At 44.0% G+C, this 56,096-nt stretch carries 59 protein-coding genes, 1 tRNA gene and 1 other RNA gene (2 of these 61 only partly in view); 21 read left to right on the top strand and 40 right to left on the bottom strand.

Annotated elements, in window-relative coordinates; translation table 11 throughout:
* A protein-coding gene (locus AAAA78_RS01155; RefSeq protein WP_340589904.1) for a hypothetical protein crosses the window boundary here: on the bottom strand, window positions 1-178 show its 5' end (the start). 419 nt of this gene lie to the left of the window's left edge; only the first 178 of its 597 coding nucleotides appear in the window; its start codon is at window positions 176-178; the stop codon falls past the left edge of the window.
* Between the two features lie 125 nt (window positions 179-303).
* Here AAAA78_RS01155 and AAAA78_RS01150 point away from each other — a divergent pair, with 125 nt between their 5' ends.
* Window positions 304-654, top strand: a complete 351-nt coding sequence (locus AAAA78_RS01150) for a helix-turn-helix domain-containing protein (protein ID WP_340589903.1) — start codon at window positions 304-306, stop codon at window positions 652-654.
* On the opposite strand, the gene AAAA78_RS01145 is transcribed toward AAAA78_RS01150, so the two are convergent.
* A complete protein-coding gene (locus AAAA78_RS01145; protein ID WP_340589902.1) occupies window positions 651-1,154 on the bottom strand; it encodes a terminase small subunit-like protein in 504 nt (167 codons plus the stop codon). The genes AAAA78_RS01150 and AAAA78_RS01145 overlap by 4 nt on opposite strands.
* A 235-nt stretch (window positions 1,155-1,389) precedes the next feature.
* Between AAAA78_RS01145 and AAAA78_RS01140 the strand changes: the two genes are divergently transcribed.
* The 3 genes from AAAA78_RS01140 to AAAA78_RS01130 are packed head-to-tail and all read left to right on the top strand — an operon-like array spanning window position 1,390 to window position 2,913.
* Window positions 1,390-1,833: a hypothetical protein gene (locus AAAA78_RS01140; RefSeq protein WP_340589901.1), complete on the top strand. Its 444-nt coding sequence runs from the start codon at window positions 1,390-1,392 to the stop codon at window positions 1,831-1,833.
* Entirely contained in the window at window positions 1,826-2,455 is a 630-nt protein-coding gene (locus tag AAAA78_RS01135) for a type II toxin-antitoxin system MqsA family antitoxin (RefSeq protein ID WP_340589900.1), read from the top strand. The genes AAAA78_RS01140 and AAAA78_RS01135 overlap by 8 nt, the downstream gene beginning before the upstream one ends.
* Window positions 2,455-2,913, top strand: coding sequence for a hypothetical protein (locus tag AAAA78_RS01130; protein WP_340589899.1), 459 nt, complete (start codon window positions 2,455-2,457; stop codon window positions 2,911-2,913). Before AAAA78_RS01135 ends, AAAA78_RS01130 begins: the two co-directional genes overlap by 1 nt.
* A gap of 330 nt (window positions 2,914-3,243) precedes the next feature.
* Here the strand turns inward: AAAA78_RS01130 and AAAA78_RS01125 are convergent.
* The 6 genes from AAAA78_RS01125 to rpsU form a co-directional block, all read right to left on the bottom strand.
* Window positions 3,244-3,320, bottom strand: a tRNA-Met gene (locus AAAA78_RS01125).
* Between the two features lie 60 nt (window positions 3,321-3,380).
* Complete coding sequence (locus AAAA78_RS01120; protein ID WP_340589898.1) at window positions 3,381-3,842, bottom strand: hypothetical protein; 462 nt, start codon at window positions 3,840-3,842, stop codon at window positions 3,381-3,383.
* Between the two features lie 152 nt (window positions 3,843-3,994).
* Entirely contained in the window at window positions 3,995-5,824 is a 1,830-nt protein-coding gene (gene rpoD, locus AAAA78_RS01115) for an RNA polymerase sigma factor RpoD (protein WP_340589897.1), read from the bottom strand.
* A gap of 14 nt (window positions 5,825-5,838) precedes the next feature.
* Window positions 5,839-7,698: a DNA primase gene (gene dnaG, locus AAAA78_RS01110; RefSeq protein ID WP_340589896.1), complete on the bottom strand. Its 1,860-nt coding sequence runs from the start codon at window positions 7,696-7,698 to the stop codon at window positions 5,839-5,841.
* Window positions 7,699-7,749: 51 nt separating this feature from the next.
* Window positions 7,750-8,196 (bottom strand): GatB/YqeY domain-containing protein, encoded by a 447-nt coding sequence (locus AAAA78_RS01105; protein ID WP_295898900.1) that lies wholly within the window; start codon window positions 8,194-8,196, stop codon window positions 7,750-7,752.
* A gap of 96 nt (window positions 8,197-8,292) precedes the next feature.
* Window positions 8,293-8,487: a 30S ribosomal protein S21 gene (gene rpsU, locus AAAA78_RS01100; RefSeq protein WP_041872727.1), complete on the bottom strand. Its 195-nt coding sequence runs from the start codon at window positions 8,485-8,487 to the stop codon at window positions 8,293-8,295.
* Between the two features lie 172 nt (window positions 8,488-8,659).
* On the opposite strand from rpsU, the gene AAAA78_RS01095 reads away from it, so the two are divergent.
* The 4 genes from AAAA78_RS01095 to AAAA78_RS01080 are packed head-to-tail and all read left to right on the top strand — an operon-like array spanning window position 8,660 to window position 12,825.
* Entirely contained in the window at window positions 8,660-9,721 is a 1,062-nt protein-coding gene (locus AAAA78_RS01095) for a hypothetical protein (protein WP_340589895.1), read from the top strand.
* 37 nt (window positions 9,722-9,758) lie between these two features.
* Window positions 9,759-10,508: a TerC family protein gene (locus tag AAAA78_RS01090; protein WP_340589894.1), complete on the top strand. Its 750-nt coding sequence runs from the start codon at window positions 9,759-9,761 to the stop codon at window positions 10,506-10,508.
* Complete coding sequence (tadA, locus tag AAAA78_RS01085; protein WP_340589893.1) at window positions 10,508-11,437, top strand: tRNA adenosine(34) deaminase TadA; 930 nt, start codon at window positions 10,508-10,510, stop codon at window positions 11,435-11,437. Before AAAA78_RS01090 ends, tadA begins: the two co-directional genes overlap by 1 nt.
* Before the next feature lie 29 nt (window positions 11,438-11,466).
* Window positions 11,467-12,825 carry a DEAD/DEAH box helicase gene (locus tag AAAA78_RS01080; protein WP_340589892.1) on the top strand — a complete coding sequence of 453 codons (1,359 nt, stop codon included), beginning with the start codon at window positions 11,467-11,469 and terminating at the stop codon, window positions 12,823-12,825.
* On the opposite strand, the gene AAAA78_RS01075 is transcribed toward AAAA78_RS01080, so the two are convergent.
* From AAAA78_RS01075 to AAAA78_RS01040, 8 genes are all read right to left on the bottom strand, one after another.
* Window positions 12,822-13,100, bottom strand: a complete 279-nt coding sequence (locus AAAA78_RS01075) for a hypothetical protein (protein ID WP_340589891.1) — start codon at window positions 13,098-13,100, stop codon at window positions 12,822-12,824. The genes AAAA78_RS01080 and AAAA78_RS01075 overlap by 4 nt on opposite strands.
* Window positions 13,097-14,041, bottom strand: a complete 945-nt coding sequence (locus tag AAAA78_RS01070) for a protein-glutamine glutaminase family protein (protein WP_340589890.1) — start codon at window positions 14,039-14,041, stop codon at window positions 13,097-13,099. Before AAAA78_RS01070 ends, AAAA78_RS01075 begins: the two co-directional genes overlap by 4 nt.
* A gap of 80 nt (window positions 14,042-14,121) precedes the next feature.
* A complete protein-coding gene (locus AAAA78_RS01065) occupies window positions 14,122-14,835 on the bottom strand; it encodes a response regulator transcription factor (protein ID WP_340589889.1) in 714 nt (237 codons plus the stop codon).
* A gap of 53 nt (window positions 14,836-14,888) precedes the next feature.
* Window positions 14,889-15,251 carry a translation initiation factor gene (locus AAAA78_RS01060; RefSeq protein ID WP_340589888.1) on the bottom strand — a complete coding sequence of 121 codons (363 nt, stop codon included), beginning with the start codon at window positions 15,249-15,251 and terminating at the stop codon, window positions 14,889-14,891.
* Window positions 15,248-16,777 carry a SpoVR family protein gene (locus tag AAAA78_RS01055; protein ID WP_340589887.1) on the bottom strand — a complete coding sequence of 510 codons (1,530 nt, stop codon included), beginning with the start codon at window positions 16,775-16,777 and terminating at the stop codon, window positions 15,248-15,250. The genes AAAA78_RS01060 and AAAA78_RS01055 overlap by 4 nt, the downstream gene beginning before the upstream one ends.
* Window positions 16,777-17,874 (bottom strand): DUF444 family protein, encoded by a 1,098-nt coding sequence (locus tag AAAA78_RS01050; protein ID WP_295905627.1) that lies wholly within the window; start codon window positions 17,872-17,874, stop codon window positions 16,777-16,779. Before AAAA78_RS01050 ends, AAAA78_RS01055 begins: the two co-directional genes overlap by 1 nt.
* On the bottom strand, window positions 17,874-19,949 hold the full coding sequence (locus AAAA78_RS01045; protein ID WP_295905628.1) for a PrkA family serine protein kinase: 2,076 nt from the start codon (window positions 19,947-19,949) through the stop codon (window positions 17,874-17,876). Before AAAA78_RS01045 ends, AAAA78_RS01050 begins: the two co-directional genes overlap by 1 nt.
* Before the next feature lie 79 nt (window positions 19,950-20,028).
* Window positions 20,029-20,658 (bottom strand): hypothetical protein, encoded by a 630-nt coding sequence (locus AAAA78_RS01040; protein ID WP_340589886.1) that lies wholly within the window; start codon window positions 20,656-20,658, stop codon window positions 20,029-20,031.
* A 149-nt stretch (window positions 20,659-20,807) separates the two neighbouring features.
* Here AAAA78_RS01040 and AAAA78_RS01035 point away from each other — a divergent pair, with 149 nt between their 5' ends.
* The gene (locus AAAA78_RS01035) at window positions 20,808-21,296 is read left to right on the top strand and encodes a hypothetical protein (RefSeq protein WP_340589885.1); all 489 of its coding nucleotides are present in this window, start codon (window positions 20,808-20,810) and stop codon (window positions 21,294-21,296) included.
* Here AAAA78_RS01035 and AAAA78_RS01030 read toward each other — a convergent pair.
* The 3 genes from AAAA78_RS01030 to AAAA78_RS01020 all read right to left on the bottom strand — a co-directional run bounded on the left by AAAA78_RS01030 (window position 21,293) and on the right by AAAA78_RS01020 (window position 24,857).
* The gene (locus AAAA78_RS01030; RefSeq protein WP_340589884.1) at window positions 21,293-22,021 is read right to left on the bottom strand and encodes a hypothetical protein; all 729 of its coding nucleotides are present in this window, start codon (window positions 22,019-22,021) and stop codon (window positions 21,293-21,295) included. The genes AAAA78_RS01035 and AAAA78_RS01030 overlap by 4 nt on opposite strands.
* A gap of 149 nt (window positions 22,022-22,170) precedes the next feature.
* The gene (locus AAAA78_RS01025) at window positions 22,171-24,048 is read right to left on the bottom strand and encodes a tetratricopeptide repeat protein (RefSeq protein WP_340589883.1); all 1,878 of its coding nucleotides are present in this window, start codon (window positions 24,046-24,048) and stop codon (window positions 22,171-22,173) included.
* A gap of 104 nt (window positions 24,049-24,152) precedes the next feature.
* Window positions 24,153-24,857 carry a hypothetical protein gene (locus tag AAAA78_RS01020; RefSeq protein ID WP_340589882.1) on the bottom strand — a complete coding sequence of 235 codons (705 nt, stop codon included), beginning with the start codon at window positions 24,855-24,857 and terminating at the stop codon, window positions 24,153-24,155.
* Between the two features lie 53 nt (window positions 24,858-24,910).
* Between AAAA78_RS01020 and AAAA78_RS01015 the strand changes: the two genes are divergently transcribed.
* The 4 genes from AAAA78_RS01015 (at window position 24,911) to AAAA78_RS01000 (ending at window position 29,536) form a co-directional block, all read left to right on the top strand.
* Window positions 24,911-25,456 carry a polyhydroxyalkanoate synthesis regulator DNA-binding domain-containing protein gene (locus tag AAAA78_RS01015; protein ID WP_011162824.1) on the top strand — a complete coding sequence of 182 codons (546 nt, stop codon included), beginning with the start codon at window positions 24,911-24,913 and terminating at the stop codon, window positions 25,454-25,456.
* A 153-nt stretch (window positions 25,457-25,609) separates the two neighbouring features.
* Window positions 25,610-26,323 carry an ABC transporter ATP-binding protein gene (locus AAAA78_RS01010; RefSeq protein WP_340589881.1) on the top strand — a complete coding sequence of 238 codons (714 nt, stop codon included), beginning with the start codon at window positions 25,610-25,612 and terminating at the stop codon, window positions 26,321-26,323.
* On the top strand, window positions 26,320-28,677 hold the full coding sequence (locus AAAA78_RS01005) for an ABC transporter permease (RefSeq protein ID WP_340589880.1): 2,358 nt from the start codon (window positions 26,320-26,322) through the stop codon (window positions 28,675-28,677). Before AAAA78_RS01010 ends, AAAA78_RS01005 begins: the two co-directional genes overlap by 4 nt.
* 4 nt (window positions 28,678-28,681) lie before the next feature.
* A complete protein-coding gene (locus AAAA78_RS01000) occupies window positions 28,682-29,536 on the top strand; it encodes an efflux RND transporter periplasmic adaptor subunit (RefSeq protein ID WP_340589879.1) in 855 nt (284 codons plus the stop codon).
* Here AAAA78_RS01000 and AAAA78_RS00995 read toward each other — a convergent pair whose 3' ends face one another.
* Together AAAA78_RS00995 and lpoB are read right to left on the bottom strand one after the other, a co-directional pair.
* On the bottom strand, window positions 29,537-30,778 hold the full coding sequence (locus tag AAAA78_RS00995) for a COG3014 family protein (protein WP_340589878.1): 1,242 nt from the start codon (window positions 30,776-30,778) through the stop codon (window positions 29,537-29,539).
* Between the two features lie 4 nt (window positions 30,779-30,782).
* Complete coding sequence (gene lpoB / locus AAAA78_RS00990; RefSeq protein WP_340589877.1) at window positions 30,783-31,382, bottom strand: penicillin-binding protein activator LpoB; 600 nt, start codon at window positions 31,380-31,382, stop codon at window positions 30,783-30,785.
* A 134-nt stretch (window positions 31,383-31,516) separates the two neighbouring features.
* Between lpoB and AAAA78_RS00985 the strand changes: the two genes are divergently transcribed.
* Window positions 31,517-31,927, top strand: a complete 411-nt coding sequence (locus AAAA78_RS00985) for a JAB domain-containing protein (RefSeq protein ID WP_340589876.1) — start codon at window positions 31,517-31,519, stop codon at window positions 31,925-31,927.
* On the opposite strand, the gene AAAA78_RS00980 is transcribed toward AAAA78_RS00985, so the two are convergent.
* On the bottom strand, window positions 31,921-32,535 hold the full coding sequence (locus AAAA78_RS00980; RefSeq protein WP_340589875.1) for a hypothetical protein: 615 nt from the start codon (window positions 32,533-32,535) through the stop codon (window positions 31,921-31,923). The genes AAAA78_RS00985 and AAAA78_RS00980 overlap by 7 nt on opposite strands.
* Window positions 32,536-32,788: 253 nt before the next feature.
* Here AAAA78_RS00980 and AAAA78_RS00975 point away from each other — a divergent pair, with 253 nt between their 5' ends.
* A complete protein-coding gene (locus tag AAAA78_RS00975) occupies window positions 32,789-33,274 on the top strand; it encodes a hypothetical protein (protein ID WP_340589874.1) in 486 nt (161 codons plus the stop codon).
* A gap of 54 nt (window positions 33,275-33,328) precedes the next feature.
* On the opposite strand, the gene AAAA78_RS00970 is transcribed toward AAAA78_RS00975, so the two are convergent.
* The 9 genes from AAAA78_RS00970 to AAAA78_RS00930 all read right to left on the bottom strand — a co-directional run bounded on the left by AAAA78_RS00970 (window position 33,329) and on the right by AAAA78_RS00930 (window position 43,346).
* Window positions 33,329-34,252, bottom strand: coding sequence for a spore coat protein U domain-containing protein (locus AAAA78_RS00970; protein ID WP_340589873.1), 924 nt, complete (start codon window positions 34,250-34,252; stop codon window positions 33,329-33,331).
* Window positions 34,249-36,666, bottom strand: a complete 2,418-nt coding sequence (locus AAAA78_RS00965; protein ID WP_340589872.1) for a fimbria/pilus outer membrane usher protein — start codon at window positions 36,664-36,666, stop codon at window positions 34,249-34,251. Before AAAA78_RS00965 ends, AAAA78_RS00970 begins: the two co-directional genes overlap by 4 nt.
* Complete coding sequence (locus AAAA78_RS00960; protein WP_340589871.1) at window positions 36,663-37,394, bottom strand: fimbria/pilus periplasmic chaperone; 732 nt, start codon at window positions 37,392-37,394, stop codon at window positions 36,663-36,665. Before AAAA78_RS00960 ends, AAAA78_RS00965 begins: the two co-directional genes overlap by 4 nt.
* 89 nt (window positions 37,395-37,483) lie before the next feature.
* Entirely contained in the window at window positions 37,484-37,705 is a 222-nt protein-coding gene (locus AAAA78_RS00955) for a hypothetical protein (protein ID WP_340589870.1), read from the bottom strand.
* Window positions 37,706-37,737: 32 nt separating this feature from the next.
* On the bottom strand, window positions 37,738-39,705 hold the full coding sequence (locus tag AAAA78_RS00950; protein ID WP_340589869.1) for a HAMP domain-containing sensor histidine kinase: 1,968 nt from the start codon (window positions 39,703-39,705) through the stop codon (window positions 37,738-37,740).
* Entirely contained in the window at window positions 39,702-40,688 is a 987-nt protein-coding gene (locus AAAA78_RS00945) for a zf-HC2 domain-containing protein (RefSeq protein WP_340589868.1), read from the bottom strand. Before AAAA78_RS00945 ends, AAAA78_RS00950 begins: the two co-directional genes overlap by 4 nt.
* Window positions 40,669-41,139, bottom strand: a complete 471-nt coding sequence (locus tag AAAA78_RS00940) for a hypothetical protein (RefSeq protein ID WP_340589867.1) — start codon at window positions 41,137-41,139, stop codon at window positions 40,669-40,671. Before AAAA78_RS00940 ends, AAAA78_RS00945 begins: the two co-directional genes overlap by 20 nt.
* Before the next feature lie 54 nt (window positions 41,140-41,193).
* On the bottom strand, window positions 41,194-42,237 hold the full coding sequence (locus AAAA78_RS00935; RefSeq protein ID WP_015089392.1) for a rod shape-determining protein: 1,044 nt from the start codon (window positions 42,235-42,237) through the stop codon (window positions 41,194-41,196).
* Window positions 42,238-42,314: 77 nt separating this feature from the next.
* Window positions 42,315-43,346, bottom strand: a complete 1,032-nt coding sequence (locus AAAA78_RS00930) for a hypothetical protein (protein WP_340589866.1) — start codon at window positions 43,344-43,346, stop codon at window positions 42,315-42,317.
* A 192-nt stretch (window positions 43,347-43,538) separates the two neighbouring features.
* Here AAAA78_RS00930 and AAAA78_RS00925 point away from each other — a divergent pair, with 192 nt between their 5' ends.
* Entirely contained in the window at window positions 43,539-44,732 is a 1,194-nt protein-coding gene (locus AAAA78_RS00925) for a hypothetical protein (protein ID WP_340589865.1), read from the top strand.
* A 4-nt stretch (window positions 44,733-44,736) separates the two neighbouring features.
* Here AAAA78_RS00925 and AAAA78_RS00920 read toward each other — a convergent pair whose 3' ends face one another.
* A complete protein-coding gene (locus AAAA78_RS00920) occupies window positions 44,737-46,368 on the bottom strand; it encodes a glycerol-3-phosphate dehydrogenase/oxidase (RefSeq protein ID WP_340589863.1) in 1,632 nt (543 codons plus the stop codon).
* Window positions 46,369-46,372: 4 nt separating this feature from the next.
* The gene (locus tag AAAA78_RS00915; protein WP_295902062.1) at window positions 46,373-46,828 is read right to left on the bottom strand and encodes a hypothetical protein; all 456 of its coding nucleotides are present in this window, start codon (window positions 46,826-46,828) and stop codon (window positions 46,373-46,375) included.
* A 51-nt stretch (window positions 46,829-46,879) separates the two neighbouring features.
* On the opposite strand from AAAA78_RS00915, the gene AAAA78_RS00910 reads away from it, so the two are divergent.
* The 3 genes from AAAA78_RS00910 to AAAA78_RS00900 all read left to right on the top strand — a co-directional run bounded on the left by AAAA78_RS00910 (window position 46,880) and on the right by AAAA78_RS00900 (window position 49,718).
* The gene (locus AAAA78_RS00910; protein WP_340589861.1) at window positions 46,880-47,626 is read left to right on the top strand and encodes an HAD family hydrolase; all 747 of its coding nucleotides are present in this window, start codon (window positions 46,880-46,882) and stop codon (window positions 47,624-47,626) included.
* A gap of 107 nt (window positions 47,627-47,733) precedes the next feature.
* Window positions 47,734-48,939, top strand: a complete 1,206-nt coding sequence (locus AAAA78_RS00905; protein ID WP_340589859.1) for a hypothetical protein — start codon at window positions 47,734-47,736, stop codon at window positions 48,937-48,939.
* A gap of 98 nt (window positions 48,940-49,037) precedes the next feature.
* Window positions 49,038-49,718: a hypothetical protein gene (locus tag AAAA78_RS00900; protein WP_340589857.1), complete on the top strand. Its 681-nt coding sequence runs from the start codon at window positions 49,038-49,040 to the stop codon at window positions 49,716-49,718.
* A gap of 37 nt (window positions 49,719-49,755) precedes the next feature.
* Here the strand turns inward: AAAA78_RS00900 and AAAA78_RS00895 are convergent, their stop codons facing one another.
* Genes AAAA78_RS00895 through AAAA78_RS00865 form a run of 7 tightly spaced genes read right to left on the bottom strand, consistent with a single transcriptional unit; the run spans window position 49,756 to window position 55,660 of the window.
* Complete coding sequence (locus AAAA78_RS00895) at window positions 49,756-51,075, bottom strand: aminopeptidase P family protein (protein WP_340589855.1); 1,320 nt, start codon at window positions 51,073-51,075, stop codon at window positions 49,756-49,758.
* A gap of 9 nt (window positions 51,076-51,084) precedes the next feature.
* Complete coding sequence (locus tag AAAA78_RS00890) at window positions 51,085-52,089, bottom strand: patatin-like phospholipase family protein (RefSeq protein WP_340589854.1); 1,005 nt, start codon at window positions 52,087-52,089, stop codon at window positions 51,085-51,087.
* Window positions 52,058-52,828: a TlyA family RNA methyltransferase gene (locus tag AAAA78_RS00885; protein ID WP_340589853.1), complete on the bottom strand. Its 771-nt coding sequence runs from the start codon at window positions 52,826-52,828 to the stop codon at window positions 52,058-52,060. The genes AAAA78_RS00890 and AAAA78_RS00885 overlap by 32 nt, the downstream gene beginning before the upstream one ends.
* A 6-nt stretch (window positions 52,829-52,834) precedes the next feature.
* Window positions 52,835-53,698, bottom strand: a complete 864-nt coding sequence (locus AAAA78_RS00880) for a polyprenyl synthetase family protein (RefSeq protein WP_340589851.1) — start codon at window positions 53,696-53,698, stop codon at window positions 52,835-52,837.
* Between the two features lie 7 nt (window positions 53,699-53,705).
* Complete coding sequence (locus tag AAAA78_RS00875; protein ID WP_340589849.1) at window positions 53,706-53,930, bottom strand: exodeoxyribonuclease VII small subunit; 225 nt, start codon at window positions 53,928-53,930, stop codon at window positions 53,706-53,708.
* Between the two features lies 1 nt (window position 53,931).
* Entirely contained in the window at window positions 53,932-55,338 is a 1,407-nt protein-coding gene (gene xseA, locus AAAA78_RS00870) for an exodeoxyribonuclease VII large subunit (protein WP_340589847.1), read from the bottom strand.
* 37 nt (window positions 55,339-55,375) lie between these two features.
* Window positions 55,376-55,660 carry a hypothetical protein gene (locus AAAA78_RS00865; RefSeq protein ID WP_340589846.1) on the bottom strand — a complete coding sequence of 95 codons (285 nt, stop codon included), beginning with the start codon at window positions 55,658-55,660 and terminating at the stop codon, window positions 55,376-55,378.
* Between the two features lie 15 nt (window positions 55,661-55,675).
* Between AAAA78_RS00865 and ssrS the strand changes: the two genes are divergently transcribed.
* A non-coding RNA gene (gene ssrS, locus AAAA78_RS00860) (6S RNA) lies at window positions 55,676-55,849 on the top strand.
* 160 nt (window positions 55,850-56,009) lie between these two features.
* Window positions 56,010-56,096: the 5' portion of a hypothetical protein gene (locus AAAA78_RS00855; protein WP_340589844.1), read on the top strand. It continues 1,893 nt past the right edge of the window; only the first 87 of its 1,980 coding nucleotides appear in the window; it begins with the start codon at window positions 56,010-56,012; the stop codon falls past the right edge of the window.

Here is a 56,096-nt window from a genome sequence, read left to right as displayed (position 1 = left end):
TGGGAAAGAATGCCACAGTTTCTAGGCAGCTTAAAAAGTCTTTATTGTCTGCGTGAGACTTGTATATCGAGAGAGCTAAGTCTCTTCCCACATCAACGTCTTTTCCAGACGAGTTAGCTGCATTTGCAGTGAATGCCGATACCAAAATGATTGCTGTCGTAAGTATAAGATTTTTCATATTAGACATCTCGGTATAGATGTCATTAGCTTGAGTCTAGTTTAGATTTAATGGCTATATTTAATAGCCTGTATGTCGATTAAATTAACCGTCTAAGTTCCATAAACTTTCTATTGGGGGCGTTTATGGATCAGAACAAATACCTAGTATGGTTTGGAAACAACATCAAGCGATTGCGAAAAGCCTCCGGCTTAACCCAAGAAGAGCTATCGGAAAAGATGGGGATAACTGCGCAGTACCTTTCTTATGTCGAAAGCGGTTCACGCAGCCCTTCCTTTGAAGTAATCACCGCAGTCTCCGATGTTCTGAACGTTTCTCCAGCCGATCTATTTGAGGAAAATACTGGCACTGGAAAGCATAAAGAAGTTGCTGCTCAGCTATCACAAATGATCCGCCCTCTATCCAAAGATGATCAGGATCGAATCATTAAGATCGTGTCTCAATGTGTGAGAATAAATAAGGGTAAGAAATCCTAAATCGAATTGGAATCAGCAGTAGACACCACAATCTCAAGTAGTGGGCCTTGCTGCCTTGAAGGTTTCTCTTCTGGTGCGGCGATACCAGCACACCATTTATATGCATCAAGTTTGATGCGGGCCTTACGAGCACTCTCGTTGGGTTCTATAGCTCCAGCAATCTCAAGGACCTTCTCGAGATAGTATTCGGCTCTATCTTTATAGGCTTGTTCTAGGTCATCTTTAAAACGAGGCTGCTCGTTACGCCAGCGGCAAACAACACTATATGAAGGAAAGCCCTCCTGCTTACAAATAGCAGAGAGTGATTCTCCTTCCATAATCTTTTGGCAAATTAGATCCGCGATGATCTGCGAGAAAGGCCAATCACTACGACGCTTATCCCCAAAAATGTTGTCGGGGTTAATGCCTTTTTGAACCCAAACTAAGTCACCATTCGGACTGCGCACCTGGTGCACTTCATATGGAAATTGATTAATAAGCCGCCCCTCTGCTTCGCCCATAACTAGTTAATATCAGGAAAATTGCTCGCGTAAATTACGCGCCGGATCACCTAGACAGGAGTCTAAAAAAACAACACATATTGTTGTTTGCTCAAATTAGATTTAATTTATTTGAATCACTGTGTGTCTCATTATCAGACAGTAAGAAATCCCTTTTAGAAATAAATATAGGGTTTACGGCGCAAAGTCCAAGTGTTAAAGTTCAATATTGCACTTTTAAGCCTAAGGGGTTAATTTGAGTTCTGGTGTTGATTGGAAACCTATATTTGATCAGTGGACCCCATCAGGTGGGGCGCAAGAGATCACAGATAAGGATCTAATCAAAGACCTAATTGAGCTGATGAACTATTGCGTATGCAATGGTGGAGACTCATTGGTAGCACCGATGAGTGCACGGGCGATGTCTTGCTTTAGTAAAGATAAAACGGGCAAGTGGGACGTGCTGCAAACTGCGGCTGATCAGCTCAAAGAACATGGACGAGCATGGAAGACTCATTTGGAACAGACCCAGAACCTTACGGTCGAGTACCCTGTGGTCATTAAAGATGTTGCTCATGTAAGATACTTCAAAGTGCAGATAAAGGATGGCGCCACTTTGTTAAAACAACCTAAGAACGTCAAGCACGTTGCAGTTAACTATCATGAAGCTACACAAACAATAGAGGTAAAGTATGTCTAAGTGCCCAATGTGTGGTTCCGCTGTTGAGGTCCGATCTGAAAAATACGATAGCTATACGACGGATACTTCTGGCAACCAAATTGTCTTAGATGTGAATGTTAATCACTGCGTGAATACTGAGTGTGCACACTCGTGGATTCCTTACGCTGAAGAACAGCGTGTTAGCAATCTAGTCGCGTCTCTCTCGAGACATCGCTTGAATGCCAAACTAATTGAAAATATTCGCACTGCTTTAGATTTCCCAACGAGATCAAGCGCTGCTCATTTTTTGAATGTAAATGAAAAAGCTTTTACGAAGTGGGAAAAGGGTTACTCACCAATTAGTGATGCCTATGATCTTCTTCTAAGACTTTCAATTTTTAGCAGACAAAATTATGAGTTTATTCAGAAATTGCACGAGAAGAAATTCAAGTTTGAAGTAGAAGACTATGAGCTTCTCTGCGATAAATTTGGACTGGAGTGGAGATATAGACAACCCACTATTACGAACACCCGAAACTTTCCAGATCATAGCACAACTGCACACACCAAAGAATTTCAACCCATCAAGAAGCTTATTGGCGGCGGAAGTAATGAGACTACTCTGCCCCAAGCGGGTTCTGACTACGCACTGGCAGCATAATGACAAATAACAGTTTCACTCTACAAAGATTATATTTTCCTCGAATTGAGGGCATCTATATAAAAGATCCCGGAAAAGATGCTGAGTATAATCAGGCTTTCCGCATCGCACTTGTAGTTGAATCCGATAATAAAATTAAATTGCTGTTTGGAATGTCGATCTCCTCTCATTTAAAAGAAGGAGATTCTCCTCTTGCTGGCTGTGTAATTGAAATTATGGCAGATATTGATTTATCTAATCCCTTGGTAAATCCACTTACTGATCTTAATCAAGTTCCTCTGCTGCCAAATATGCTTGCCTTGCTTTACCCATTCATTAGAGAAAAAGTTAATTACTATTTTTCTAATAATCATATGCTACTACTACTTCCGCCAGTTAACACTTATGAGATCATTAAAGATCTAGTTTCTACTGGTGGACCTGCACTAGAAATCCTTGATAAACGATCCGCAAAGTAATATCAGAAATTTTTATCCCGGTTAGAAAAGGGACCTTTAAAAACGGGTCCCATATTTGAAAGTTTTTGGGGGGTGTACCCCCTCCCGAAACAAAAAGAAGACCCCCGGGGGGTCACTTTTTTTCGACGCCACACTCACACATCAGACATCCTGTTAGAATTTTAAAAATCCAACAGCGCTTACTAACACACTTCTTACAACTCGAATTATTTCCGATGATGTCGAATGATTTGGCCGAGTGGCTGCAAGTATACGTTGCTCCTACTAAATTATTGTTTTGATTTTTCTTTTGATTGATTCGCTTCAGATCGAATTTAGTACAGCGGAAAATGGTAGGGGGCGAGGGACTTGAACCCCCGATCCCAGTGTTATGAGCACCGTGCTTTAACCAACTAAGCTAGCCCCCCACTACCGAGAGGCTTTAAGGTATCAAACATAGCGAACACGATCAACCGCGGAGTGGCGGATCAAAACTTCGTATACGAACAAGCTAAAGCAAACCGACCTGTTTGTCCTGCAATTCCCAAGTAAACTCCATTTTTAGCTTTAGAATCCAAATCCAGTCGCACAAGAGAGCCGCCATCATAGCAAGTCAATTCGAAGTGAGCACGTCCTACAAACGAAGAAGCCCGAGTGCGATACCATTGTGTCGTGCACGCAACATCACGGATCGTGATCATACGGTGCTGAAGACCGTTTCCTGTCGTCGCCCAAAACTCTTCCGTATAATTGATAAGTAACGGCTCATCAGGCGTCGTGCGTTCTGCCCTTAAGTAAACAGTCGCGACCGTGTCGTTGCCTGTGTACTGAACCAAGTCAGGGGTTTTTTCGGCAGAACATTCAACGGATTTAATAACTTTATCGGCAGCATCAATAGCGAAAGCGGAGTGAGACAAAAGCAAAGCAGCCGTGAAGAAAACTGATTTCATTTTTAACCTCCAGTTTTAAAATTGGAGGAATCATACAGGAAAATTTCAGAATGATTTGTCAGGATTGAAAGTGATGAAAAGATTCTAATAAAAAAGGGACTTTCCGAAGAAAGTCCCTTTCAAAAAGCTTAAATCAGCTCACTTGGAGAGCACTAGCTATCAACAAACGCCTTAAGTTTGTTGCTGCGAGAAGGATGACGAAGCTTACGAAGAGCTTTCGCCTCGATCTGACGGATACGTTCACGAGTCACGTTGAAGTCTTGTCCCACCTCTTCAAGAGTATGGTCAGATTCTTCACCGATACCGAAACGCATACGAAGAACTTTTTCTTCTCTTGGAGTCAATGTCGAAAGAACACGGCGAGTTTGTTCTGCCAAGTTCAGGTTCACAATCGCTTCTGCAGGATTGATAACCTTTTTGTCTTCGATAAAGTCCCCTAAGTGCGAATCTTCTTCTTCACCCACTGGAGTTTCCAAAGAGATTGGCTCTTTTGCGATTTTCAAAACTTTACGAACTTTATCAACTGGCATGTCCATTTTATCTGCGATCTCTTCAGGGGTCGGCTCACGGCCTAGTTCCTGGATCAGATAGCGAGATGTACGAACAAGCTTGTTAATAGTCTCGATCATGTGAACAGGGATACGAATTGTACGAGCTTGGTCGGCAATCGCGCGAGTGATCGCTTGACGGATCCACCATGTCGCATAAGTCGAGAACTTGTAACCACGACGGTATTCGAACTTATCAACGGCTTTCATCAAACCGATGTTACCTTCCTGGATCAAATCCAAGAATTGAAGACCGCGGTTTGTGTACTTCTTCGCGATAGAAACAACGAGACGCAAGTTCGCTTCAACGAGTTCTGACTTCGCTGCATCGGCTTCGCGCTCACCTTTCCAAATCGCTGTGTAAGTTTCCTTAACCCAGTTGTGGTTCATCTCTGTTTCAGAATCAAGACGGCCGATACGTTTCTCAGCCTCTTGAGCTTGCAATACGTAGGATTTGAATTTTTGGTAATTCAAACCCGTATCGCGAGTCATTCTTGTTAATTCTTTTTCGTTCGCATCGATCAGCTTCATACGCTCTGTCATTGCAGCAACGTCTTTAGAGAACGTACGCTCCACACCGTCTTTGATACGACGACGAAGAGTTCCGATACGGTTCACCAAGTTTTTGAACTTGATCACGATACGATTGATTGTCTTACGGTTGAAATTCACAGACTCGAAGTTCGCCATGAGCTTGTCGTTCATCGCAACAAGTTCTTTCATAGCCGCTTGACGAGCTGGAGTATTCGTTTCTTCTTTACGAAGAACCAAGAAATGTTTCTCAGCCGCTTTTTGGTACTCAGTCACTTTACCGATAAGTTCATGAATCTTATCGATGTATTCCTTCTCATCGTATTGAGTATCTTCGTCCTCAAGACCACGGAAGATCGATTTAACTTTGATACGTCCTTCATCAAGACGCTTACCAAGTTGAATGATCTCGTATGTTCCTAGTGGAGACAAAAGGATCGCACGAACGATTTCGCGCTCCCCTTTTTCGATACGACGAGCGATCTCAACTTCACCCTCACGAGTAAGAAGTGACACGCTTCCCATTTTACGCAAGTAAAGACGAACAGGGTCGTTGCCCTTAACGTCTTCGCTTTCTGCTTTTTCTTCATCATCTACTTCTTCGTCTTCAGAATCCGGGCTTTCAAGGAAAGATCCTTCGCCCTCTTCTTCTTTCGAAGTTTCAGACAAGTCTGAAATTACTACACCACCACCCTCAAGCGCGTGCATGAATGCATCGAGCACTGAAGGAGCGATAATTTCAGGTGGAAGAAGGTCGTTGATTTCTTCAATCGTCAACGCGCCTTTTTCCTTTGCAAGCTTCAGAAACCGTTGAATTTCTTCTTTAATCAACGTTTCTTGTTCCTGCAAAGAAAGAACCTTTACTGGCTCTTTCTCTTGTTTGTTTGGTAGGTTCGGTTTCATCAATACCCCGCCTTTTACCCTTTATTCAGAGAGATTCGATTTCTCTGAATATTCATAATCTGTTCCAACTTTTCCGAACTAGGTTCGTTTTTAAGATCTCTCGCCAATTGCTTTGCTTGCTCTCTTAGGAAGTTTTCTTTCACGCGCTTAAAGCAATCACGCAAGAGCTTCGTCTCTGCCTCTTCGTCGAACCCTGGTTCAGCCTCGGGAGTGGGCCCAACTTGAAATAGATATTCAGGCTGATCAACGTAAGAGACAAGCAGACTGGTCAATTTATCAAACTTATTAAGATCTTGTCTATACACATCCGTCGCCTTTTCAAGGATCTTTTTCACTCCCTCATGCGCAACGTTCTCAATCAATTTTTCACTCTCAAAATGCTCGAAATTGGCACGACTTTTGAGTACCAATCCTAATAGCAGAATCTCTGCTTTAGAGGCTCCTTTGAGGCTGATTTTGCCTCCCTCTACAGGTTGTGACACCGCTTCGGGGGCTTTTTGGTTAGCCGGAGCACTTGGCTGCACCGTTCTAGTCATTGCAGGGCGATTTTGTGAATATACAGGGCCACTGCTTTGCAAGCCCACAGCTTGACGCAGCCAGGGAAGAGTTACGCCCATCTTCTGCGCAGATTCCGCCAAATACAAGTCCCGTAATCGCAAATCCGGAATAGTCTCAAATAACGGTTTCAATTTATCAGCAAGCTTCACTTTTTCTGAAGCTTCGCCACGATAACCTTCCATCCATCGAGCTAAAATCATCACGAACAAATCTGGAGCACGCTCAAGTTCCACTTTCAAAGCGTCAGCTCCGTATTTTTTCACATAATCATCAGGGTCCATGTTGTTCGGAAGAGTCAAACCCTTCGGATACAAGTCCGCCGCAAGCAAGATCGGCAAACTTCTTTCCGCCGCTTCCATTCCCGCAGAGTCGCCGTCAAATAGCGCCACTACGTTCTTCGTCATACGCTTCAGCATTTTCCCGTGATCTGGAGTCAAAGCGGTTCCCATGGTCGCCACCACGTTGCGGATGCCAGCCTGGTACAAAGAAACTAGGTCCATGTAGCCTTCAACAATCAAAGCCATATCGTCACTACGGATGTAACGAGCTGTTTGTGACAATCCGTAGAGCACTTTTCCCTTAATAAAGACCGGAGTCTCAGGGGAATTTAGATATTTCGGCTCATTTTCTTTTTTCTCAAGGTAGCGCCCCCCAAATGCGATGGGTTCTCCCATTGGAGAAAAAATCGGAAACATGAGGCGGTCACGGAAAATATCAAAGTAGCCGGACTTATTGTTGCGAGCCTTTACTAAGCGCGCTTCTTCAGCCAAAGCCATAGGCACTTGTTTGCCGCCAAGATATTTTTCTAAGCCATCCCATTCCGCCACCGCGTAACCCACTCCGAAAGTTTCAATAACTTCGTCAGAAAGGCCACGGCTAGCGATGTATTTACGAACAGGATGATCGTGAGGAACACGTTTAAGTTGCTCTGAAAAATAATGAGCAGCGAGCTTATTTACTTTTAACAACAACTTCTTTTTGTCAGCAGCCTGATCACGGGCCTCGTCTTCTTTTTCGGGAGCTGGCATCGGAATGCTGGCGCGATTTGCAAGATATTCGACAGCCTCAGGAAAGCCCATGCCCTGATAATCGCGAAGAAACGAAAAAACGTTTCCGCTTTTGTGGCAACCAAAGCAGTGATAGACCTGCTTTGTCTCCGAAACCGAGAATGACGCTGTTTTTTCAACGTGATCGGGAAACGGACAGCGGCCCATAAGGCCGCTACCACTTTGTTTTAGCTGCGTGTATTGAGAGATAATATCGACAAGGTTATTGGCCTCGGAAACTCTCTCGATAAAGTCTTGGCTAAATCTCATGCACCTTCCAACAAATTAGTTCAGGAAAAAGGTACCAGGTACCTTTTTCGACTACGCGAGCTTTGATTTGATAACTTCGCTTACTACTTTGTTGTCTGCGGCGCCGCCAGATTTTGCGATGACTTCTTTCATCACAGGACCCATGTCCTTCACTGTCTTAGCACCCAATGCTGCAATCACTTGAGTTACGAGAGCTTCGATTTGTTCACGGCTCATTTGCGCTGGCAAATAAACTTCAAGAACTTTCAATTCCGCAGTCTCTTGATCAACAAGATCTTGGCGACCTGCTTGAGAGAATTGCTCGATAGATTCTTTTCTTTGTTTAACTAATTTTTTGATAACGCCCAACACTTCATCAGGAGTGATTGGATCGGGACGCATATCGATTTCGCGGTTTTTGATCGCAGCTTGGAGCATACGAAGAGCTCCCAATTTTGCGGAGTCTTTTGCGATCATCGCGGCTTTAACATCCGCAGCGAGTTTATCTCTGATTTCCATTAAGGACCTCCATGGTTGCTTCACATGTTGAAGCGTAGATAGAACAGAGGCGACACTAGGTCGCCTCCTTGAAAAAACCAATGTCCACTAAAGGAATTAGTCGTTCCAACCTTTTCTAGATTTCTTAACAGCGCGTTTACGAGCCGCTAGAGATTTCTTTTTAAGTCTTACAGAAGGCTTTTCAAAGTGTTCACGTTTTTTAACTTCAGAAAGAATACCTGCTTTTTCGCAAGATTTTTTAAATTTTCTGAATGCAGATTCGAAAGACTCACCGTCTTTGATCTTTACCATTGCCACGACAATCACCTGCCCTTCTGATGTGGAAATAAGAACCAGAGTGTATAACAAAGCAGCATAAAAGGGGCAAGCCTTGGGGTCCTGACGCGATGAATTATTATTCTCCATGTGCTTTTTTTATTGGCACTGTCCTCAAGGAATGGGAAAAATTCATCGAGGGGTGTTTATGAGATTTCTTATCTGTCTGATATTATTAGGCTTATCATTAACTGCCAAAGCAAGTCCCAGCGAAGATTTCTTTATCTTAAAGCCCGGAGAACTGAAGTTTATTCGCACTCCTGGGCAGCAGTTCTCCCCGATGACTCAAACAACCTGCCGCGATCGCATCCGTCAGATCATGTGTTTGGTAAAATCCACTCAAAATCCTGTGGGCACCCGCCAATGTCTTCCTGGCAGCGAGTCCTTTGCGGACCCGGTTGAAAAAATCTATGACATTCTTCCTGAAAAAATCCAAAAAGCCTTCTGCGGTTTAGACGTAATTTATGTCGAAGAAGACATGGAGGCTTTGGCTTACGCAGGTATTGTTCGCCAAGAACCGACAAAAGGTGTTGTCGGTTCTTTCATGGGAATTCGCAAAATTCTTTTAGAGCAAGCTTACGATGCGACCTCTGTTTTCGGTTGGAAAGAACAAAAAGCGTTCGGCATCAAAGCCGCTCCCTTTATTCACATGCCAGAAGGTCCCCGCGTTGAAGTCGCACTGCCAGGATCTTTATCTGCTCTTCAATACGTGATGATTCATGAGTTCGGTCACATCATTGATTTTAGCAATAAAGCCAACGACTTTGTTTGTCCCGCTGGAGAAACGTGCAAGCTTGAAACCGGTGATATGGCTGAATATCAAAAACTTGTTCCGGTGCCAAATTCTTGGGGTGCTTTAAGTTGGAAAAATGCGGTGACTCCGAAAGACGGCTATCACTTTCCTCTTTGGGATAGTTTGTGTTTTTACGGTTGTAACAAAAGTTTATCTGTTGCCGACGTTGAGCAATTCTATCAAGAGCTTGCACCTACAAACTTCGTAACGACTTACGCAGCCGTGTCTCCTTTTGAGGACTTTGCAGAGAGTTTTACTTTCCACGTACTTAGCCTGCAAGGTGATTGGAGTTATCAAATTCAAACTCCGCAAACGGCATATTCGCTCGATCAAAAGTGGAAGAACACCTGGGATAAAAAATCTTGGATGGAAAGTTTCTACAACCAAGATCTGCGATACCCAACACCTTCAAATTAGTTTATAAAAGATCCAAATACGAGGAGTTAAGCCTTTAATGGAACTTTTAACGAACCCGCAACTTTGGATCGCCTTCTTTACACTTTTCGCCCTAGAACTAGTTCTGGGGATCGACAATATTATTTTTATTTCGATCCTCGCTGGAAAACTTCCTAAAGAACAACAAGACAAGGCTCGCATCACGGGCTTGGGCCTTGCTGTCGGAACGCGCATTCTTTTGCTTCTTTCTTTATCTTGGATTATTGGCCTGACGGCTCCGCTTTTTGCTGTGTTTGGCCAAGAAATTTCCGGACGTGATTTGATTCTTCTTTTGGGTGGTCTTTTCTTGATCGTGAAAAGTACGATGGAGATCAATCACAAGTTGGAAGGTGTTGAAGGAAGTCAGTCAGGCCATGTCGCCGCTTCTTTTAATGCGGTGATTGTGCAGATTCTTTTGCTTGATATCGTATTTTCTTTAGATTCTGTGATCACAGCTGTTGGCATGGTGAGCGAACTTTCTGTGATGATCGCAGCAGTTATCGCTTCAACACTTGTGATGATGTTTGCGGCAAAACCAATTAGTAATTTTGTGGATGCCCATCCGTCTTTGAAAATTCTTGCATTGAGTTTCCTATTGATGATCGGTTTCACATTGATCGTCGAATCTTTGGAAGTTCATATTCCAAAAGGATATGTGTACTTCGCCATGGCATTTTCCGTGGGTGTTGAAATGCTCAATATTCGTATGCGCAAGAAGCAACCAAAAGAGCCTGTTAAACTTCGTGAAAGAATCGCTGAGGAAAAATAGTGAATTCTTCCTCTGAAGACATCAAATGGATGAAAAAGGCGTTAAGCCTTGCCAAGAAAGCCGCAGAGAAAGGCGAAGTGCCTATTGCGGCTTTGCTTGTCGGTCCTGAGGGGTTGATTTCGTGGGCGATTAATACGCGCGAAAGACAACAAACTCCTTTAGGACATGCAGAACTTTTTGCTCTTCATAAAGCTTCTCAAAAAAAACAAAGCTGGCGTCTTAGTGAATGCACTTTGTACGTGACGTTAGAGCCTTGTGTGATGTGCGCGGGTGCTATTCAACAAGCTCGTCTTAAACGAGTGGTCTATGGCGCTTCTGATCCTAAGGGTGGTGCTGTTGAAAGTCTTTATGAGATCTTAAATGACTCTCGTTTGAATCATCAGGTGGAAGTGACTTCAGGAGTTTTAGCTTCTGAATGTGCGGATCTTCTTCAAGGTTTTTTTCAAGAGCGTCGTGATGAAAAGAAAACGGAAAAAGCGCAAAAAATTTTCCGTGATCGCTCGTCAGTGATTGTTGTTCATAAAAATAAAATTCTCGGCTTTCATGCGGTTGATCCGACTTCACAGGAAAAATATTTTTTTGTTCCTGGTGGTGCGATTGAAGTTGGTGAAACTTCTGTGCAGTCCGCAGCCCGTGAATGCTTAGAGGAAACCGGATATAAAGTTCGTATTCTTAAAGAAACTGCTTTTGAGCGCAAATATGACTTTCTTTGGAATGGGAATATTCACGCCTGTCGCACGGTTTTTTACGTCGGCATTTTAGATCAGGAATGGACTCCGCCTCATAAAGTCGACGATGCTGATTACCACAAAGGAGTGGAGTGGATTGACGTTAAACGCGTTCCTGAGGTGTTTGCGTATAATAAAGACATCCTTTGGGCTGTACAGAAGCTCGTTAAAACGGCCTTAAAGAAATCGGTCTTGCGCTAATCTTGGGGGGCTGTTACAAGTGGCCTTTCATGACAACGACAAAATTTACTGATCTCCCTTTAATTGCTCCTCTTCAATTTTCTTTAAAAGAAGCAGGTTACGAACACCCAACCCCAATTCAATTGGCGGCAATTCCTGTTATTCTTGAAGGACACGACCTTTTAGGGATCGCACAAACTGGAACTGGAAAAACAGCGGCGTTTTCTTTGCCGATGTTGCAAAATCTTTCTAAACATCAAACGCGCCGTGAATCCAAACGCCCTCGCGCTTTGATTTTGACTCCGACTCGCGAACTTGCGATTCAAATCCACGAAAACATCGTGGCTTATAGCAATCACTTAAAACTCAAACACGCCGTGATCTTTGGTGGCGTCGGGCAAGCTCCGCAAGTGAAGGCATTGCAAGAAGGCGTAGACATCCTGATTGCGACTCCGGGTCGCTTGATGGATTTGTATCAACAAAAGTTTTTACACTTAGACCGTGTTGAGATTTTTGTTTTAGATGAAGCCGATCGCATGCTCGATATGGGCTTCATGCAAGATATTAAAAAAATTGTGCCGCTTCTTCCAAAGAAACGTCACAACTTGTTTTTCTCCGCAACGATGCCGCCAGAGATTCAAAAACTGGCTCACAGCATTTTGGTGAATCCTAAAAAAGTAGAAGTGACTCCAACATCATCGACGGCTGAAAAAGTTGAACAGCGTGTGATGTACGTTGAGAAAAAAGACAAACTGGATCTTCTTTTACATCTTCTTAAAGACAACAGTCTTTTTAAAGTTTTGGTTTTCGTGCAAATGAAGTACGGGGCCAACCGCGTTGTCGATAAACTCGTGAAAGCAGGAGTGGAAGCTGCTGGCATTCACGGTGATAAATCCCAATCCGCTCGTCAAAGAGCGCTTGAGGATTTCCGCACGGGTAAAATTCGCGTCTTGGTAGCTACTGAAATCGCGGCACGTGGTATTGATATTGAAGGCATTACTCATGTGATCAATCTTGAAATCCCGCACATTCCTGAAAGCTATGTTCACCGTATCGGAAGAACAGCGCGCGCAGGTGCTTCCGGACAATCGATTTCTTTTGCGACAGCGGAAGAAAGATCTTTCATCTTTGCGATTGAAAAGATCACGCGTCAGCCGATTCCTTTGGATAAAGATCAACCTTTCCATTCAGAGGCGATTGAAAAAGCGGCTGTGATGAGTCCTGGTAAAGCGAAGGCAATGCTTGAAGGTCAGAAAAAAGAAAACAAGCAACGCAATTACGCAAAGAAAAGACCTTTTGGAAATAAAGGCGGAGGCCATCCTTCAAAAGGTGGCGGTCACGGTGGTGGCGCATCTAAAAGCGGCGGTTCTCACAAAAAGTTTTCTGGCAAAAAAGGTCCCCGCAACTAGGGGCCTTTGACTTCTAAGATTTTTCTAGTCAGAGGATCGACCGTCACGGCGACAGGTTTTTGGGCCTTCTGACTTTTTTCAAGCTTACCCAAAACCGTTTTATTCTGTTCGACTTCATAAAGCACGGGTTCACGATGAAAAGTGATGAACGACTTTTCTTTGATCGTTTTGATTTTGTAAACGCGATCAATGAAGTTTTGTGTTTTTAAAGTCGGAGTTTCTGCAAAGCTTGAAAAACCCACAAAAAGAAAAAGTGTCGCAATCAAATACTTCATAACTTTCCTTCTTGTTGAAGTTTCTTAAAATAAGCTTTTTGAATTTCGCGATCTTCCAAATCACGGCGACGCATTTCTAGTTCTTGTTCTGCCATCACCGTTTCAGCCATATGCCATCGTCCACGGCTTGGGTCCTCATGAATGGATTTAAGGCTTCCACCGCGCAGAGGATCTAAAACAAAACGATCTGTCATGTAAAGCTCAACATTGTCTTTAAATTGTTTGTTCGGAAGCATTCTATCAGTCCACGTTTTCACAGGAACCGCACGATCAAACATCGCAGGATCAATCACCCGCAGCTCAACACCGTTCTTCGTTTCAACGGCAATTACCGGAGCCACATGATAAGTCCACATCACTCCTTCACCGTTGAGCGCCTTCTTAGTTTCAACAGCCAAAGCACCTTCGGCAAAAATTTTCGCCACACGAATGCCGCGTTTTTCTAATTCGCGCGCCATGATGTGCGCTCTTGCCCAACAGCCATTTTCAACAACGTCAAAAGCGTATTTTGGATCTTTGGAAATTTCAGAGAAGATTTTATTAAGCTCTTCTTCTTTTACAACGGATACGGGAATTGTGCCCGCCGCTGTTTTTTCGATGTTCACACTAGGATAGGCAACACGAGGATTGTCTTTCTTCGGGTCACACTTCTCAGCTCGATTGACTGAGTTTAAGGATTTCGTGAAGCTATTGAAAAAATCCGAATAGTCATAGACATTGGCTTTTCCATCGCGAAATTTTTTAGAAAATGTAGCATTCGCATCCGGAAGGGAAGACTCTTGGTACTGGCCTGCATACATGCAGACCTCTTCCATGTTGGCTTTTTCAGACGGCGTCAGCTCTTCGATCTTCGCTTGATCACACAACAGCTCGGGACTGATCGCCCAAACAGGAAGAGTAAAAAGAAATAGAATTAAGAGTAAAAACCGACGTAGCTGCATAGGCTTTCTTATCGGATTTTCATGGATTCGCTAAATGAGAGCTGGACTTGAGTCGGGCTTATTAAAAGGACAGCGCAAGACTATTCTTGCGCTTCCAATCTGTAACCCAAAGAAGGGACAGCCACGATGCGGCCGTTGAATTTTGCAATTTTACGTTTCAAGTAGTTGATCTGAGAATCCACGTTACGTGAAGTTACTTCCGTGTCTCCCCAAATCTCGGACAAACACTTGTCACGAGTGACAAGATTGTTTTTGCCAGCGACAAGCAATTTTAAAATATCAAATTGCTTAGGTGTGAGACTCACTTCATCTCCATCGACGAAAACTTGGCGAGACAAAAGATTCATACGCAAGTTTGCAGCCACAAGTTCCGAAGCCATTTCTGGTTCTTTTTCTGACAAGCGCGCTTTAATTCTAAGAATCAACTCTTTCACGTGGAAAGGTTTAGAGATGAAATCATCAGCGCCTGTTTCGAAAGCTTTGATTCTTTCATCAATCGTTGCTGCTCCAGAAACAAAAATGATCGGTGTGTTTTTCGTCGATTCTGTTTCGCGAACCATACGACAAACATCAACGCCCATCACGCCAGGCATTTTATAATCTAGGAGAATTAGATCAGGTCTTTTTTCATTAATAAGCTTTACTGCAGATGTACTATCCGAAGTGTACGAGCACTCGTAGGTAGAGCTCAAAATTTCTGCAAGAAGCTTACAGCTCTCTTCATAGTCATCTACGATTACAATCTTTTTAGCAGCCAAGTCTGCACCTCTTGGATTAGCCGTAAACATGTTCATATTTGAAGCATCACCCGATCAGGTTAAAAAAACAAGCAGTACGGGGTCCAGTTTTAAACACCCTTATATTTGATATGCTTTCCGTCAAGGATCTTCTTCAGCTGATCCCTTTTATCACCTTGAATTTCGATGATGCCACTTTTTTCCGACAAAATGTGAGTACCACCAACACCGCATTTCGCTTTAAGTTCCTTAGCGAGCGTTTTGAGATAATCCTCGTTGCGAGGAAAGCCATCCATGACAGTGACCGTTTTCCCGCCTCTGCCGCCCTTTTCAAGGCGGAAGATAACAGTGAATTGTCCTTCTTTAACAGAATCCTCAGGACGACAGCGACATTCCGCCATCAATTCTTTGCACTGATGACATTTAATATTGTCTTTGGGATCGGTACTAAAAACTAAGCGAGTATTCTTCATGATCCTGAGCTTTCTTGATTCGAAGGATTCGGGCTTGGGCCTTCACCCAGCTTGTGCTGTGTATACTCCTTTCCGTCGAATCTAAAAAGCTGCGGGGTTTCATCCATCACAGTCGCTATGTTCACCGGTCGTTTCCAGATTTTGAAAACGTTCTTCAAAGTTTCACTCATAAAATCCGGCTGCATATCAATGCCTTCATGGAGATGAGTTAACAAAAGCTCTCCACGATTTTCAAAGTTGGCGTCTTCAATGCGAATGATCGGCTGACCGAAGTTCGTCATGTGGAACAACAACTGCGCTTTGATAGCTTTAAAGTCTTTGGTATCAACTTCAAACTTGCCCGTTTTCTTATTAAACTTGTAAACGAACAATTTGTTCCGCACACAGAAGTCTTCTGTGAGGAACTGATCGATGAAAGTCACATCGTTGCACACTTTACGAACTTCAAAGATCTTATCGCGACCAAGATTTAATTTTTTATCCCAGTGTTTTCTTTCGCGAACGTCGTCACACTGCTCCCACTCACGGCCGAATTGACCCTTGTTCCAGCGCTCTTCAATATCGCGGAAAAGTTCAATACCGACTTTATAAGGATTATATCCATTCGGAGCCATCGCCATCGTACCGCTGTGGTGGTCCGCAAAGTCGATGATCTCTGAATCATTTAAAATCTTTGTCGTCATGAGTTTGGAGTGCCAGTAAGAAGCCCATCCCTCATTCATGGTTTTTGTCATACCTTGAGGAGAGAAGTAATAAGCCTCATCCCGAATGATCGAAAGCACATCCTGCTGCCAATCAGTGAGTGGCGCATAGTGAATAAAGAAATTTAAAATATCTTTTTCAGGCTCACTTGGAAAACGCTGCGCTTTTTCTTGCGCTTCTTGTTCCGCCTTACGACGTTGTTCTTCAACAAATGAAGGGGGATTAATGTAGTCCCGCATGTAAGAGCGGTCGACTCTTAGCAAATAATTCGGTTCTTGAGCTGCGCGCGGCTCTTCAGGTTTAGCCACAGACTTTTCCACATAAGGACTGTAGCGATCGATCAAGTTTTCAAGACTCAAGCACACGTCGATAAAATTTTCGACAACATCTTGCCCATGGCGATCCATGTAACGACGAATACGTGTCGCATGGTTCGCCATTTGATCCATCATCTTGCGATTTGTTTTTGAGAACCAAATATTGTTCTTAAAGAAATCACAGTGACCATAAACGTGAGCCATCACGAGTTTTTGATCCATCATCGCGTTTCCTTCCATCAGGTACGCGTAACAAGGATCTGTATTGATCACCATTTCGTAAATTTTTGAAAGGCCATACTCGTAACTCTTAGAAAGATGCTCGTACTCCATCCCGAATTTCCAATGCGGATAGCGCACAGGGAATCCACCGTAAGCCGCGAACTGATTGATTTGATCGTAAGTGATCAATTCAAAAATCGTTTCAAAGCAATCCAGCCCCGCATCTTTTGCGATTTGCCAGATTCTTTTTCTTTCTGCTTCTAATTCGGGAGTTAAGTTAGCCATTAGCGCCCCTTGCCGAGGAAATCCTTAATTGAATCGAGAATCTTATCGCGGCTTTCAATTTGGCTCAGAGTGAGTCTTTCGTCAGAACCAAATTCTTTTTGCAGGTCTTTTAAGAACTGACCGCTTCCGTATTTACTTTCTACCTGCCCGTAACTGAAGACGTTGCAGTTAGGAAGGAAGAACTCTGTCAGCATCTTTACGCAAAGACGAGTGTCTTCGCCAGACCAGTTATCACCGTCACTAAAATGGAAGGGATAAATATTCCAATCGGCCACCGGATAATCTTTTTCGATGATCTCTTGGCAAAGTTTATAAGCCGAGCTGATCAATGTACCGCCCGATTCACTGGTTCTAAAGAAAGTGTCTTCATCTACTTCTTTTGCAGCGGCATCGTGAATAATGAATCTTGTCTCAAGACCCTTATAATGTTTTTTCAACCACGTATTGATCCAGAAGCTTTCAAGACGAACGATTTCTTTTTGCTCGTCACCCATACTTCCAGAAACGTCCATCATATAAATCACAACCGCTTGTGTTTGCGGTTGCTGAACTTTTTTAAACGATTTGTACTGCATATCACGGCGGATCGGCAGAACGAGCGGCTCTTCAGGATTGTAAGTTCCTGAACCCACCATGCGTTTTAAAGCTCTTTTATAAGAAGACTTAAAGTGACGAAGACCTTCAGGTCCCACCGGAGCAAGTCCCGTGAATTTCGTCTTCATCGAATCAATGTTTTTGGAACCTTTAGGTTCAATGCGCGGAAGCTGAAGTTTTTCGCCCAAGATGTCAGCCAGTTCTTCCATCGTCAGTTCGACTTCAAGAAGATGCTCCCCCGGAGCTTCACCAGCCTGACCTTGTCCACCTTCACCTGGGTCACCCACGTCTTGACCGGGTTGACCCTCGCCTTGACCGACCCCACCTTGTTGTTTGGGACCGTAGCGGAAGTTTGGAATATCGATACGAGGAAGCGGAATTTTTACGAATTCGTCTTCACGCTTCCCGATCATCTCACCTTGAGAGACGTATTTGCGTAAGTCTTCTTTGACCTTGCCCTTAACGATCTCTCTAAATCTGTTGTGGTCTTCACGTATCGACATTATTTATTCTTTACGTCCCCTCGAGCGAAGATACTTGCAACATAGTGTAAAACGTCTGTCGCAGAGATCTCATCGTACCCGAAGTCCTTGATGAGACGGGTTTTAACAATATCAATTTTTTCTTGAGTATCTTTGTCAGCCACATTGCTCACAAGAGTTGTCAACTTGATGCTGTCTTTTTGATCTTCAAAGAGTTTTAGTTCGATTGCTTTATGAAGACGTTCGTTCATTTTGTAATTGAACTTCTTGCCTTCCAAAGCCAAAGCACCGATGTAGTTCATAATCTCGCGACGGAAATCGTCTTTGCGAGATTCAGGAATTTCAATCTTCTCTTCAATAGAACGCATCAAACGCTCATCTGGCTCTTCATCGTTACCAGTAAACTGGTTACGAACCTTTTCGCGTTGAGTGTACGCTTTGACGTTATCAATGTAATTCGCAGTCAAACGTTGCATTGCACCTTCATCGGCGCTGATCGCTCTTTGCACTTCAGCTTTGATGATCTCTTCGTACTCTTGCATCACAACGCCCAAGAGTTCCTTGTACTCGGTCTTTAACTCCTCACTCGAAATGAGCGAGTGATTTTTGAGACCCGATTCAAGTTCTTTAAACACCATGAACGGATTCACAGAACCTTTGTTGGACTGCTGGGCCGCCACCAAGGCATTTGAAAGTTTATCTTGGATATAACGAGCCGAAATACCTTCAAGACCCTCGCGATTGGCTTCTTTACGAAGCTCGCGCACGTTGTCTTCTGTATAATTCGGCAAAGTTTTACCGTTATAAAGTTTTAGTTTTTGCAAACGAGTGAGGTTTGCTTTCTTAGGTTTTTCCAAACGAGTGAGGATCGCCCACATCGCCGCCATTTCAACCGTGTGAGGCGCGATACTGATGCCACGCACTTTTTGCGAATTGAAATCACGCTTATAAATATTAATCTCATCTCTCCAACGAGTGATGTAAGGAATATCAATTTTCACAGTACGGTCACGAAGGGCTTCCATGAATTCGTTGTCTTGAAGACGACGGTACTCTGGTTCATTCGTGTGACCGATGATCACTTCATCGATATGAGTTTGCGCAAACTTCTTAGGTTTAACTCTGTGTTCTTGAGATGCACCCAAAAGGTCATACAAGAATGCGACATCAAGTTTCAAAACCTCGACGAATTCAATCATTCCACGATTGGCAACGTTGAACTCCCCGTCAAAGTTAAATGCGCGAGGATCTGAATCAGATCCGTATTCAGCAATCTTACGATAGTTGATATCACCAGTTAACTCTGTTGAGTCTTGGTTCTTTTCATCTTTCGGTTGGAAAGTACCAATACCGATACGGTCAGCTTCGGAGATGAACAGACGCTTCACACGCACGTGCGAAAGAACTTTCATCAGATCGCCTTGGTATCTTTCCATCAAAGACTTAAAGATAAAACGAGAAGGAGGGCTAAGCTCTCCTTCTAATTGCACGCGGTATGAACCTTCTTGTCCTTTATTGATGGACTCGAACACCTGAGGACGCAGTTCTTCTGGAATCAGAAGAAGAGGTTCCTCATTCATCGGCGATGGGAAAGCTTTCACTCCCTTGCCAAGAATTCCATCAAGTTCCAGTTTTTCATCGATCCATTCAAATGTGTAAACCGCGCCTTCTTTCGAGTGCGAATAGCGCTCAAGGCCTTTTTTCAACATACGGCAGATTGTGGACTTCGCACTTCCCACCGGGCCGTGAAGAAGAATCACACGTTTCTCGGTTCCGTAACCAAGAGCCGCCGCTTTTAAAACATTCACCAACTTCATCAGTTGAACATCAAGTCCGAAGACCGCGTCTTTACCGTTGTTGTGGATGTCGTCGAAAAATTTATAGCGAACGACTTCTTTTTTGAAATCGATATACGTCTCTGTGCCTTCTTCAACGATCATGTCATACATGCGTTGGTAAGCATTTCGCGTAATTTTTGGATTTTGTTTTACAAGATCAAGATACTCTTCGAAGGAGCCACTCCAATGCTCTTTAGCTTGAGTGCTTGAGTTCTGCCAATTGGTGACCAACGAATGAAGATCAATCTTAGAGGCCATAATCTCTCCTCGGGGTGCTTGGTGACACACACCCACATTCTTTAGATTATGCCTCAATCCTAGACGGTTAACGAGGAATTTAATTTATTTGTATTGCTTTGAATCCTGTCGGTTGTTTCAAAGTGAAAAGGTCTGTTTTGAACTGGACCTCCGTCTGGGGTGCAGAGAAATGCCACTGCATTTCGAATTGCGGGGCCGTAATAACGACTTTCTTTTGACCTTCTTTTCGATCTAACCAATTCACGCGAATTCCTCTCTGTGAATTCTCACATTGAGAGATGAAACCTGTGTGGTCCAAACTACATTTCCATCCGGGTCCACGCACCGGTTCGTCAAATGCGATATTTGTCAGATTCATCGGATGTAACTGAAGATCGATCATTCGTGTGAAAGCGCGATCTGAGTTTCTTCCATAAAAAAAAGTTTTTTGGGGATAAATGACATAAGAGATTTCTGAAGGGCTCATCACAAGACTCGCAACTTGAAATCCCAATAACGCCGTTATCTCCAAACGTGCTCGTTCATTCTTAATCGCATAAATATCTATACTGAGTGACTGAGTTTTATTTTCTCTTTGATCCTTAATCAGTGCTTTGGTTTCCCATTGAGCCTTCTGATAGGCTCCTTCCTTCACTGTCTTAGTGACACAGCCAGAAACAAAAGCGGTTAGTAGAATTCCGAAGAGAAAGTGATTGATCCTTGTGTTCATTGCCTTAGCATAGAGAAATGAATTCTTTTAAACAAGCCTTGAATCACCTAAAAAGCCATTGGCAACAAAGCCTTGCGCTGGGAGCTGCGGCCAGTGTGCTCCTGCTTTTAACCCGCTATCTTCCTTATGTAGGTGCCTTCTTTATTTCTTTGATTCTTTTAATTTTCCAACACGCCACAGAGCAATGGCTTGCCGGAAAAAACTGGAAGGACATTTCTTTTTTAAAAAAAGCCCTTCCCGCTTTTATTATTGTCAGTGTTATTTTGTTCCCCACCAGTGTTCTTGTGGGATCTTCAATGGGAATTATACAAAGCTCCCAAGGCTTTTTCGTCGCCGTTCCCACAGCATGGGGACTTTTGATGATCGCCGTTTATTTTTACTTAGTCTTAAGCCACTCCCTGCGCCTGCGCTTTGAAGATAACGTGGGCATTGCCAAAGCCATCGATATTGCAGGCATGGCTTCGCTCAAAAACTTTAAGCTGTATTTTATTCTGAGTTTCTACTTAAGCCTTTTTTTAGTACTTTCAGGTTTTGCATGGAATATCGGTCTTCTCGTAATACTGCCCTTACTTTTCTTCAGCAGCCATTTTTCTTTCATCGAGATGAAAAAGACAGGGCTGCTGCAAGTGCCGAATTAATTATTTAATGCACCTTTTTTGATCCAATCCAAAATCAAGTTCAACTCTTCAGAACTTAACTGCGGATTAGAGCGTGGAGGCATCTGCCCACTGCGCGAAATCGTGTAAAGCACACTGCTTTCAGGCTTGGATTTACTCACAGCCTTTAAAACATTTTTATAAGTATCAAATGCATATCCACCCCGCGTGTGACCGGTGTAATGGCAACTCGCGCATTTTGGACCAATTACATTTGATTTCAAATAACTAAATGTCGGCTCAGGCCCACTCACCACCGGAGGCACAGGACCTGGAGCAGGCGGCGGTGGTGTTGGCGGCGTTGGCTCTACATTTGAAGAGCCTCGATTAATCCATGCCCGCAAAGTTTCTTTATCTGCGGCAGCCAACGGTTGTCCCGGTGGCATCGAATTATTCAGAATTTCTACAAACAAGGGAGAAGCATTTGCATTCCCAGGCAAAATCAAACCCGCAGCCACCATGTGCTGAACACTTTGCAGGCCATACACACCGGCCGGACCACTGCTCTGCGCGTGACAGGAAGAACATTTATTAGAAAGAATCTTCAGAGAAGCACTTTCTATTCCCGGGTCCAGGGTTTGAGAGTTTTGGTCCGAAGGGGACGAACTGTTAGAAGAATCGCCAGCGTCCAATCCCACTAAACTTTGCGGATAACTGCAGCCTGCGAAAATCAAAAGAAGCATTGAGGACACAATATATTTTTTCATGCACCAAGGTTTGCAGGAAATTTTCAAAAAGAATTCACACAAAAATGAAAGCTAGGCTTTAACTCACTGAAGGTCCCAGCAGAACTTGAGAATAGTCACTTTAAATAAAAAAGACCCCTCGTTTCCGAGGGGTCTTTTGGTTTTAATTATTATTTATCTTGAGTCGCGTGTTCCGCAATCGGAACATCGGTCGTTGAAGCTGGCAAACGTGGATTTGTCAGCTCTTGTTTTTCGATCGCGAAGATCTTGTTGCGGATCTCTTCGACTTTCTTTTTGTCAGTCTCGAGATCAGCGGCTTTACGATACATCTTCTTCGCTTTATCTACCATCGCTTGCTTATAGTAAGCGTCACCCAAGTGTTCAGCGATAATGCTCACCGTTGATTGGTACTTGTGAGCGGCCTCTAAAAACTTGATCGACTCTGTGAACTTCGCTTGCTTAAAAAGAATCCATCCCAAAGTATCTAGTACGTAACCATCTTTAGGTTCCAACTCCAAAGCGCGACGAGCAAGCTTCTCCGCATCCGGCAGATGCACATTCATCTCAGCCCAAGTGAAGGCCAAGTAGTTCATACCTTGCACGTGGTTTGGATCAAGTTCCAAAACTTTTTGCATTTCAGTCACAACCACATCTTTGTTACCAAGACGATCATTGATAGTACCGTAGTAGAAACGAAGTTGGGCGTTGTCAGCAAACTTCTCAAGGCCTTGCTCTAAAACTTTCGCAGCACCTTTGAAGTCATCCTTTTCATCCAACAAAGAAGCATACATTGCATACACTTGTGGCTGATCTTGACGGTCTTTCAAACCTTTCGCTGCCACTTCCAATGCTTCATCAAGTTTATTCAAACCCTTAAGCAAGTAAGCTGCATGCACAACGGACTCACCGTAGTAAGTGCTTGATACTGGAATCTTACGATATTCCTTCACCGCTTTTTCGTGCTGATGAGTTTCCTCGTAAACTGCTGCCAAGTAAAAACGAACTTTGTCAGAATCCGGAGCGTCTTTAAGAACATCTTCCAATTTCTTCGCTGCAAGGTCGTATTTTTTTTGTTCAATCAAAATCAAAGCCATCTTCATGCGAACATTGAGCGGCTCATCAGATTCATTCTCCACCACTTCCAATTGCTCATAGGCTTTTTCGTAGTCGCCACGCTCAATGAAAGTTTGCGCCAAGATTTCTGCGATCTTAGGGCTTGGAGTATTTTCTTTTTGATACTCACGATACATTGCAATCGCTCTGTCTTCTTTCTTTTGCTTTGTGTAAAGCATTCCCAAAGAAAGAACCGCGTCGACAAAATCAGGTTTTAACTGCAAAGCCTTTTTGAAAGACTCTTCTGCAGCCTTTTGATATTTTGCCTCTGGTTGTTCCGCACGCACACGACCGATGTAGTAGTGAGCAAGATACGGTGTCGTATAATCCGGATTTTTCGCCAAGGATTCAAAATACTTTACTGCTGTGTCGGATTGCTTTTGCTCTGAATACAAAGCACCAATGTAAAGTGGCGCCTCTGTGTTCGTTGGCTGCAACTTCATCACAGTGTTGTATTCCGCCAATGCTTTTGGATAAAGCTTCAATGAAGAGTACAAACCACCCACCAACAAGTGAGCGTCAACACTCTTCGGATCTTTCTTCACGGCTTCTTCAGCTTGCGCCAAAGACTCAGAAATCAAACCCTGCTTTAAGTACTCCGCCGCCAAACGCATGTTCACCGCTGGAGATTCCTGATCGTAAACCAAGGTCATCTTAAAAGACTCAACCGCTTTTGCCGAATTGCCATCAAGACTGTAGGCTTCACCCATCGCGAAGTAGTAATCCGCTTGAGTGCGCATGTAGAGAGGATCCAAAGTGCCACTTCCATCTTGTGCAACGACCGAAGGAGCAAAAGAAGCGGGCGCTCTATTTTTATCATCAAAAGAAGCTTCGTAATAAGGAGCTTTGTCCGAGTCATTCGACGTGAAAGTCGCACAAGCTGTGAGAGTTGTTAGAAGCGGGAGTAATATCGCGGCCCTAGTGTATGGAAACATTTAATCTCCTTGGTCACTAGGCTGATCGGTTTTTTTTGAGAATTTCTTGATGAGACAATGCTGAGACAGGACCTCATCGCGACTTAAATCGTGATAAGGACTGCCTAATTCTGAGCCATGCTCAAAAGGACCCCCATATCATCCCCAGAATAAACAGGTTGCTCTTTAACAGCGGCGTCTTCGTTGTCCAAGTCAGCCGTTTCGATTTTTTGATTCGGGCCAGCTGACCAAACAAGAATGCGCACTCTGCCTAAAGAATCCGTGGATAGAATTCTGTAATGGTAGGGTTGCCCCCAGGGGTCTATTCCCATAGTTCCGGTACTACGGAGATTTTCGGGGTTAATTCCCTTACTTTCCTCAACAGACGCGGGATTGCGGCCAGTGACCTTGTTAGAATGCAGGTGTGATTTTGATGCCTCGCGATATATTTGCACAACCTGGTAACCCACAACTTCGGCCTTTTGGCGGGCAGTTTCTATACGAGAGTCCTGCATTTGACGGTTCCAAGGGGTCGCAATGATCGCCGTCGAAAAGCCAACCAATCCTAACAGCGCCAGGACACCTGATGACTTAAACTCTTGTTTTTCTTCATTTTTCATTAAATTTCTTCCCGCAAAGAAAGGCCATTTAAGTACATTTCGGCCTAATTTCGAGAAAACTTTAGACAAAGGTCTGTAAAAGTTCGGAAAACGAATGCTTATTTGCGTAATCGTTGACGCCTGGAGTCTTTTCTTTTGATTTGAGGACCCCTTGACAAGGGGTGGCGGCAGGGATAGGTTGCGCCCATCTGCAAGGGGACGCTGAATCATAAGGCACTTATATCTCCTTGAGACTTTGGGGAAATTTCAAATTGGGAGGCACTTTGATCAACCAAAACGAAACAATGACATCGAAGCCAAATTCTAAAGTTAAAATCATCAAGCGCTATCAGAACCGCAAACTCTACGACACTCAACAAAGCTGCTATGTGACTTTGGACGATATCGCTAAAATGATCCGTACAAATGAAGAAGTAATGGTTATCGATAATAAATCTAAAAACGATATCACTGCTGCTACTTTGACTCAGATCATTTTCGAAGCAGAAAAGAAAGCATCTCAATACGCTCCTCTTTTCACACTTCGCGAAATCATCCAGAACGGTAACGGAAGCATCTCTGGTTACTTGGCTAAGCTTGGCGCGTTCCCTCAGGACTACATGACTAAGCAACAAGTAAACACAGTTGTTGAAAACGCTTCTACTGACAGCGTAAAACAAAACTTGGAAAACCGCGTAGCAACTGCTGCTACTCGCTACAACACAGACACTACTGCAAAAGTAGCTGCTGAAAAAGCGACTGTTCTTCCAGGTCTTCAACAAGACGACGAAACTCCAAACCTTCCTGGAACTTCTTTGTTGAACAACTAAGATAGTTTGACAGTTTCAAACGTAAAAAGGCTCCGCAAGGAGCCTTTTTTATTTTCATCTCCCCTCCACCTCTTATCTCCAGACATTGCTTCTATTTAAAGTGCGCTTAGCCACGCATGAATTACTATTTCAAGAAGCAGAATGGAGACAGACATGGCCTCCTCCGTACCTGTTCTTATTAGTCATGATTTAAAAAAAGAATATCTGATGGGCGAAGTCAGAATTGAAGCTCTTCGTGGCGTTGATCTTGAACTCTTCGCTGGGGAATTCGTTGTCCTCTTAGGTGCTTCAGGAAGCGGAAAATCCACTTTGCTTAATATTCTCGGAGGACTGGATACTCCTTCCTCTGGTGATGTCCGCTATAAAGATCATATTTTGACAGGAGCCTCGGACAAAGATCTGACAGTATACAGAAGAGACCATGTTGGATTCGTCTTTCAGTTCTATAACCTCATTCCCAACTTATCCGCGCAAGAAAATGTAGAGTTAGTCACAGATATTTCCATCAATCCTCTCCGTGCCGTGGAAGCACTAAGCTTAGTGGGTCTTGAACCACGAAAAGACTTTTTTCCATCCCAACTTTCGGGAGGTGAACAGCAGCGCGTAGCCATCGCTCGCGCCATCGCAAAACGTCCTGAAATTCTTCTTTGTGATGAGCCTACCGGCGCATTGGATTTACAGACTGGGAAACTTGTTTTGCAAGCCATCGACAAAGTCCACCGGGAGTTGGGAACTTTGGTTGTTGTTATCACCCACAACTCTGCCATCGCAGGACTTGCAGATCGCGTTCTATATCTTGGGGACGGCAAGATTATCAAACAACAGATAAACTCTCAGAAAGTTCATATTGATGAGGTTTTTTGGTGAAGGCCCTCTCCAGAAAACTTCTTCGCGATCTTAAAACTCTTCGCATCCAAATTATCACGATGGCGATTCTTGTCGCTTGCGGGGTCACTGTCCTAGTTGCTTCGTGGAGCGCTTATACTTCTTTGCGTGAAACCCAACACTCTTATTATGAACAATATCAATTTGCAGATCTCTTTGCAGATGTGGTCCGTGCTCCGCAAAGTCTGATAAAATCCATCCGGAATATCGACGGGGTCGACATCGCCGAGGGACGTCTGGTCGAAGATGCTCTGCTAGATATTCCCGGTCAAAAAGAACCCGCCTTAGGGCGTTTCATTTCATACTCACCAAACTCTTTGATTAACAAAATATATCTTCGCCAAGGCCGTTGGCCTGAGAAAAGCAGCACTATTGAAGTCTTGGTTCACGAAAGTTTTGCTAAGGCCCATCATCTAAATCCTGGGAATTCCTTTTTTGTTTCTTTGAAAGGACAAAAACGACGTCTGCAAGTGTCCGGTATTGGTTTGTCTCCTGAATACGTTTACGCCCTCAGCCCGGTGGCACTTTTCCCTGACGACTTGCACTTCGGAGTTCTTTGGATGCTTCACGAAGACCTTGAAAGATTGTCTGATATGCAAGGCGCTTTTAACAGTCTTGTCGTCAAAGTCACGCCTGGAGCCAGTCTTGAGAGGTCGCAAAAGAGTCTCGACATTCTGCTTGCACCCTATGGCAGTGTCGGATCTTACGATCGCAGTCGCCAGATCAGTCATCTTTTTGTTCAAGATGAAATTCGACAACAAAAATCCATGTCTTCAGTTGTTCCCGGAATTTTTATTGTCGTCGCGGCCTTTATACTTCACACGGTCATGAGTCGGTTGATCGGACTTCAACGCACACAGATCGCGGCACTTAAATCCTTGGGGTATTCTTCTAGGGAACTAATTATTTATTATTGGAAACTGGTCACCATTATTTTACTTCTGGGCATTCTGCCTTCCATCCTTTTTGCACAAGGTATTGGAGAATGGTATGCGGTTTTATACGAACGTTATTTCAGATTTCCTCAGATCAGCTTCTCACTTTCGCGCCAGGCTATTCTTCTTGGCATCGTCGCAGGCTTAGTTCCAGGTTGGCTCGCTTCTTCTTTTTCTCTGCTAGAGGTTTTTGCCCTAAATCCCGCCGAAGCCATGCGTCCCCCAACACCATCAAGGTTTCATCGCAGCTTTTTAGAAAAAGAAGGTTTGATTGCCTCCAGAAAAACTCAGGTTAAAATAATTCTGAGGAATATTCTTTCGCGTCCCTGGCGATCCTTTCTTTCTATTCTTGGCATTTGTGCTTCCACCGCGATTTTGGTAAACGGAAGTTTTTGGTCCGACATCATCGATTTTGTCATCCAAAGACAGTTTCAAGAAAGCCAACGCGAGGATTTAGAAATCAATTTTAATCATCCCCGGAAGCTGGACGTTCTTTCTGAAATCGAAAGAATTCCTGGAATTTTCATGGTCGAAGGTGTCCGGTCCATTCCAGTCAGACTGCATTTTAAAAATTTTAAAAAAGATTCCGTGATTGCTTCGCCCGATGGAGTTTCAACATTGCGGCGTATTCTTAATCGTCAGGGAGAACCCATAAAATTCAAAGATGGTCAGGTGCTGTTAAGCGCCTACTTTCAAAAGAAGTTCGGTCTTCAAGAAGGTGATACCGTAACCTTTGAGCTGGCCGACAAAAGTCATCCCGATTTTTCCGCCGTTGTTGGAGGATTTGTTGATGACATTGTAGGTTCCTCTATTTACGCGACAAGGACTGATCTACATCACTGGATTTCAGAAACCCCCAGCATCAGTTCCGTCTATGCACGCATGGACCCAGGCATGGCGGAACAGATCTACATCCGGCTTAAACAATTTCCTGAAGTGGCCTCCGTGACCGTAAAAAGACTTCTATTTGAAAGTTTCAACGCCACTCTTTCAGGAATGATATTGACATTCACCATGATCCTTGTGGCATTTGCCATCACAATCTCGGGAGCCGTTTTATTTAACATGTCTCGCATCAATCTTTCCGAAAAGGCCTGGGAGTTGGCCAGCATGAGAATTATGGGCTTTAAAACGCCGGAAGTTTTTCGGATTCTCTATTTGGAAATGGGCATCCAAGTGTGTCTTGCTTTACCACCGGGACTTTTCCTGGGTTATGGTTTGTCTTACCTCAGTACTAAGTGGATCCACACTGACACGTTTAATTTTCCACTGGTAATTGACATTAAAACTTACGCTCTCGCCGTTACCGTTATTGTGTTAACTTATTTTCTAACGGGTTGGTTTTTACTTACCAAAGTTCGATCCCTCAGCATGACAGAAGCTCTGAAAGCTCGGGAGTAAACACATGAAAAAATTCGTGTACGGAGCTTTGTGTATACTTTTGCTGGTAAGTCTCTGGATCTTATTTCGAGAGCAACCTGTATCTGTGCAAACCTCCTTGGTAAAGCGGGGATCTTTTGAAGAACATCTTCGCGTCGATGGTACCATCAAATCCAAAACAAAAATGACCGTCGTAGCATACGCCACTGGCGACTTAGAACGCGTGGATCTTCAAGTCGGAGACAATGTTGAAAAAGGACAACGAATCACAACTTTATTCTGGGATATCAGAAAAGATGTCGTCAGCCCCATGACCGGCGTTATCTCTAAGGTCTATCGTGAATCTGCAGGGCCCATTTTAAGAGGTGAGCCCATTGTTGATGTTATCGATCCAGACAACCTGGAGATTGTCGCTGAGGTTTTAACCACAGATGCCGTAAGAATTCCCGAAGGGGCAGAAACAAAAGTTACCGGCATTGGCAATGAAGAAGCTGTGGAGGCCAAAGTCAGCCGGATCAGTCGTGCAGGGTTTATGAAACTCTCTGCCTTAGGAATTGAAGAAGAAAAAACAGAAGTTTACGTTCAATTCATCAATCGGCCCAACGCCCGCATTGGCGATAACTTTCACGTGGAACTTTTCATCACTCTATACACGTCCAACAATGTTTTAACAGTTCCACTAGGGGCCTTATTCAAGCAAGAAAACAATTGGGCCGTTTATGTCGTCAAAGACAAACGCGCACGATTAAAAACCTTGTCTATTGCAAAAAAGAATGAAACTGATGCTTTGGTTCAAAGTGGATTGCAGGAAGGCGAAGAGGTCATTCTTTTTCCTGGTGACCAAATACACGAGGGCACCAAGATTCGAATACAAAAATAATTACTTTAACGAGCGCCAGACGATGAATTTCTTTTGTCCGGCTTTGATTTCGACTTCCTGATTCTCAAGACTCTCCGTCGTGTATCCGCCGGAAGAGTTTAATCCTTCGATATTGAATTTATATTTTCCCGCCGCAAGTGGGATGCGAATCATTTGAATTGTCTGTGGCAACGTCGACCACTGACGTACATCCGCGCGATCGGCGACATTTAAAGCGATCCAAGTAAGACTTCCCAAGAGTTCGTTCTTTTGTCGTACTTGATCCGAAAGAACCGCTTTTGTAGCGATACCGCCAATGCGTTTTGCAATCAGGATCCCCTGGTCATCACGCAAAGTTTCGATAGCCGCTTTTTGCACGTCATAGACTTCGCGACTTAAATAAGATTTTTGTTCGATATCTACGCGCGCTTGCTGAGTTTCACTGTACGTCGGCATCAACGTGGGAAAACGATATTCATTGGGGCTCGCGACCTTTCTTGGTCCCCACCCCTGCTGATAAATCACGACAAGCTCGCCCAGGTTTTTTTCATACCAAGAAGATTGTTCCTTCACTTCAGGAAACTGTTTTTTCCAACTCTGATAGGTATCCATACGACGCGCAAGTTTTGCCGACCGAATCAAGTCTTCGTGAATGGTCGAAATCGTTGGATCAATTTTATATGCTTCATTGTAAGCGATGTAAGCATCATCGTAATTGCGGCTGGCTTCCCAAATCACCGCTGACAAATATTTGCTGAACGAATTGAGTTCAAAAGCCTTCTTTTCATCTGCACGGTATTTAAGATATTTTTCATTGATACGACGGGCCTCTACGAGGGCATCATCTAATTGGCCCATCTCTAAAAAATTCATCGCAAGATACGCGTTAATAAAGATCTTTTCAAAAGTGTCGCCCTTGTACTGAACCATTTCTTCATTCAAGGCTAAAGAACCCGCAATACGAGAGACAGACTGGTAGTCCACCATTTCAGCCAAGCGGTCGGCTTTTAAAAAAATCTCATTACTTTCTTTGAGTTTTCCGGCGACTTGCAAAGCCACTCCGTAATCCAAAAGATAGACCAGTTGGTCGTCATTTTCCTTCTCCGCCAAGGGTTTTAGCTCCGTCAGAGCTTTATCAAAATCACGACGAGACAGGGCCTCGCGTGCGCTTTGAACTTTGCTTTGGTAAGTCGCACACCCTAAGAGATTTAGAAGAAAAAAAAGACCCACGACAGGCGTGAGTCTTTGTGAAAAACGTTTCATTTAATTAAAGACCAATAGATTTTTTCTTAAATGTTTTACGAATTTGTTTTTGATCAGACCAAGTGATCATGCTGCTTTTTAGATTCGTCAAATTCAAAGTCAGTTTGTAGTATACAGACTTGTCTTTTCCAACTTCTTGAACGATGGAATCCAAACGTCCGTTGATGATGAAGTCAGCTCCAACTTGGCCACCTGGGCCTTTTTTAGATTCGTCTGCCACCATGCCTGAGTTTTGATAGTTGTATTCATCAGCGATATCTTGACGAGCCTCTTTATCGATGAAACCGACTTTACCTGATTTCATAAGTTCAACACGAACCATGTCCATGATGCTTTGAGTGTCGATGTGTTCGCTTGTTTTGTTTTGCAAACCCGTCACCATCACTACTGGCATTTTTTTAGCTTGGTTGATCGCTGGAGATTGCATCAAGCTTGCGACAAGATCGGCAACTGCTTTTTGCATATCAGTCTCAGACCACTGGTCGTTCATCAAGTTTTCACGATTCACGTCATCGTACTGACCCTTAACAAACGCTTTAGGACCGCAACTTGTTACCGCTAAAAAAGAAAGAGAAAGAGCTGCCAATGTAAGATTCTTTTTCATAATACCTTCCTACCCCTAAGGGACATACCCCCAAAGTCTATGTCGATGTTTTCGGACACGCAAGTCCCAAACCGACCTCTAGAAACGCTTTATTTCGTCTCTGGAAACACGTTTAATTTGCACTTGAAAAAAACATGTCTGAAGTGTCCTCAAGTCTCCAAGCTTTTGAATGTCTCCGCGCACAAATCAATCCTTATGCCGAGGAAGTGTGGCTGATTGCACTCAACTCACAAATGGAAGCTATTAAAATTGAAATGGTTTTTCGTGGCACGGCAGATCACTGCCTGGTACATCCGCGAGATATTTTTAGAATTCTCATATTGTGCAACGCGAGTTCTTTTATCATGGCGCACAACCATCCCAGTGACCAAGTGCTCCCCTCGGAACAAGATCTTATTCTTACTCGAAAAATTCATCAGGCTTCAGTACTTCTACAAATTCCTCTCAACGATCACATCGTCATGACAAAAACGCAGTACTACAGCATGGCTGATCACGGGCATTTTAAAAAATGGAAGAAGAATAAGGATCTGTATCTTTACTGAAGAGCTTCACTGCCAGAACCGAACAACTGCATGTTCGTATTCACTGATTGGCTTGGATTACGAAGTGGAGTCACAGAAATCACACGAGTGAGATCTTCACTTAATATAACTTTGTAACCGCCACGGCGTGCGTTTTCTACAAACTGGCGTGCGTATTCTTCTTTGTAGGCTTGCGAATATTCACGCATTTGCTGAGCATTGAAAAGCTCTCTCTGAACGACATCGTGAGGAGTTGCATATTCTTCTTGTTTTTCTCCACGCCCTAATTCATTGGCCAACTCTTGAGCGCGAGTATCCGAGGAAAGATCCAAATGGTTTTCGTTTTGATAAGCTCTTTGCGGTTGAGTAGAATTGAAATCGGTATTGAGTAAGCGAGCGTTTTCCACTTGCATGCGCTGGCGTTCCAACTCCATCTTTTCATTTGTGAACATCAGGTGTCTGTTCACGGACTTTTCATACTTTTCTGATTTCGCCGTCGGCGCAGGTCCAACCACCTTAGGCTTTGGATCTTCAGCTCCCAGATAAGCAAAGATCAATCCTGCCGCTCCAATAAAGAGCAGCAAGGCGAAGAACATGGATCTTTCCTTATTAGACTTCTGGGACGTCATAAAGGCCTTATCGGCGTTTCCGAGACATTCTTAAGAAAAAGAGGTCTTCTCGTATCCTGTTGAGACATTTTGATCGAAAGAACATACTCCGGACGGGTGATGTTAAGCCTTTTTTGCAAGTTTGTAAAAATCCTGATCAGACCTCTGCGCCTCCGTCTTAAATATAAACGATTTAATACGTGGCATACCTCGTGAAGTAAAGATTCGGTGAAAAATGGATTAACCAATTGCAATGATCGAAAGGATCCCCAAAATGAATATCACAAAACTTGCAACCGCAGTTATGACCACTCTAGCCCTTGGAAGCACAGCTATGGCTGCAAGCTCAGGCACTCTTTTACTTCAAGGTACTGTCAACGCCATCAATGACGTTGTGGTTACTGCGAATGGCACAAACAACACGACTTTGAATATCGTAGCTGGCGAAACGGGTAAAAACGTTGCTTCAGTTGCTGAAACTTCTAATAACTTGGCTGGTTATAAAATCTATATCTCTTCAGCAACGGGTGGCGAATTGAGAAACACAGCTGATGCTACTAAGAAAACAAGTTACAAAATTGGTTATGACGGTGCAACAGCTGTAACACCAACAGTGGCAGGCGTTATGGTTAAAAACGTGACTTCATTGACTGGTTTAACGAACGATACTTCAGACGTTGTTGCTGAAGTGACTGCATACTCTACAGCTCCAGCGGGTACTTACCAAGATACATTGACTGTTGCTATCGTTGCTAACTAATTGAAATTATCAATAGGGTATTTTAGAAGGCCTGCTAAAAAAGCGGGTCTTCTTTTATTCTGAGGACTGCACCGTGAGGGTGATCGTATCCTGATAGGTTCCTGTTTGCGAAACTGAAACTGTCCCAATCGTTGCCGTGACCGGAATCACCAAACCGCTGGCTGGAGAAGTTCCAAACTCTCTAAATACCTGCACGGGGGATGATGAAGAAGTATTGAGATTTACGGAAGTTCCTCTGAACGTGATCGAGTATGGAATATATTGATTTTGCGTTTGGTGCTTAAGTCTTCCGTTATTCGCCGACGAAGCGTAAAGAGTGTAACCCGCGTTGTATTTTACAATGACGTCTGCACTACGGCTTGCTCCCGAAGAAATAGTTCCGAAGTTCATAGTCTCGGTCGTGTCGTTAATATTGAAAGCCGCACCTGTCGCGACCAAGGATATATCCACACGTTTCGGAGCATTGTAATTGAATGAGATACTTCTAGATTCCACGAAGGTATAACTTGAAATCGTTCCACGATAAAGATTCGCCGTGATTGTTTCGGTGTAGTTTCCGAAACGCAGCCAGGGATTTGTGGTATTTAAAATCGCCCAATAAGAAACATTCACCTGCCGATCACTGCTTCCGTCCGCTAAATATCCAGTGACGACATCGCTATTGCTGGAGACATTCGGAAACCTCTTTAAAATTTGTGTCGCTGAAGAATTTTTATAGAGTTGAAAAGGCCACTGACTGCTTCCGGCTTTCAAGCTTCGGCCTGTCGCTGATGTGGAAGTACCATAATCAAAAGTTATAAAGAAGTCACAAGGCCCCGGATGGGTGTTTGCCTTCACGGTTATTGTGGGCTGTACTGTTAAAGACGTCGTAAAATCAATATTCGTCTGCGCCGTCTGAAATTGCATATTCGTGCATTCCGCTGCCATCGAAGTTTGTTTTACTAAAATTAAAAGAAGGACGAAGGCAAAATGTCTCATGGATTTCCTTCCTCTTTTACAATCACCTCACCAAGATCTTGCTGGTTTATCGCCGTATCGAGAACTTTGAAAGTGATCGGACCATATTCAGCGTGATCTGTCATGATTTTGTATTCGCCCGGCTCAAGGCCCTCAATGAGGAAGCCACCGTTTTTATTTGTGAAGAAATTATTGTCGACCAACTGTCCTTGAGAGTTCACAACGTCACCGGCAAAGAAAGCTAAAGCTTCACCCCTGGCATTTTTCATTCTTCCTTTGACCATCACTTTTTTCTTTAAATTCAAATCAATAAGAATACCGCTACGATATGTTGGTTGAGTGCCATAGTACTCTTTGCTCAACAAGTAGCCGACAGGCAATGAAGTAGAATCAACATTCACTGTATTCTTATAATAAGCTGATTGATCCCACAGAACGGTCGTGTGACGCGGGCCAAGTTGCGCATCGCCACGCTTGCCTCGCGGATTAACAACGAGTTCTTGTCCCGGTGGAAGATTTTCAGAATACAAAAGAACAAAGCTATCGTTGATCGGTTGCGTGAATGCTCCACGCGAGCCTACCCATGCAAAGCCAGTGTTGACTCCCAGACCTGTAGTGTTTGTGTCTTCTCCGTTTTGGTGGAGAGTGTAGTGTTCTAAGCGGACACTGAAAGGTTGTGCCAAATACTCTGCTGAAAGATTTCCCGAGGTATTTTGTTCTGTATTTGAAACAGAGGCCGTGGCGCGAAAGTCGTCATACTTGTAAAGGTTATTGCGGTTAAATGCCACATTCGAACTTTTTTGAAGAGAATCGTAGTAAGCACTCGCACTGTACTTTCCTTGGCTTTCATTCCAGTAAATTGAAACAAAAAACCTTTCGTCGCCCGTGGTTGCAACTGTTTTATTGTAACTCAACTCCAAACGCGTCTGCAGGTTCAATGGCGTAATAAAATTCGCTCGATAAACTCTTTGATCTTCGCCTGAAGGTATTTCAAGGGAACCAGCTCCAATACCAAACACCGAGGCTCCGCCAATGCGGAAGTTCAATTGTCCATCATAGCGACGCAGATAATTGATGATTCCCAAGTTCAGAACTGATACTGGGGAGAATTGTTTATCGCGATTTTCCGCTTCTAACGTCAACACCACCGGAACGTCTTGACCAAACATACGATCTAAACTGCGATAGCGCAGCCGTTCGGCATAACCTTCCACTTGCGAAGATTGAGTAGAGTAAGCCCCTTCAACAGACAGATATCCCCAGTTTGCAATTCCAGAGAATTCAACTCCCGTGAGAGCCTGAGATAAATAATTTTGGTAGTTTAAACCAAAAGTCACTTGGTCACTCAGCCCCATCCGATGAAACACAGTTCCTAGAGCTGCCTTGTTATCATAAGCTCGGTCGGCACCCGACTCGGTCCAAGGCAAACCGATGGCGTATGAAAATTCATGCACACCTTTACCTAAAAGCGTATTTTCAAACAGAACGGAAAAATCAAATGTCTCTTCTTGTCCAAGGTCGTCGCGAATTTTGACTTTGACGTTGTTCTGACCTGATGCCAGAGGAAAATCACGGATGTTAAAAATTCCTGGGGCCAGACGAATTTGGCTGAATAAAAATCCATTCACGTAAATCTCAACAAGTGAAGGACGCTTGATCACGATCTCCGTATTGCTTAGAGGACGAAGAGTCTTGTAAGGCTGAATCGAAAATTCTTTAACAACCGAAAGACCCGCGATATTCGGAGACACCTGAAATCCACGAGATCCCAAGGTCAAATCACCCAAAGTATAACGAATCATGCTTTCTTCATCGTCATAGCGAAGACGTGTGTCTTGGCGTTTCCATGGATGATCGGCGTGTTCTAAATAATCCGCCATAGATTCCAAAACAACACCATGCACGTTTTCTACAAAATCCACGTGTCCTGTCGCAGGAAGTTTTTGATCTTCAACGGCATTACCATATTGATAAGACTGCTGCGCGCGTAAGTTAATATAACCACTTTGCGCCGTCGGCCGAAGAAACGTTTGCTCCGTTCCTTCCATATAATTCAAATTCAAGTCACTGCCTTTACGATATTTGAGCGGCAAGTCCAAATGCATTTCTAAAGAGTTTTCATCAAAACGCACACTTAAACCTGAAGATTCCAGATCGTAAAGACTCAGAACGCCTTCGGGGTTGACTCTTTTTTCAAGATTTTTAAAAAGATCTTCTTTGAGTGTGGGGCGCAAACCTTCTAAGAGAGGCCTTGCTTCAATTGAAAAAGATTTCTTTTCGTCACGTGGAAAAATCCAAGCCTCTCCAAGAAGAGTTCCATCCAATAATAACGGTGCCACCAAATAAGGCTTCGCCAAAGCCGGACGAGGCCCTTGAGCAAATGCCGAAATGAACGGAAGCAACATCGCTAAGATGAGACTTAGAAAATATCTCAATCACCGATCTCCGCAAGCTCCAGCTCTCCACGCGAAGGAGAACCTGTGACTTCTTTTGACGAAACAACGGTAATATTTTTTTGCGAACCTGGAAGTAAATTTATGCTATCGAACTCTTTAGGATTTTCGATTTCAGAAACGAGTTTGTCTCCGGCAAAGAGTTTAAGTTTTTTTACTTTTAAAACTTTGTGTGCTGTTCCTTCGTTCACCACTGTGACGGAAATCTTTTTTGCATCGATATGTTTTACATCTTTCACTTTTATTTTCGCCACAGCTCCTTCGGGCGTCACATACGCCGAAGCAACATACTGAAGAAGAAAATTTAGATTTACGCCCGCTTTTTTGGGTTTGAAATTTCTGTCCCGGAATTCCACCGGAAGTTGCGAAGCAATAATGCGATACGATTTTTCAGTGGCATTGATGTCGCCCGACCAAGTCACACGCACGTTTCTTTTTTCATTAGGAAGAAGGACGACTTGTTCTGGATAAATCGTGAAGTCATCCGTTTTTTTTCGAACCTCTTCACCCTTTTCATTTTCAGTACGCGTGAAAGCTTCTATTTGAATGGGCGTTTTTTCTCCACCGGGATTTTCCAAAGTCAGAACCTGTGTAGCTCCGGAACCGGTCGGGGAAAAGCGGATGACCATGGGAGAAAGACGAAACGCGAATGAAACGCTCGGAAGAATAAAAGCCAGAGGAACTAAGCCTCTTAACAGATTTTTGATCATATAATTTAGGTTATGCGAAGAATGACGACGCGAATATCGCCATTTTGGGTGAATATGAACAACTAGCCTTTAGGCAATAGGTACGATTCTTAAGGTGCAGAGACCTCAACGATGGAAGCTGGCGAGCGTTTTTGAATTTTTACTTTGAGCTCTGGAGAACTTTTCGAAACAACTTTGGCAGAGCCCTCTTTAGAAGTCTCAATGCTGACTTCTGCACGGAGGGGAACTGTTCCTGCAAGATAAAGACTTTTGCTTTTAGCAAAGACTGTTGAGGAACCGAGAGTAATAAGAACGCATCCCAGAAGCTTCATATCAAACTTCTCGGAGAATCTAGACGAAAGCTTTAGGCCAAAGGTTGAGGATTCTTTTCTTGGATGGGCGGATAAACAGGGATAATCACGATAAACTCAGTGCCCACGCCCACTTCCGAGCGCGCTTGAATTTCTCCCCCGTGATTTTGCACGATACCGTAAGAAATACTCAGTCCAAGACCCGTTCCCTGCCCCACACCTTTAGTGGTGAAGAATGGATCGAAAATTTTCTCCAAAGTCTCTGCTGACATGCCTTTGCCGCTGTCTTGAATTGAGACTTGCACCCAACCGCGACGATCTTTGGAGCCTTTGTAGTCTTTCAAAGCTGTCGTTGAAATCCAAATATGTCCCGTGCCTTCAATGGCCTGAACTGCATTCGACAGAATGTTCATGAAGACCTGATTGATCTGACTTGCATAACAGTGAATCAATGGAGTTGGTTCATACTGTCTGTGAATCTCAATACGGTTTTTGATTTCCCCCTGCAAAAGATTGAGCGTTGTATCGAGACTTTGATGAACGTCGATTTCTTGCAGTTTTGCCTCTTCCAAACGAGAGAAATTTCTTAAGCCCAAAACAATGTCACGCGTGCGGCGTGCACCGTCTTGGCAAGACGCTACCAGTTTCGGAAGATCCTTAACGATGTAATCAAATTCGTATTCCTCTTTAAGAGCATGTAGCTTCGGAGGATCTTTTTCAGCGACTTCCGCAAGCTCAATCAATTTTTCTGAATACTCTTTAAGATGAGTCATATTGCTGTAAATAAATCCAATCGGATTATTCAACTCATGCGCAACACCTGCCACAAGTTGACCCAAGCTGACCATTTTTGCTGAGTGAACGAGTTTTGTTTGCGTATCTTTGAGTTCTTTATTGGCAGCTTCTAGTTCCGTGATTTTTTTACGAAGATCCGAACGCGCTTGCCAGATTTTTTTACTCATCTCATTGAAAGATTCAGTAAGAAGGCCAATCTCTGTATCGTTTTTTACGGGAATGGTGACTAACTGTTCTTGTGACTCGAAAGATTGCAGGGCTTCTACCAAATCATAGAGCGGCTTCAACACCCAGCTTGAAGTCACAAGAATTGTTAGAATCAAAAGTAGAATGACGGCACCGACGACCGTAATAAACGCATAGTTTACGTTCTTAAGAACGGCTTTCGCTTCACTTTTTGAAGCTCCGAGTGCCACGTAGAATTTAGTGATACCCCAATCAATCGGATAAATTAAAAATCCATAAGGAGTTGTGCGCACATTCAAATCAAAGAAGGGCTCTGCACCAGGACGGAAATAAGGCTTAAAGAAATCTTTTTTATAGAGATAAAAATCCGGATGGCTTGCCACCACAACCTGACCGCCTTCCTTAAACACGATCAGCTCCAATTTCAGGCGGTTCTTCATTTTGTTAGCAAAGGCTTTATCTAAATCCACAATCTGTTCCACATAACCGACAGAGCGTCCCCCGGCTCCTGTGATCTTGGAAATGAGGATGAGATTGAGTTTTTGATTTTCGCCGAACTCTGCAAGTGCGATTTCTTTTTCATCTTTCACTTGCGCCATGTATTTCGCGGATAAAAATACGGCGTCTTGAACAGGCACGAAACTGCGCACATTGTCTTTGTCATCCTTAAAAACAGAAGCGAGCATGCGGCCTTCGCGATCAAAGAACGTGAGACTAGAAATATTATCCGTCTTAATCCACTGTGAAGTCAGGGAACGAATCGTCGCGCCGTCTCCAACGGTCACGTGATAAATCAAACTTGGATCACGAATGTACTTATCGCGTTTTTGTTGAAGGCTTGCGCGTAAATCTGAAAGAACCAACTCGATTTCACGGGCGTTGCCACTTAAACGTTGGGATAACTCATGGTCGATGGCTTTTTCATACTTCACCATCGAATAAATTGTAACGAAGGCCAGAGGAACGACAGAGAAAAGAACAAACCAAACGATCAAGATCGTACGCAATGATCTTTTAGGTTTCTTCCTTAGGGTTTTCACTTTTTAGCTTCATCCACTGTGATAATCATACGCACGATCCCGTCAGGCATAACGCGCGGATGTTTTTCTTTACCGATCTTAGGTTTTCCATAAGTTCCTAAGAACGTCAGTAGATCCTGATATTTTGCTTCAGGAATTGTGAAGTGATAGTACATAGAGCCTGGAGTTTTTTTCCAACCAAGTTCCACCGAACCGGCTTTACGACCGCCAAGTTCATTGATTTTTTCAGTGATCTTCGGACCGATGACATCAATATTAGTCACCGCAATTTCACCACGATAAAGAAATCCGCCAGAGGCTGCGGCTGGAGCTGTCTCTGGCGCTGCTGTTTTTTCTTCTTTTTTAGGAACTGCGGTTGTCGCTGCAACAGTTGCTGCTGCCGTCGGTGAAGCTTTTGGAGTTTCAGTCGTTTTAGCAACGGTTGTTTCTTTCGCTGTTTCTTTTCCGTGTTCTTTCGAAGTTTCCTTGCTTACGCCTTCATCGACGAATTCAGGTTTTTCTTCAATCGCCGGAGAGGGCTCTGATGAAGTATTTTTAGAAACTTCCGCCAAAACAACTTCTTTAGATCCCGTTCCTACGCCCAACTGCATGACTTTTTGCCATGGAGTCACAGTGAGCAGAGTCACGATAGCGACAACGACAACAAGAGCTTCCAATCCCCACTTCAAGCCTTGCGGCCATTTATCGAAGTTGGATTTTTGCATAAGAACTGAAAGATAACTTGAAGGAGCACTGATTTGCGCAATGATCGGTTGAGACACCACTGTGTCGGCCAATCGCTCCGCATAGGTTTGACCATTCTGAATTTTCGTTAGGTCCAATTGAGCGTCTCGCGAAAATTTCACGTGATCTTCAACGGCCGCGCGACGTTCTTTATCTAGACTTCCAGAAAGATAGTCATAAAGAAGTTCATGACCAATAAAAGGAGAAATCTCCCTTTTGCCTTTTTTGGAAAGTGGAATTTTATTTTCCTGCTGAGCCATGCTTTAACTTACTCACACCTTGAGTCATGCTTCCCAATTTACGAAGCGCTCTTCCTAAACGATAGCGAATCGTACCTTGAGTAATCCCCAAGCCTTCTGAAATATCATCATCTTCAATTCTTAAAATTTTAGACCAGATCACAGTTAAAAGCTCGTCCTCGGAAGCCGATTTCTGAAATTCGCGCCAAGGGCCTAGATCTAAGCCTTCGGGAATCAACCAACCGGATTCAACAGATGTGTTCGGACGACCGCGAGCTACACGCGCTTTGTAGCGGTCCCACACTGATTTGGTGGCAGCCACAATTGCGACAGAATTTTTTAAGTCAGGATTTCTTTGTTTGCGAGCTCGACCAAGGGCCAGAGCCTGAGATGAAGCCTCTATCGCTTTTTGATCATCGAGCAAAGCAAAGTAGAAAAACAAAGCGATAGATTGTACGTCGGCCTCAGTCATTGACACCTTTTTTACAAGAGAAGCTGTTCAAAAATTGGAAGCAACTTCTTAATACTAATCGACTGTAAGCTGTCTGAGAAGGTCTAGCTGGTCGAGAACTTTGCCCGAACCCATCACAACACAGCTCAATGGATCTTCCGCGATGGAAACTGGGAGTCCAGTTCTCTCTCTCAAAAGAACATCCAGGTTCGCCAGCAAAGCTCCCCCGCCCGTCAACACGATACCGTTGTCCACGATATCAGAAGCAAGTTCTGGCGGAGTTTTTTCAAGTGCTGTGCGAACAGCGTCGACAACTTCAGACAAAGGATCCATCAAAGCATCGTTCACTTGAGAAGAAGTGATTTCGATTGTCTTAGGCGCGCCCGCTACGAGGTCACGGCCTTTGATCTCCATGGATTTTTCTTCTTCGAATGGATAAGCATTTCCGATTTGGATTTTGATATTTTCAGCAGTTCTTTCACCGATCAACAAGTTGAATTGGCGACGAACGTAGTTCACGATCGCTTCATCAAATTTATCACCGGCAACTTTGATTGATTTACAGTAAACGATACCGCCCAAAGAAATCACAGCGACACCTGTTGTACCACCGCCCATATCAACAACCATGTTGCCTGATGGTTCAGTAATTGGAAGACCTGCACCGATCGCCGCTGCCATTGGCTCTTCGATCAAGTACACTTCACGAGCGCCCGCTGATTGAGCTGCTTCTTTCACCGCGCGTTTTTCAACTTGAGTGATTCCGTAAGGAACGCAGATGATGATGCGTGGGCGGATGAAAGATTTTTTCTCGCCCAAAGATTTTCCGATGAAATATTTAAGCATGGATTGAGTCACTTCGAAGTCGGCGATAACACCGTCTTTAATCGGACGAATCGCAACGATGCTTCCAGGTGTACGACCAAGCATGTCCTTGGCTTCTTTACCTACAGCAAGAACACGATTCTGCATTCCGCGATAATTTTTTTGAACCGCAACAACAGAAGGCTCATCGAGAATAATCCCGCGTCCTTTGACGTAAACTAGGGTGTTCGCGGTGCCAAGGTCGATGGCAATATCATTCGAAAAATAATCTTGAACTTTGTCAAAAAAACTCATGCTGACTCTCACTTTTCATTCCAAGTCTAGGAGCGATGAAAAGCAGAGTCAATGCAGATATTTAGACCTAATTTCAGTTATTTTGACGCGGGTGCACAAGAGACCACAAGATCAGTCCTGGACTGACGACCTTGATAGCGAACTTGCAGGCCTTCGTTCAAAGTACTTTCCGCTTTCAAAGTTTTATCTAAATCCACCTCAATTGCTTCAATCTCCACTCGCTCCTCTTGCCCTTGGGAAGCGGGTTTCAGACGAACGACAATGGATTCTCTCTGACGACTGCGGAAAATTTCTTTTTGAATTTCGTGACGAGTATCCCAAGCAAAAATCTCTTCTTTGGAAGGGTTGCGATCGCTCATGTCACCCAAGCGGTAGGTACAGCGCACACGACTCAAGTCGACTTTCGGTTTTTTGAACGACTTGTCAGAAAGACACACCGTCTCGACTTCCTTTTCCATATTGTAGTTCGTCACAACCATGCGAATCTGCGAACCCAAACCAGAAGTCACAGAGAATGTGTCCATTCCTTTCTTCTGCTGCAACTGAATTTGACCCATAGCCGAATAAGTTCCTGAGGAAGGCGTCATGATGAAGCTCGCTTTGCCATAAGAATCGACCGCAGAAAAAAGAATATTGTAAGACTGCTGTCTATGAGCATCCCAGAAAATATCGCGGAAGCTTTGACGTCTTTGTGGATTAAAAGGATTGATGTTGTCGAGGAACGTGCGATCTTTCAAATCCATTCCGTTCACGATACAACGAGCCGTGCTGGCCGCTGGTAAGGCTCCAGGGTTGGCTGGTTGAAGAGTTGTGCAACTGCGATTGTAATTTTCAATTCGAAGTTCACGAGCACAACCGTTATTAAGTGTATCGTTTAAAAGGGCATCACAAAATTCTTTTTTAGATAAGAGTTTGTGTTTTCCTGTAGAGCAACCGTTGAATTTATACTCATAAGTAAATTCGCCAGGGACATCAGGAACCGTTGTCGTCGGAGCTGGAGCGTTCGGCGTAATGGGAGTGACAGGAGTGCCTCCACCACCGCCGCCGTTTGAGCAAGCACTGAGAGCCAACGTGAAAATCGTCATTGCTAAAGGCACATTCAATTTCATAACAAACCCGTCTTTTTAGAAAAAACATCCTCGGGGAAGAGAAAGCAAATAGGGGGCCACTTTCCTGCAATGCGGGCTGCATTTAAAAAGGAGATCTTTACGTGACTGTAAGGAAAAGTGTCTTATTCTTAGACAGTGGTGACGCAATTAAGAGATGCGCTTAGGCCCTCTTTTTGAATTCTTAAAAAAGATATGACAAAACCCTTACTAAAAAATGTTTTAGCGATATCTCAGCAACTTTTCCTGTCGAGCGTTTTGACGTCGCTGACCGTTTTAGCGCCAGGTTCTGTTCATGCTGAAGGCTCCGCGTGCCGCTCTTTATTTTCCGAAGGTGTTCCCGCAAAGTCTCTAGCGATTGATGGTTCTTGGAGAAAAGTTTCTGCAGATTTATTTATGGGTTTTCGTTCGAACGCGCCTCATTACTGGAATTGGCTGCGTTCGCAAAAATCACCACTGCTTGAAGCCCGTGGCGTTGTTTCTGGTGACCCGCACATTTTAAATTTTGGAGATATTCCTCTTAAAAATGGCAAACGCGAATACGCATTGATCGACGTTGATGATTCCGGTGTGAATGCTCCTTTGGCTGGAGATTTTTTAAGGTACTTTGTTGGAAACCAAATCTCAGATTTTAAAGTGCACCCCAAGGATCTTTACAAATCTTATTTAGACGGCTTATCTGGCCAGACCATGTCCAAACCAGATTATCTTACTTCTGTAGAGTCAAAATCGGCTGACAAATTCTCAGAGCGACAGGGGAAGTATCTAGATAAAATTACGCAGAATAAAAAGTTCAGCGGGAATGCTCCTGTGTCTTCGCTATCAACGGCCCCTAAAGAGGTTCAAGATCTTTATCAAAGGTCATTGGAGACTTTTAATAATCTTATGCAAGACTATTCGATTTTAGATGTTGGTTATCGCATCAAAGATTCGGGTGGCAGTATGGGACTTCCCCGTTTCTGGTTTTTGCTAGAAAAAAATAGCAAAAGACATGTTTGGGAATTCAAACTGGAAACTGATCCTGCATCTTCTCTCTTTGCCGCACAACCAGCCGCATTGGACCGTTTTAACGACGTAAGTAAAATATACCGTCCGTCAGAAAAAGTCGCGGGCCCTTATGGTTTTCTTCAAAGTGGCAATGACGTGTTCTTGGTTCGAGAAAGATTTAATACCTATTTTGATCTTGATCCGGCAAAAGCTGTCAGCAAAAAAGACATTCAAGATGGACAGGAGATGTCTCTTTATTTGGCAAATCAAATGGGTTTAAAACATGGAGGTCAACAAGAAGGCGCAAAACTTCTTAAGAGCCTGGACAAATCCGACTCCTATCAAAACTTCCTGGATCTTGCGAAAAACTATGTGAACCTGATCAGCCAAGAGAATCAATAAATCTCTAGAAGTGTTTTTTCCATTCCACTTCATGAGCCATGTATTCCGTAAGCAAATGTTTTTCTTCTTTAAGACGAGCTTCGTTCCATCCTAGTTTTTCCTGGAAGACGGCGCCGATTTCATCCATGAACTTCACACCATGATTGCGATCCGCCAAAAAGAGCGGCACACGGCGCGCGTAAAAATCGCTCATATGCAAACACATCGTCATATCGATGGCTTGAGCGGCCTCAAGCTGCCAATAAGAATAATTTTCCGGATACTTGTTAAGAATTTCCGCAGCTTCCAAACCATAGCGCTCTGCTAATAAACGGATATCCGCAAGAGGTCTGCCCGTTTCTTTTGCCCACGCATCCGCCAAGCCTTGTGCTTGATGGAAAGCATCGACACTTGTGTAGGGATTGAGTGGTACAGCCGTATTTGTTTTTGCAAACTTCGCGCGGTCTTCGAATGTAAAATCATGAAGAGCCTTCGTCACCGTCTGTTCACACATCAACCGGTACGTCGTATATTTTCCACCGGCTACAAAAGTAATTCCGCGCGGATCGTTAATGATCGTGTGCTCGCGACTTGTTTTGCCTTCTGTTGAAGATCCATCATAGACAAGAGGACGAACTCCCGCGTAGCTGGCGATCACATCGTGAGCCGTAATTTCAGCTCCTGGGAAATAATGATCCGTGATCGATAAAAGATATTTTACGTCTTCGGGAGTCGTTGTGACATTTTCAGGAGATTCCTTAAAATCAGTATCTGTTGTTCCAATAATGATCATTTCGTGACGAGGAATCCCGAAAACAATACGATCACTTTTTTCCGCAGCCATTACCACGGCGCTTGAAAGTGGCAAACGATGTTTGGGAAGTGTCAGATGGATGCCTTTTGTCGGACGAAGAATCTTTTTCCAATCCTTCAGAAGTTTTTCACCTACCTCATCTGTCCAAGGACCGACGCTGCTAATCACATGACGAGCTTTGATAGAAAACTTTTCTTTCGAGATCTGATCTTCACATTGAATAGCCGAAATTTTTCCGTCTGTGAATGTCGCCCCCGTAGCTTTCACGTAGTTGGCGCAAAGTGCTCCCATTTCATTTGCCGAACGCAAGGTCTCATGCACCAAACGGTCATCATCCATGTAAGCATCCGAATAAATATAAGAACCTAAAAGATGCGTTGAACGAATCGCAGGCATTCTGTGCAAAGATTCTTTCGCGTTCAAGCGCTCATGCATTTCCGGCGCTTGAAACAACGAAAGGGCATCGTAAAGCCACATGCCCAAACCCATTTTGAACATTCCAACACGGCTTTCTTCATAAAGGGGAATCATAAAGCGCAAAGGATGCACAAGATGTGGCGCCATTTCAAACAGACGTGTTCTTTCGTTCAAGGCCTCAAACACGAGTTTAAATTCCATGTTTTCAAGATAACGAATTCCACCGTGAATAAGTTTGCTCGACTTTGAAGAAGTGCCTGAAGCAAAATCACGCGCTTCGATAAGAGCGACTTTCATTCCGCGAGCGGAAGCGTCTCTGGCGACACCCGCTCCGTTAATTCCTCCTCCGATAATCACCAGATCAAATTCCTGCGTTTTCATCTTGTTGATATTCTGGATACGATTTGCGAAAGAGAAATTTTTCATCGGATTATCCTTTCGTCGTCTTCACGGAAAGAGTGCCGGGCTGCCAAGTTTCAGGCTTAAAGGATTTCACAGAGTTTGGAATGCCATTGTCGTTCGGAAAGTAAACTCTTTGTAGATGTTTTTCACGACCCAACTTGTAAGCAAGCTCACATAGTTCGTCGCGCGCCTGCAGTGAGCAGTGCTGCACGTGCTCGACCCACAAAGACTGCGTCTGCCCGTCCAAAAACAACAGCGGCTGAGCAATGAAATAACCCATGAGCTTGTTGCTTTCCTGATCTCTGGCAAGAAAACTCCAACCAAGTGCAATATAGTGATTCAAAGCTTCAACGCGAAATTTGGAACTCCAACTCGCCATCATTCTTTCCATCTCATCGGGATAAGATTCCTGAAGCTTTTTATTTTCTAAATCTAAAATATCCTGCAAATCGTCCGCTTGAATCACACGGCAAAAAAGGCTCATGGCCTGAGGTCTCCTTGTCATTTTCCTGTTCCTATTTCATACTAAGAGAGTATGAAATACAAAGACTATTCCACCGACATTTGGAACCGCTTAAATACGACACTAGACCAAGTTTTAAAAGAGGATTCTTCTCCTGTCGCTGCGTTCGACGCTGATGGCACGCTTTGGGATATTGATTTGGGCGAAACGTTTTTCCATTATCAGATCGATAACAAACTTGTGTCTCTTCCGCCTCACCCTTGGGAAACTTACGAATCAATGAAGGCTGAAAACCCGCAAAAAGCCTACCTTTGGCTAGCTCAAATCTGTCGCGGTGTGAAACTGGAGCAAGTACACCAGTGGGCGGTGGAGGCCGTCAAAGGACAATCACCACTGCCGGTTTTTTTAGAACAAAAGAAACTGATCGATTTATTTCTTTCACGTGGTGTTCAAGTTTATGTCGTGACCGCCTCTGTAAAATGGGCGGTAGAACCGGGCGCAGAAATTCTGGGACTTAAGAAAGACAATGTCATCGGTGTAGAAACTCTTCTGGATAACGGCGGGCAAATCACGGAATTGCAAAAAGGTTTGATCACTTATCGCGAAGGAAAAGTAGACGCCCTTTTAGAGAAGACCAAAGGAAAACTTCCTTTCTTTGCTTCCGGTAACACGATGGGAGATTATCATCTTCTGCAAACGGCCACACATCTCAGCCTTGCTGTGAGCGCAGCCTCTCGTGATGATAAGCTTTTCAAAACGGAATATGAGCTGCAACAAAACGCCGAGAAATTTGGATGGCTCGCTCACCGATTTGTGTGAGCCCCTTTTTGCTCCAGGTTGAGACACGATTTCACAGGAGCCTTGTCTAAAGAGTCGACAAAAAAACTGAAACTCTAGTTCTTTGTCTGAACGCCGAAATCAACACCATGAATACACATCATGGTGCTGCGGCAAAAAAATGGGGCGTTACTTTTATCACTCTTACTTTCTTGAGCTCTACGGCTCTTGCAATGGGAAGCCGACTTCCTGCAAATGAAAGTTCTTCGGGCTCTGAGACGGCCCCAACACCTCCTCCAAAAATTGTTCGTACACCAGAGGCTCTTCCCGCAGCACCACTGACAAGTGCATTTCAAGTGAATGTTTGGAAGGATTCTATTGAGCCTGCAATCAACACTGTTGAGAACTATTATAAAATCAATCAACTTCCTAAAGATCGCTCTACAGCGGGTTCTCATGAAGTCGACTACTGCGATACGAATCTTGATAACAAAAGAAATTTCGGCGAACGCATTGGTTACATGGTGGAAGTAAACTCCCGTCCTATGAAATCTCCATTGGGTTATGTTTCTAGCTACTTCCAAATTCCAAAAGATCAAACGCAATATTATCCAACAAGTCTTTTGAGCCATAAAATGTGCGACGTCACAGCAGCTACTTTAAGTAAAACTTTGGATGGCCGTAAAATGCCTAACGCAACAGATATCAAGCGCGCACAAACTTGGATAGCTCGTTATAATCAGTACCGTGACGAAGCCTTGGCTGGAAATCGTGACGGTTATATTAAACTGCAAAAACTTTGGGGTAAGACAATGATGTGTCTTGCTCACGTAGAGTCCTTAACAACGGCGGATTCATCTAAAAGCCAATCAACGGCTGCAAAGTTTGCTCCCTCAGATTACCGTCGTCCAGCAGGTGTTGCATTCTATGATGATCCTTACCAATCAGATCCTGCTTCGAAATTAAATATCGGTCTTTTCCAATTCGGGACGGTCGCTGGTGGTGACCCGCAAGGTTGCATTCAGCAGTGGAATGAACTTTATCCAACATGCCAAATCGCGAAGAACACGGGATGGCAGGAGATGGTTCGTCTTTTTGGAAGCTCGTATCAAACGTTCAACGCATTCTGTGGCGTGAACTACATGCTGCAAAATTTCAGCGTGCAAGTAAATACGACAAACTCCTATCGCACACATCCTAGCAACTTGGTAAATGGAAAGTTGAAAGCTCCGGGCGAGCGTTGTGTGAGCTTGCACTTTTCTTCAAAAGTCAGCTACAACCACTTTGGTCCTCTGCAAAATGTTATGGGCGATACAATCGGTATTCTGATGAAATGCGCTCTTCAAGAAGAGTAATTTTTCCCACAAGTCCTGAAATCATTGCCTGATACGGCTTATAGGCGAATTCACAGATTTTCTCTTGAATTCGCCTTAAATATTAATAGCCTTTTAATATGGCATTAAAACACATCATTTTTATTTTAAGTTTGTTTGCAGGAAGTCTTTCTTTCGCGGCAGAACCTTGCCGTGAGGAACCTGAAGATCTCTATTCTTACCAAGATCAGATCTTGGATCTCGCAAAAAACAGCCACTCCCCTGAGGAGTTAAAAAATAAAATGGCTCGTCCTTTGCGTTGTTTGATTGAGGCTTATAAAACCAATGATGATCTTCTCACAAAATATGTGGCGGGATCTTGCGTTCAACGTTTAATGGGTGGACCCGAGATCAAAGGTTTTAAAAGAACTCGCAACTATGACATCGTTTTTAATTCTTTGATCAATCAACAATTTGAATCTCAGTCACTACTGACGAAATCCGAAATCGCGGAGTTTGCGTCTGGTAAATGGGTGGAGTACGTGAATTTCTGCAAAGGCTCTGTGACCGAAGCTCTTTGTGGAGAACTTCTTCCTACAAATGATCGAATCAAAGAACAAAATGAACTTTTAGGTGCGACTTCCATGTTGGTTCTTAAAAGCGCTTATCACCAATTCTCGGGTGATACGAAAAAAAATATCGCTGCACAGATTATGAAGCTTTACAAAGAGACTTCAAACGAATCACCTTTAAAGCGTCGTGTGATTGATCAAATCTATCGGGAAATTCAAGAACCTAAAGTAGAGCTTCGCGGCTCTTAAAAAAGAAAAGGCCAAGTTTCCTTGGCCTTTTTTCTTATTAAGCTTTACCAACAACTTTTTCGATGTCGGTGATTTCTTTTGGAACCGACGAAGTCATGTTCTCAGACCCGTTTGAAGTCACACGGATGTTATCTTCAATACGGATTCCGATGCCACGATACTTCGAAGGAGCCGAAGTGTCCTCTGCAGGGATGTAAAGACCTGGCTCAATCGTGAAGCACATATTGGCTTCAATCGGACGAGGCTCGCCTTTTTTAAAGTACAATCCGGCATCGTGCACATCCATACCCAACCAGTGACCGATACCATGCGGATAGTATTTTTTCTGCGCAAGGGCTTGGATCAAATCTTCTTTGCGCCCCGAAAGAAGACCCAACTCTAGCATCAAGTCCGTCAACATAGACGTTCCCATGTCGTGAAGTTCTTTAAACACAATACCTGGTTTTACAAAATCAATGATGGCTTTTTGAACTTTCAAAACACCTTCGTACACGCGCGCTTGCTCATCTGTGAACTTTCCGTTTACTGGGAATGTTCTTGTGATGTCGCCTGTGTAGTAGTTGTATTCCGCACCCGCGTCGATCAACAACAGATCACCGTCTTTACAAACTTGATCGTTGAAGTTGTAGTGTAAAGTCGTCGCTGCATTCCCGGAGGCTACGATGTAGTTGTAACCTTCGCGAGCTGAACCCTTCATAAAGAAGTGATGAGCCAATACACCTTGAACCTGGCGCTCTGTAACACCTGGACGAGTGAAGTGCATTGCTGCCAAGTGAGCTTGTGCAGAAATTTCGCACGCTTCACGAAGTTGCGTCAGTTCATACTCGCCCTTCACCAGACGGTGTTCACCCAAAAGAGTGTCTGCATCGTGGATAGAAAGAAGACCGTAACCTGTGCGACCTTGCATTTGTTTGACTGTTTCAAGAACAGACTGCATTTGATGGTCGACTTCAGCATTTTTATAAAGACGATAGTAAACGCGATCGACTTCCTTCAAAAGTTGCGGAGCTACTTTTGAGAACTCATCAATCGGATAGGCTTTGTCGATTTTAAATTCACGCTCACAGCCTTCAGGTCCATAGCGGAAGCCATCCCAAGTTTCTCTTTCAGGATCACGGCGACGCACGAACATCGTTGTTTCAGGTTTCATACCTGGGCGATAGATCAAAATAGATTCCGGTTCTTCCCAACCTGTGAGGTAGAAAAGATTTGAATCTTGACGATAAGGATAGTGCACATCGTGATTGCGAATGTGTTCAGGGTGAGAAGCCACGACCAGCGCGCCTCCGGCGATCTCTTGACCGACTTTCTTTCTTCTCTCTGCAAATACGTTCATATCAAAAGTGGGTTTTCTCATTCGTTTCTCCTACAGACCCCATTTACGAGTTAGAACTTTTAACTGACGAGCTGCTGATTCAGCGCCCTTGTTCATAATCTCGCGGCGTTTATCGAAATCCATAATACCATAGTTCCCCGTCTCAAGCGAGACGACAGTGTCAACTCCTGCAATAGGCTTATTATATAAGCCCGCAATCTCGCTCCATAGTACGTTGTCTGTTGCTGCGGCATCCAAAGTGTACGGCGATCCCCCCGGAGCCTGAAGAACATTCACAAGAACGATATAGTTCGCCCCTTTTGAACGCATATAGTTCGCAAGCGAAGTGATATCACGCACTCCAGCAACACTGCTTTGATAAGGCTTAAAGAACGGAGGATAAGACATGCAAAGGTACATCAACTGATCTAGCGGTCCACGATTCATCAAATAAATCTGGTTCTTTTTCATATTGTAAGACGGACACGCAAAAGGAATACGGAAGTCTTCCACTTTTGAACGATTAAACGCTGTGCCTACAAAATCTTTAAGCACTGTCACTTCGTTATTTTTGTGCACAGAACCCAAAAGAGATTTCTTAACGACATCTTCGTCTTTCAATTTGAACATTTGCCATTCAACATCGTTGGCTTGTTCTTTGTTCGCATAAAGAGCCGCCATTGGAGCCGCGAACTCAACACCACTGATGGATTGCACTGGCACTTTCGCGCGCATCAGCTCATGCAAGAAACCAATATGCGCATAAGTCTTTGCTCCACCGGCTCCCAAAATAATTCCAATGCGAGGCATGGAGGGAATGACAGGAGCTGGCGGTGGTGGCGGAGGAGGAGCTTGAGTCACTTCCTCTTCTTCCGTTTCGATCGGTGGCGGTTGCGGAGTCGGCTGAGTCGGATGTTGAGCGTGAGGACCTGGCTGAGTCGGTCTTGGTTGCGCGGCTTTGCGAATGTCTTCGCGAGTCTTGATTGTTTGGCAGCTTGCAAGAATAAGAAGTGGTAAAATCCAACTAGACTTTTTTAGCAAAGACAAAGAACTCATTATTGCCATCCTTTCCTTGAATCGGAGAAGAAAAATAGTCGATCACTTTCAAACCGTGTTTCGCGCAGACTTCTTTCACACGCGTTTCAACGTCTTTATACAACGAGGCATCCTTGACTATACCCCCCTTTGACAAGCCGTCAACGCCGACTTCGAATTGGGGTTTAACCAGACTCAAAAGATGGCCTTCGGTCTTAAGAAAATGAACTAATTGAGGGATAATCAAAGAGATCGAAATAAAAGAAACATCCATGACCGCAAGATCGAATTTTTCTTGCGGTGTTGCCTTAAGAACTTCAGCCTCTTGCGAAAGATTTCGGGCGTTGATTCCTTCAATGACTTGAAGGCGCGGATTTTTTAAAAGCTCCGGATTCACCTGTCCGTGACCAACATCGACTCCAAGAACTTGAGCGGCTCCATTTTGTAAAAGGCAGTCCGTAAATCCCCCCGTTGAAATCCCCACATCGAGAACTTTGAGATCTTTCACGGAAAGCTTGAGATGCTCTAATGCACCCTCTAGCTTCAAGCCTCCACGAGAGACAAAACGATTCGCGGGTCCTTCTTCAACAAGGATCTGCATGTCCTCAGTTACGGAAAGGCTGGATTTTTTTAGTGGTTTTTTTTGAGAACCATCAAATTGAAAAACCTGACCCGCATCAATCAATTCCTGAGCGTGCGTGCGCGACTGGGCCAATCCTTTTTCAACAAGATAGACATCCAGACGCTTTTTTTCAGACATAAATAATTAAACCTGACGATTTTGATTGAAGCTGATGAGGTATTCCAACATCGGTGCTTCGGCAGAAACTTTGTGAAGTTCTGCTAAAGTGTTTTTGCTGATCTCTTGAAGATATGTTTTTGTGCCTTCAAGACCCATAATGCCGGTGAAGCTTCTTTGGTCTTGATCTTTTTCACCGTGATCTAAAACATCATCAGCCACTTGGAACGCAAGCCCCAGACCTTCACCGAATTTGCGCAAGCTTTCGATATCCGTTGGACGAGCCCCGGCGATGACGGAGGCTCCCTCAACAGCGACGCGGATCAAAGCACCTGTTTTTAAAAGATGTAAGTGCGTAAGTTCTTCTTTTGAAAATTTCTTTTGGCCTGCGCGAAGATCAATAGCTTGCCCACCGACCATACCACGCACACCTGCGGCTTCAGAAAGAAGACGTGTCAGTTGTCCCACAAGAAAACTTGTGTCGCTGTAACCGTCGGCGATCAATAAAAATGCCTCGGTCAATAGTGCATCCCCAGCAAGCAATGCGAAATCTTCACCGAAGACTTTGTGATTCGTTGGCTTACCACGACGAACATCATCGTTATCCATGCAGGGAAGATCGTCGTGAATCAAAGAATATGTATGAATCAATTCAACAGCTGTTGCAAAAGGAAGGATACGCTCTTGCGAGCAACCAAAAAGTTCCGCAACCAGCAAAGACAACACAGGACGGAAACGTTTTCCGCCATTCGTCGCGGAATAAAGCATGGACTTTCTCAACTCGGAAATCGCGTCACCCTGTGGCAGATCCATTGCGGAAAGATACTTTTCCACATACTGATTCACAGTCTCTACACGGTTTGCGATTTCTTTTTCAAGTTGAATAGCCAAGTCCAATTTAGTTTTCCTCTGGAGTGAAATCCGTCACAACAGGTTTACCATCGGCGCCTACAGACATCAAAAGTTTTACTTTTGCTTCTGCTTCATTCAAACGCTGATGGCACTCGCGAGAAAGTTTTACGCCTTCTTCAAAAAGTTTCAGAGATTCTTCTAAAGCCAAATCTCCTTTTTCCATCTTTTGCACGATCTCTTCGAGGCGGCTGAGCTTCTTCTCAAAATCCATGTTATTCCTCCTTCACACTGTCAACGACAGCGGTCAGTGAACCCTGGGCCAAGCGAACGTCGATGACATCGCCTTTTTTAACTTGGCTCGCTGATTTAATAACTTCATTTTTTTTAGTCACAATTGAATAGCCTCTTTCAACAACTTTCAGAGGACTTAAGCTGTCCAAGACAGACATCAAACGCGCCATACGCGCATTCTTTTTCTCAATAGAAAAGGCCAAAGCCTTTTCCATGTGAGCTCTTAAATATTCCAGATCTTTTTTCTTTTCTTCAATGAGGTCTTCGGGATTTCCCAACTTCTCTGTCAAAAGTTCAACGCGATGGTGGTGCTCTGACAAGCGACGATTCATGGCAAATTCAAGACGATTTAAAAGATCATCATTACGCAATTCTAAATCTTGCAAACGGCGTTGCGGATCTACAAGACGTTTTGATAAGCCACGGATTTTCTCCGTTAAGAACTTCATCTTCTTCTCAAAAGAAAGATGAAGCATTCTTTCCAAAGATTTAACTTTGGTACCTAACTCACCCGCACTTTTCGCGACAAGCTCTGCGGCTGCGGAAGGTGTCGGTGCGCGAAGGTCAGCGACGAAATCCGCAATGGTGAAATCGATTTCATGCCCCACCGCCGAAATCACCGGCAAAGGACTTGCGGCAATCAAACGCGCTAAGGCCTCATCATTAAAGCACCACATGTCTTCAATAGATCCACCACCGCGGCCGATGATCACGACATCAACACCGGGAAGTGCCACGGCTTTTTTGAAAGCTTCACGAATTTGCGGAGCTGCCGCCTCACCTTGAACAATCGTTGGAACCACTGTGACTTGGATAGAGCGCGCACGACGAGAAAGCACATTGAGAATATCGCGAATTGCAGCACCCGTTGGTGACGTCACAATAGCAATGTGTCTTGGAAATGTCGGAATCGGTTTTTTTCTTGCCGATTCAAAAAGACCTTCCGCTTTCAGTTTTGTTTTCAGCTGCTCAAAAGCTTTTTGCAAAGCTCCGGCACCTACGGGCTCCATCATCTCGCACATGAGTTGATAGTTGCCGCGAGGTTCGTACACAGAAATACGTCCGCGCACGATCACTTCCATGCCGTCCGTCGGTTTGAATTTCAAACGCGCGTTGTGCCCGCGAAACATCACCGCAGTAATTTGTGATTTGGCATCTTTGAGACTGAAATAAAAATGTCCTGATGTATGAGCTTTGAAGTTCGAGATCTCGCCCTTCACCCACACCATGCCGACTTGGCCTTCAAGAAGTTGTTTGATGTAGACATTGAGTTGCTCAACCGAAAGAACTGATGGCTCATTTCCGCGCGGAGCTACATCCATAGCGCCGAGAGTGGCTTGTGCCGAAATTTCAGTTTTGCGAAGAGCTTGATTTGGTACGTCTGACATGGAAGTCCAAGCTAATGGGCTCCCCGCTTTGAGTCAATTAAAGAGCAGAGTACCAGACATTCTGCGCGGACCACAATCCGCCGACGAAAAAACACACCCAACCGAGAGTTTTGTGACGGGAAAGGTTGTGAAACGCTTCACCCATGCGCTCTTGGCCGATGCGCACCAGGACAGGGTTCTCCAACACAAGAACCATCAGGAGTCCATAGAAAAAAACAACGAACGGAAAAATAAAATCGAGCTTTTCTGGCGTCATAAGCAATTTATCGGCAGCTTTGCCTGAAAGTAAGAGTCTGGTTTCGTTGACGGGTTTGAAAGACATGATAGAATAACAGTCAGAGGTTCGACGGCGTAAAGCTCATCGAAATTAAACCTTACAAGCATATTTTTGGGGACTGTCCCTGACAATGGTGAGCAAGCTCAGCTCGTACTGAGAAGCCTAAAGTTGTTATAATGGTCACCCACCTTAGCTAAAACAGGTTTATGTTTCAGAGTGGCCATCGGACCTTTTTTTATTTTCTCACTCTAAGACAATTTGTTTTCTCCTCTGAAGATTCCTTCTCTCATTGAGACAGTCCTGTAAAAAACTTCACCAAAAATCAGAAAACTTTAAACAAGTTTTACAGTGTTCTCACGTTCAGTGATGCTTTTTTAAGTCCGATAAGTTCAGTATGAATTTACGCTGGATTTTAGCGGCTGCTATTAGCATCCTCTCACTACTTCTTTCTGCCTGTGGCGGCGGCTCCTTTCAGGGCAAC

The organism is Bdellovibrio sp. BCCA, assembly GCF_037996825.1.
In the GTDB taxonomy this organism is placed as follows: domain Bacteria; phylum Bdellovibrionota; class Bdellovibrionia; order Bdellovibrionales; family Bdellovibrionaceae; genus Bdellovibrio.
The sequence above is the reverse complement of the archived record's forward strand: the minus strand, read 5'-3'. Positions and strand labels throughout refer to the sequence as shown.

What these genes read in the sequence shown, in the direction of transcription:
- AAAA78_RS01150 (WP_340589903.1), top strand. Translation starts at nt 304, where the DNA reads ATGGATCAGAACAAATACCTAGTATGGTTTGGAAACAACATCAAGCGA.
- AAAA78_RS01145 (WP_340589902.1), bottom strand. Translation starts at nt 1,154, where the DNA reads ATGGGCGAAGCAGAGGGGCGGCTTATTAATCAATTTCCATATGAAGTG.
- AAAA78_RS01135 (WP_340589900.1), top strand. Translation starts at nt 1,826, where the DNA reads ATGTCTAAGTGCCCAATGTGTGGTTCCGCTGTTGAGGTCCGATCTGAA.
- AAAA78_RS01130 (WP_340589899.1), top strand. Translation starts at nt 2,455, where the DNA reads ATGACAAATAACAGTTTCACTCTACAAAGATTATATTTTCCTCGAATT.
- AAAA78_RS01120 (WP_340589898.1), bottom strand. Translation starts at nt 3,842, where the DNA reads ATGAAATCAGTTTTCTTCACGGCTGCTTTGCTTTTGTCTCACTCCGCT.
- rpoD (WP_340589897.1), bottom strand. Translation starts at nt 5,824, where the DNA reads ATGAAACCGAACCTACCAAACAAACAAGAGAAAGAGCCAGTAAAGGTT.
- dnaG (WP_340589896.1), bottom strand. Translation starts at nt 7,698, where the DNA reads ATGAGATTTAGCCAAGACTTTATCGAGAGAGTTTCCGAGGCCAATAAC.
- AAAA78_RS01105 (WP_295898900.1), bottom strand. Translation starts at nt 8,196, where the DNA reads ATGGAAATCAGAGATAAACTCGCTGCGGATGTTAAAGCCGCGATGATC.
- rpsU (WP_041872727.1), bottom strand. Translation starts at nt 8,487, where the DNA reads ATGGTAAAGATCAAAGACGGTGAGTCTTTCGAATCTGCATTCAGAAAA.
- AAAA78_RS01095 (WP_340589895.1), top strand. Translation starts at nt 8,660, where the DNA reads ATGAGATTTCTTATCTGTCTGATATTATTAGGCTTATCATTAACTGCC.
- AAAA78_RS01090 (WP_340589894.1), top strand. Translation starts at nt 9,759, where the DNA reads ATGGAACTTTTAACGAACCCGCAACTTTGGATCGCCTTCTTTACACTT.
- AAAA78_RS01080 (WP_340589892.1), top strand. Translation starts at nt 11,467, where the DNA reads ATGACAACGACAAAATTTACTGATCTCCCTTTAATTGCTCCTCTTCAA.
- AAAA78_RS01075 (WP_340589891.1), bottom strand. Translation starts at nt 13,100, where the DNA reads ATGAAGTATTTGATTGCGACACTTTTTCTTTTTGTGGGTTTTTCAAGC.
- AAAA78_RS01070 (WP_340589890.1), bottom strand. Translation starts at nt 14,041, where the DNA reads ATGCAGCTACGTCGGTTTTTACTCTTAATTCTATTTCTTTTTACTCTT.
- AAAA78_RS01065 (WP_340589889.1), bottom strand. Translation starts at nt 14,835, where the DNA reads ATGAACATGTTTACGGCTAATCCAAGAGGTGCAGACTTGGCTGCTAAA.
- AAAA78_RS01060 (WP_340589888.1), bottom strand. Translation starts at nt 15,251, where the DNA reads ATGAAGAATACTCGCTTAGTTTTTAGTACCGATCCCAAAGACAATATT.
- AAAA78_RS01055 (WP_340589887.1), bottom strand. Translation starts at nt 16,777, where the DNA reads ATGGCTAACTTAACTCCCGAATTAGAAGCAGAAAGAAAAAGAATCTGG.
- AAAA78_RS01050 (WP_295905627.1), bottom strand. Translation starts at nt 17,874, where the DNA reads ATGTCGATACGTGAAGACCACAACAGATTTAGAGAGATCGTTAAGGGC.
- AAAA78_RS01045 (WP_295905628.1), bottom strand. Translation starts at nt 19,949, where the DNA reads ATGGCCTCTAAGATTGATCTTCATTCGTTGGTCACCAATTGGCAGAAC.
- AAAA78_RS01040 (WP_340589886.1), bottom strand. Translation starts at nt 20,658, where the DNA reads ATGAACACAAGGATCAATCACTTTCTCTTCGGAATTCTACTAACCGCT.
- AAAA78_RS01030 (WP_340589884.1), bottom strand. Translation starts at nt 22,021, where the DNA reads ATGAAAAAATATATTGTGTCCTCAATGCTTCTTTTGATTTTCGCAGGC.
- AAAA78_RS01025 (WP_340589883.1), bottom strand. Translation starts at nt 24,048, where the DNA reads ATGTTTCCATACACTAGGGCCGCGATATTACTCCCGCTTCTAACAACT.
- AAAA78_RS01020 (WP_340589882.1), bottom strand. Translation starts at nt 24,857, where the DNA reads ATGATTCAGCGTCCCCTTGCAGATGGGCGCAACCTATCCCTGCCGCCA.
- AAAA78_RS01010 (WP_340589881.1), top strand. Translation starts at nt 25,610, where the DNA reads ATGGCCTCCTCCGTACCTGTTCTTATTAGTCATGATTTAAAAAAAGAA.
- AAAA78_RS01000 (WP_340589879.1), top strand. Translation starts at nt 28,682, where the DNA reads ATGAAAAAATTCGTGTACGGAGCTTTGTGTATACTTTTGCTGGTAAGT.
- AAAA78_RS00995 (WP_340589878.1), bottom strand. Translation starts at nt 30,778, where the DNA reads ATGAAACGTTTTTCACAAAGACTCACGCCTGTCGTGGGTCTTTTTTTT.
- lpoB (WP_340589877.1), bottom strand. Translation starts at nt 31,382, where the DNA reads ATGAAAAAGAATCTTACATTGGCAGCTCTTTCTCTTTCTTTTTTAGCG.
- AAAA78_RS00985 (WP_340589876.1), top strand. Translation starts at nt 31,517, where the DNA reads ATGTCTGAAGTGTCCTCAAGTCTCCAAGCTTTTGAATGTCTCCGCGCA.
- AAAA78_RS00980 (WP_340589875.1), bottom strand. Translation starts at nt 32,535, where the DNA reads ATGACGTCCCAGAAGTCTAATAAGGAAAGATCCATGTTCTTCGCCTTG.
- AAAA78_RS00975 (WP_340589874.1), top strand. Translation starts at nt 32,789, where the DNA reads ATGAATATCACAAAACTTGCAACCGCAGTTATGACCACTCTAGCCCTT.
- AAAA78_RS00970 (WP_340589873.1), bottom strand. Translation starts at nt 34,252, where the DNA reads ATGAGACATTTTGCCTTCGTCCTTCTTTTAATTTTAGTAAAACAAACT.
- AAAA78_RS00960 (WP_340589871.1), bottom strand. Translation starts at nt 37,394, where the DNA reads ATGATCAAAAATCTGTTAAGAGGCTTAGTTCCTCTGGCTTTTATTCTT.
- AAAA78_RS00955 (WP_340589870.1), bottom strand. Translation starts at nt 37,705, where the DNA reads ATGAAGCTTCTGGGATGCGTTCTTATTACTCTCGGTTCCTCAACAGTC.
- AAAA78_RS00945 (WP_340589868.1), bottom strand. Translation starts at nt 40,688, where the DNA reads ATGGCTCAGCAGGAAAATAAAATTCCACTTTCCAAAAAAGGCAAAAGG.
- AAAA78_RS00940 (WP_340589867.1), bottom strand. Translation starts at nt 41,139, where the DNA reads ATGACTGAGGCCGACGTACAATCTATCGCTTTGTTTTTCTACTTTGCT.
- AAAA78_RS00935 (WP_015089392.1), bottom strand. Translation starts at nt 42,237, where the DNA reads ATGAGTTTTTTTGACAAAGTTCAAGATTATTTTTCGAATGATATTGCC.
- AAAA78_RS00930 (WP_340589866.1), bottom strand. Translation starts at nt 43,346, where the DNA reads ATGAAATTGAATGTGCCTTTAGCAATGACGATTTTCACGTTGGCTCTC.
- AAAA78_RS00925 (WP_340589865.1), top strand. Translation starts at nt 43,539, where the DNA reads ATGACAAAACCCTTACTAAAAAATGTTTTAGCGATATCTCAGCAACTT.
- AAAA78_RS00920 (WP_340589863.1), bottom strand. Translation starts at nt 46,368, where the DNA reads ATGAAAAATTTCTCTTTCGCAAATCGTATCCAGAATATCAACAAGATG.
- AAAA78_RS00915 (WP_295902062.1), bottom strand. Translation starts at nt 46,828, where the DNA reads ATGAGCCTTTTTTGCCGTGTGATTCAAGCGGACGATTTGCAGGATATT.
- AAAA78_RS00910 (WP_340589861.1), top strand. Translation starts at nt 46,880, where the DNA reads ATGAAATACAAAGACTATTCCACCGACATTTGGAACCGCTTAAATACG.
- AAAA78_RS00905 (WP_340589859.1), top strand. Translation starts at nt 47,734, where the DNA reads ATGAATACACATCATGGTGCTGCGGCAAAAAAATGGGGCGTTACTTTT.
- AAAA78_RS00900 (WP_340589857.1), top strand. Translation starts at nt 49,038, where the DNA reads ATGGCATTAAAACACATCATTTTTATTTTAAGTTTGTTTGCAGGAAGT.
- AAAA78_RS00895 (WP_340589855.1), bottom strand. Translation starts at nt 51,075, where the DNA reads ATGAGAAAACCCACTTTTGATATGAACGTATTTGCAGAGAGAAGAAAG.
- AAAA78_RS00890 (WP_340589854.1), bottom strand. Translation starts at nt 52,089, where the DNA reads ATGAGTTCTTTGTCTTTGCTAAAAAAGTCTAGTTGGATTTTACCACTT.
- AAAA78_RS00885 (WP_340589853.1), bottom strand. Translation starts at nt 52,828, where the DNA reads ATGTCTGAAAAAAAGCGTCTGGATGTCTATCTTGTTGAAAAAGGATTG.
- AAAA78_RS00875 (WP_340589849.1), bottom strand. Translation starts at nt 53,930, where the DNA reads ATGGATTTTGAGAAGAAGCTCAGCCGCCTCGAAGAGATCGTGCAAAAG.
- xseA (WP_340589847.1), bottom strand. Translation starts at nt 55,338, where the DNA reads ATGTCAGACGTACCAAATCAAGCTCTTCGCAAAACTGAAATTTCGGCA.
- AAAA78_RS00865 (WP_340589846.1), bottom strand. Translation starts at nt 55,660, where the DNA reads ATGTCTTTCAAACCCGTCAACGAAACCAGACTCTTACTTTCAGGCAAA.